Origin of the sequence: Caulobacter segnis (assembly GCF_019931575.1) — a bacterium.
Taxonomy (GTDB): domain Bacteria; phylum Pseudomonadota; class Alphaproteobacteria; order Caulobacterales; family Caulobacteraceae; genus Caulobacter; species Caulobacter segnis_C.
The window spans coordinates 5,027,766-5,080,259 of the sequence record NZ_CP082923.1; the positions used below are offsets into that span (position 1 = coordinate 5,027,766).

Below are 52,494 nucleotides of genomic sequence, written 5' to 3' on the forward strand. Positions count from 1 at the left end.
GCTCGGGATCCGGTCCGCCGTCAGGGCGAAGACATCGCCGGCGTGGAAGTGTGTCTCCGAATCCGGAAAGTTCGCCCGATAGACGTCCGTCTTCACGGCGTCGAAGTCGTTGGCGAAGGCGCAAGCCCAGTCGCCGCCCAGGCCGATGCGGGCCATGCCGCCGCCGGCGAAGAACTCTAGAAAGGTGTGGCGGGCGGTCCGATTCATCTCGCCCGAGTCTAGCCTCACCTCGTCCGGCGGGCATAGGGCAATGGCGCGCCGACGCGCGCCGCCCTGTTGATAACCGCCCCGCTAGTCGCCCTTCGGCCCCAGATAGTCAGCGCCGTAGACCGCCTGGCGGAAGTCGTGATGCAGGGTTCCGTCGAACGGATAGGTCTGGACGAAGAACACCGCCGTCAGGTGGTTTACCGGATCGACCCAGAAGAGGGTGGTCTCGCGGCCGTCCCAGAAGAATTCGCCGACCGCTCCGCGGTTCTCGGCCGCCGTCTGCGGCTGGCTCTTGCGGACCGTGAAGTCGAAGCCGAAGCCGACCGTGCCCTTGCTGGGCAGCCAGCGGCGCTGGGTCACGCGGGCGTCCAGGTGATCGGTGGCCATCAGGCGCACGGTCGAGGGCTTGAGGATCCGGACCCCGTCCAGCTCGCCGCCGTTCAGCAGCATGCGCGAGAAGCGGGCGTAGTCGTCGATCGGGGCCACGATGCCGGCCCCGCCCATGGTCAGGCGACGGTTAGGATCGAAGTTCAGCCGCCGGGTCTCGACGTCGTCCTGGCGAACCAGCTTGCCGTCGGGACCCTTGTTGTAGGTGGCGGCCAGACGGGTGAAGGCGGCCTCGGGCTGGGTCCAGGCCGCCTCCTTCATGCCCAGCGGCTCCAGGACATGGGCCTTCACATAGGCTTCGAAAGGCTGGCCGGTCAGCTTCTCGACCAGCAGGGCCTGGACGTCGACGGCGGCGCTGTAGCTCCACTCCTCGCCCGGATCAAACAGCAGCGGCGCCTTGGCGATGCGACGACCGAACTCGGCGAGGTCGTTGTTCAGGCTCATCGGGTCGAGGGCCGAGAAGGCCGCGTCGGCCGGGGTGGCGGTCCCGCCATACGAGAAGCCCGCCGTGTGGCGCAGGATGTCGCGGATCAGGATCGGCCGGGCGGCCGGGCGCGCCTGGCCCCGGGCGTCCATCACCTTCATCTCGGCGAACTCGGGCAGGTAGCGCGATAGCGGGTCGTCCAGGCCGAACTTGCCCTGCTCCCACAGCTGCATCAGCGCTACGCCGGTCACCGGCTTGGTCATCGAGAAGATCTGCACCAGGGTGTCGCGGCGCATCGGCTTGCCGCCCTCGCGGTCGGCCATGCCGGCGGTCCCGAAGTAGCGTTCCTGGCCATCCTTCCAGACCAGGGCCGAGACCCCCACGGCGCGGCCGCTGTCGACCATGGCCTTCAGGGCGGCGTCGATCCGGGCCTTGTCGATCTTGACCGAGGCGACGACCTCGGCGGCCGGCGCCGGACGCGCCAGGGCGGGAGCGGCCGGGACGGCCAACAGCGTCGCCGCGACGGCGGCGAGGATGATCTTCTTGCGCAACACGGCCTCCCCGACGCTTCTCATGACAACGTTGGCCATGACGAGGCGGGACTGTCGCCGAGCGAGCGCCGCTTTTCCAGCCCGTCGTGGTCGTAGACGCGGGCCTTCGGGAGGTCAGACCTGATGATCGGCCTGGGAGGCGATCATCTTCAGGTAGGCCCCATAGGGCGACTTGGCCAGGTCGTGGGCCAGGCCCAGCAGCTGCTCGGTCGAGATCCAGCCGTTCTGGTGGGCGACCTCCTCGACGCAGCCGATCTTCAGGCCCTGGCGGTGCTCCAGGGTGCGCACGAACTCCGAAGCCTCCAGCAGGCTGTCGTGGGTGCCGGTGTCCAGCCAGGCGAAGCCCCGGCCCATGCGCTCGACCGACAGGGCGCCCGCCTCGAGATAGAGGCGGTTGATGTCGGTGATCTCCAGCTCGCCGCGCGCCGACGGCTTGAGGTCGCGGGCGAAGTCGACGACCCGGTTGTCGTACATGTAGAGGCCGGTAACCGCCCAGTTCGAGCGCGGCTTCTGCGGCTTTTCCTCGATCGACACGGCCTTGCCCGAGGCGTCGAACTCGACGACGCCGTAGCGCTGCGGATCGTTGACGAAATAGGCGAAGACGCTGGCCCCGCTCTTCGAGCGCTCCTTGGCGCCCTGTAGGATGCGGCCCAGGCCCGCGCCGTAGAACAGGTTGTCGCCCAGGACGAGGACGGACGGCTCGTTGCCGACGAAGTCCGCGCCGATGCGATAGGCCTCGGCCAGGCCGTTGGGATTGGCCTGCTCGGCATAGGTGATGTTGATCCCCCAGCGCGCGCCGTCGCCCAGAAGCCCCTCGAACAGCGGCAGGTCGCGCGGCGTGGAGATGATCAGCACGTCCCGCACGCCGGCCATCATCAGGACCGACAGCGGATAGTAGATCATGGGTTTGTCGAAGACCGGCAGCAGCTGCTTGCTGATCGCCATGGTCACGGGATGGAGGCGCGTGCCCGATCCGCCCGCGAGGATGATGCCCTTCATTACGTCTTCTTCTTCAGTCCTGTAGCCGGACCCTAGAGCGGAATTGACGACGGCGTCAGTGCTTTCGCTCAAGGGTCGGCGTTTCAACACGATGATCTTGGAGGATTTTGGGCGACGCCGGCCTCAGGCGTGACCCTTGGCGGCCAGGTAGCGGTCCAGGGCGTCCGTCCAGGAGGCCATCGGCCGGCCGATCGCGGCCTCCAGCTTGGCGTTCGACAGGGCGCTGTACGGCGGCCGGCGCGCCGGGGTCGGGAACTGGCTGGTCGAGATCGGCGCGACCTCGGCGGCCACGCCATCCTTTGTAACCCTGGCCTTGTCGATGATCGCCTGGGCGAACGCGCACCAGCTGGCGACGCCGGAATTGACCACGTGATAGACGCCCGCCGGGGCCTGGGCGGCGATCAGGTCCAGGATCGCCTCGGCGGCGTCCCACGACGCGGTCGGCGACATCACCTGGTCGTCGACCACGGTCAGGCGACCGCGTTCCCTGCCCAGACGGATCATGGTCTCGACGAAGTTGCCGCCCTTGCCGCTGGCCCCGGCCACGCCGAACAGCGAGGCGACTCGGGCGACGATGACATCGTCATGCTCCAGCCGGGCCAGGTCCTCGCCCAGGGCCTTGGTCGCGCCATAGACATTGACCGGCGCACGGCCGACCTCTTCCGAGAGCGGCTCACGCTGGCTCTGGCCGCCATAGACGTAGTCGGTCGAGACCTGCACCAGCCGCGCGCCCCTCGCGGCGCAGGCCTTGGCCAGGCGCTCGGCGAAATGGGCGTTGATCGCCACGGCCGGCGCAGGATCCTTCTCGCAGCCGTCGACATGAGTCACGGCCACGCAGTTGATGGCGACGTCGAAGGAAAGATCGTCGAAACCCGCCGCTGGGTCGGCCGCGTCGACCTGGGCGCGGGTCACGGCCACGAGGTCCAAACCGCGCCGATCGGCCAGCGCGACAAGGTCCGACCCCAACTGGCCATTGGCGCCGAAGAGGGCGATGCGCGGCATCAGGCGGTCTTCAGCCCCAGGCGCTGGCCAGCGTAGCGTTCGCGCAGCGGGGCCCACCAGGCCTCGTTGTCCAGGTACCACTGGACCGTCTTGCGCAGGCCGGTGTCGAAGGTCTCCTGCGCCTTCCAGCCCAGCTCGGTCTCCAGCTTGGTGGCGTCGATGGCGTAGCGGGCGTCGTGGCCCGGACGGTCGGCGACGAAGGTGATCAGCTCGCGACGGCGAAGGCCCGCGACCGGGCGCAGCTCGTCCAGCACGTCGCAGATCGCTTCGACGACCTGCAGGTTGGTCCGCTCGTTGCGGCCGCCGACATTGTAGCTTTCGCCCGGGACGCCCTTGGTGGCGATCAGGTGCAGCGCGCGGGCGTGGTCCTCGACGTGCAGCCAGTCACGGATGTTGTCGCCCTTGCCGTAGACCGGCAGCGGCTTGCCCTCCAGGGCATTGAGCGTGACCAGCGGGATCAGCTTCTCGGGAAAGTGATAGGGCCCGTAGTTGTTCGAGCAGTTGGAGACCACCACCGGCAGGCCGTAGGTGTGATGCCAGGCGCGGGCCAGGTGGTCGGACGAAGCCTTGGAGGCCGAATAGGGCGAGCGGGGATCGTAGGGCGTGGTCTCGCTGAACAGGCCCTCGGCGCCCAGGCTGCCGAACACCTCGTCGGTCGAGATGTGGTGGAGGCGGAAGGCGTCCTTCTCGGCGCCCTCCAGGCCCTGCCAGTGCTCCAGCGCCGCCTGCAGCATGACGTACGTGCCGACGATGTTCGTCTGGATGAAATCGCCCGGACCGGTGATCGAGCGGTCGACATGGCTCTCGGCGGCCAGGTGCATGACCACGTTGGGGCGAAAGGCCTTGATCGCGGCCGAGACCGCCGCGGCGTCGGCGACGTCGCCCTGCACGAACCGGTAGTCGGCCTTGCCCTCCAGCATGGCCAGGCTGGCCGGCGAGGCGGCGTAGGTCAGCTTGTCGTAGTTGAGGATCGCGACGTCGTTCTGGCCGGCCAGATGACGGCACACGGCCGAGCCGATGAAGCCCGACCCGCCGGTCACCATCACGCGGAGATTCTGCTGCGACATGCGCTGGATAGCCCTCGGCGGTCGAAGACGGCAGCCCGTATCCAGTTTTTAGTGTATGCGCAACAGGCTAGGGCTAGTCGGTGAACACCACCGTCTTGCGGCCGTTCAGCAGCACCCGGTCCTCCAGGCGGTAGCGCAGGGCCCGCGCCAGCACGCGGCGCTCGATGTCGCGGCCCTTGCGAACCAGATCCTCGGGCGTGTCGCGGTGGCTGATGCGCTCGACGTCCTGCTCGATGATCGGACCCTCGTCCAGGTCGCCGGTCACGTAGTGGGCGCTGGCCCCGATCAGCTTCACGCCCCGCGCGTGGGCCTGGTGATAGGGCTTGGCGCCCTTGAAGCCCGGCAGGAACGAGTGGTGGATGTTGATGCAGCGGCCCTGCAGCTTGGCCGACAGGCCGTCGGACAGCACCTGCATGTAGCGGGCGAGCACGACGATGTCGGTCTTGGTCTCCTGGATCAGTTTCCACAGCTCGGCTTCCTGCTCGAACTTGGTCTCCTTGGTCACCGGCATGTGGTGGAAGGCCAGGCCCGACAGGTCGATGTGCTCGTAGGTCTCGGCCGGATGGTTGGAGACCACGCCGACGATGTCCATCGGCAGCTCCCCGATGCGCCAGCGATAGACCAGGTCGGCCAGGCAGTGGTCGAACTTGCTGGCCAGCAGCAGCACGCGGTAGCGCTCGGCGCGGTCGCGCAGGGTCCATTTCATCTTCAGCGTCGTGGCGAGGTCGCCGAAATCGCCGCGCAAGGCGGCCCGATCGGCGCCATCGGCGTCGAAGACCACGCGCATGAAGAACTGGCCGGTCTCCTGGTCGTCGAACTGCTGGGCGTCCAGGATGTTGCAGCCGCGCTCGTAGAGGAAGGCGGAGACCTTGGCGACGATGCCGCGCTGGTCGGGACAGGAGAGGGTCAGGATCATGGTCCGCTCCCTCTAGAGAACAGCGTCGCCGAAGAAAAGCGCCTGAACGCGACAGGCGAGGCCGATTTTCCCGTCGCGACTGGAGTTTTCCTAAACCTTCGGCACGGCCATGCCCCTCTGGACGGCCAGGCGGGCCTCCATGGCCATCAGCCAGTTCTCGACCGCCGGAACGCCCGGATCGCGATCCGGCTCGGCCTTGGCCAGGGCTCCGAGAATGACCTTGGTCCAGCTGTAGCTGGCGATGTCGGCGATCGAATAGTGCTCGCCCGCGATCCAGGGATGGTCGTTCAGCCGCCGGTCCAGCACGCCCAGCAGCCGCGCGACCTCCTCGCCGAAACGGTCGATGGCGGCCGGCACCTTCTGCTCGGCGCGAAGCGCGAAATAGCCGTACTGGCCGGCCATGGGCCCCAGGCCGCCGACCTGCCAGAAGGTCCACTCCAGAGCGGCCCAGCGTTCGGGCCCCTCGGACGCCAGCAGCTTTCCCGTCTTTTCCGCGAGATAGACCAGGATCGCCCCACTCTCGAACACCGCCTGGGGCCCGCCGGGCGCGTCGTGGTCGACGATGGCCGGGATCTTGTTGTTGGGCGAGATGGCCAGGAAGTTCGGGTCGAACTGTTCGTTCTTGCCGATGTCCACCGGGTGGACCCGGTAGGGCAGGCCGACCTCCTCCAGCATGATCGACGCCTTGCGGCCGTTGGGCGTGGTCCAGGTGTAGAGGTCGATCACGGAGCGTCTCCCAGGAAACTTCAGCTGCGCCTTTCGCGACCAACAACGCGCGGGCGGACGATCTTGCTGCGCGTGGGTAGGCGGCGCAACGAGAACGGGTCTAGGCTCGGATCATGGTTTCCTCTTCCGAAGTCTTGTCCGATCGCGCGATCGATCTGCTGGCCAAGCTGGTGGCGTTCGACACCACCTCGCGTCGCTCGAACCTGGAGCTGATCCAGTGGGTCGAGGGCTACCTGGCCCATCTCGACATCCCCTCGCGCCGCGTGCCCAACGCCGACGGCACCAAGTCGAACCTGATGGCGACCATCGGCCCGGCGGTCGAGGGTGGGGTGGTGCTTTCGGGCCATACCGACGTCGTGCCGGTCGACGGCCAGCCCTGGTCCAGCGACCCCTGGGTGCTGACCGAGCGGGACGGGCGGCTCTATGGCCGGGGAACCTGCGACATGAAGGGCTTCCTGGCCCTGGCCCTGGCCGCCGCCCCGGACCTGGCCCAGGCCACGCTCAGCAAGCCCGTGCACCTGGCCTTCTCCTATGACGAGGAGGTCGGCTGCCTGGGGGCGCCGGACATGATCGAGGTGATCGCCACCGACCTGCCGCGTCCGGCCCTGGTGGTGGTCGGCGAGCCCACCGACATGGTCGCCGTGCGCGGCCACAAGGGCATCGCCACCTTCACGGTCACCGTCACCGGCCGCGAAGCCCATTCCAGCCTCACGCACCTGGGCGTTTCGGCCAACACGATGGCGATCAAGCTGATGGCGATGTTGGTCGCGCTGTCGGAAAAGCTCGAGCGCGACGCCGATCCAGCCTCGCCGTTCACGCCCAAGGGCGCAACCCTGACCGTCGGCATGGTCCATGGCGGCACGGCCGGCAACATCCTGGCCCGCGAGTGCAAGTTCCTGTTCGACCTGCGCACCCCAGCCGGCCAGGACCCGATGGCGCTGCTGGCCGACTTCTTCGCCGCCGCAGACGCCATGGACGCCGAGATCAAGGCCAAGGCGCCCGAGGGCGGGGTCAAGGTCGAGCGCCGCTCGCTGACCCCGGCCTTCGCGCCCGAGGAGGACGGTGTCGCCGAGACATTCGCGCGACGCCTGGCCGGCGACAACGGCCCGGCCCGGGTCGTGCCCTACGCCGCCGAGGCCGGGCAGTTCCAGGGCGCGGGCTTCTCGACCGTGATCTGCGGCCCCGGTTCGATCGACCAGGCCCACCAGCCGGACGAATATGTCGAGATCAGCCAGATGCAGCGCGGCGCGGCCTTCATGCGCCGGCTGATCGAGGATCTGTCGGTCTCCTAGAGTCCCCGCGCCTTGCGGATCACGAAGCGGCGGCCGATGAACGCGGCCGGATCGATCGACATCACCCGCAGGATCGCCCCGGGCGAGGCCTTCCGCTTGGCCTGGATGGCGCGACGGTCGGCCAGGACCTGGTCGAAGTCCTCGCGCTTCAGCGCCGCCTTGATCCCCCGGATGGCCGGCGCGACGTCGCCGCGCCGCCAGTGCAGCAGCAAGAGGCCCGCCGTCACCGCCACATGCAGCGGCAGGGTGACCGGAAACAGCCAGCCCGGCGTGTTCTTGACGAAGGTCCAGACCCGGTTGCGCGAGCCGTGGAAGATCGAGAAGTCCGAGCGCACGCCGGTGCTGGCCGAGCCGACGTGGGCGACCTTGGCCCTGGGCAGCAGCAGGGTCGGCTGGCCGTAGAGGCGCAGGCGATAACCCAAGTCGACGTCCTCGCAGTAGCAGAAATAGCGCTCGTCGAAGCCGCCGACGTCCAGGAACAGCTGGCGGTCGATCAGCATGGCCGCGCCGCAGGCCGAGAACACCTCGCCCTCGGGCAGGACTGACGGGATCTTGCGGCCATACCCGCCCCGAAACGGTATGCCCGCGCTGGTGACGTTGTCGCCGGCCCCGTCCAGCAGACCCGGCCGGTCGGCCGACAGCTGCAGCGAGGCGAAGCTCTTCACGGTCGGATGGCGCTCGACCCCGGCCATGAGCTCGGCCAGCCACTCCGGCTCGGCATAGGCGTCGGGATTGAGCAGGACCAGCCAGCGGCCCTTGGCGCGGCGGGCGGCCAGGTTGTTGCCGGCCGCGAAGCCCAGGTTCTCCCCCGCCTCGACGAAATCGACCCACGGATGGGCCTTGGCCGCCGCCTGCGGCGCGCCGTCGGTCGAGGCGTTGTCGATCAGGATAGTCTCGAAGCCACGAAAGGTCTGGGCGGCGAGACGCGCCAGGCACGGCTCCAGGGTAGGACCGCTCTGGTAGGAGACGATGATGACGGTCACCGCCGGGGCCCCATTCTCCTGGCTCTTGTTTTCGGTCGCTTCAGGCGGCATCGGTGGCCAGTTCGTTTCTCAAATCAAAGTACGCGTCATGAAGATCACGCCGCTGGCGATCCCCGAAGTGCTGCTTATCACGCCCGCGCGCCATGGCGATGAGCGGGGCTGGTTTTCCGAGACCTTCCGCCAGTCGGCGCTGGAGGAAGCGGGTTTCAAGGCCGGGTTCGTGCAGGATAACCACGTCCGCTCGACGACGCGCGGCATCCAGCGCGGCCTGCACTACCAGAAGCCGCCGCACGCCCAAGACAAGCTCTTGCGCTGCGTGGTCGGGGCGATCTTCGACGTGGCGGTCGATATCCGGAAGGGCTCGCCGACCTACGGCCAGTGGGTCGGGGCCGAGCTGTCGGCCGACAACCGCCAGCAGCTGCTGGTCCCCAAGGGCTTCGCCCACGGCTACGTCACCCTGACCGATGCCTGCGAGGTGCTCTACAAGGTCACCGACTACTACGCCCCGGCGGCCGAAGGCGCGGTGCGCTGGAGCGACCCGGCCATCGGCATCGACTGGCCGATCCCAGTGACCGAGATCACCGCCAACGACCGCGACAACGCCGCGCCGCTGCTGGCCGAGATCGACTCGCCGTTCACCTACGAAGGCTGATCATGAGCTTCACCGACTTCTTCTGGACCTCGCCCGAAGGCCTGCCGCTGCACGCGCGGGACTACGCTCCAATCGGGGACGCCCAGAAGCTGCCGGTGATCTGCATCCATGGCCTGACCCGCAACGCCCGCGACTTCGAGGACCTGGCGCCGCGCATCGCCGCCATGGGCCGCCGGGTGTTGGCGGTCGACGTACGCGGCCGGGGCCTGTCGGCCCCCGATCCTAACCCGATGAACTACCATCCCGGGACCTACGCCGCCGACATCACGGCTCTGCTGGCGGCGGCCCGGATCGAGAAGGCGGTGTTCGTCGGCACTAGCATGGGCGGGCTGATCACCATGGTGCTGACCTCGATCCAGCCCGAGGCGATCGCGGCGGCGGTGCTGAACGACGTTGGCCCCGAACTGTCGCCCGTGGGTCTGGCCCGCATCGCCGGCTATACGGGCGTGGCCAGCCGGTTCGAGACATGGGACGACGCCGTCGCCTATGCCAGGGCGATCAACGCGGCCGCCTTCCCGAGCTACGGCCCCGAGGACTGGGACGTCTTCGCCCGCCGGCTGTTCGACGAGCAGGACGGCGGCTACGTCCTAGCCTACGACCCGGACATCTCGGCCCCGATCAAGGCCGCCGCCGAAGCCGCGGCGAAAACCCAAGCCCAAGGCGGCGCGGCCCTGGCTCCGCCGGACATGTATCCGCTGTTCCGGGCCCTGGCGAAGGACCGTCCTCTGCTGCTGGTGCGCGGCGGGATCTCGGACCTGATCGACCCCGCCATCGCCGAGCGCATGCGCGCGGCCGCGCCCCACATGGCCTACGCCGAGGTCCCCGGCGTCGGGCACGCGCCGATGCTGGTGGAGCCGGAAGCCTGGGCCGCCATAGAAAACCTGCTGGAGACCGCGCCCTAAAGGGGTGTGCCCGGATGGCTCGGCCGTGCTAGACGCCCGCCACGGCTCGTTTCTCGCCGCGACAGAGTGCTGACCGATGACCCTCGACCTCGCCGCCATCCAAGCCGCCGCCGGCCGCCTGAAGGGTCAGATCGAGCGCACGCCCTGCCGCCACTCCAAGACCCTCTCGAAGATCACCGGCGCCGAGGTGTGGGTGAAGTTCGAGAACCTGCAGTTCACCGCCGCCTACAAGGAGCGCGGCGCGCTGAACAAGCTGATGCTGCTGTCGGAAGCCGAGAAGGCCAAGGGCGTCATCGCCGCCAGCGCCGGCAATCACGCGCAAGGGCTGGCCTATCACGGCGCCCGCCTGGGCGTGCCCGTCACCATCGTCATGCCCCGCACCACGCCGTTCGTGAAGGTGCAGCACACCCGCGACTTCGGCGCGACCGTGATCATCGAGGGCGAGACCTATGACGACGCCAACACCCACGCCCGCAAGCTGCGCGACGAGCAGGGCCTGACCTTCGTCCATCCGTTCGACGACTACGACATCATGGCCGGCCAGGGCACGATCGCCCTGGAGATGCTGGAGGACGCGCCGGACCTGGAGGTCCTGCCCGTGCCGATCGGCGGCGGCGGCCTGATCAGCGGCGTGGCCACGGCGGCCAAGGCCCTGAAGCCCGACATCCGCATCATCGGCTGCGAGCCGGCCATGTACCCGTCCTTCACCGCCCGCATGCGCGGCGTCGCGGCCCACTGCGGCGGCCAGACCATTGCTGAGGGCGTGGCGGTCAAGCAGGTCGGCGACCTGACCTACGGCGTGGTGCGCCCGCTGATCGACGACGTGCTGCTGCTGGAAGAGCCGCACCTGGAGCAGGCCGTCTCGCTGTACTGCAATGTCGAGAAGACCATCGCCGAGGGCGCCGGCGCGGCCTCTCTGGCGGCGCTGCTGGCCTATCCGGAACGCTTCCGGGGCAAGAAGTGCGGCCTGATCCTGTGCGGCGGCAATATCGACACCCGCCTGCTGGCCTCGGTCCTGACCCGCGAACTGGTCCGCGCCCAGCGCCTGGCCTCCCTGCGGATCATCGGCGACGACCGCCCGGGCCTGCTGTCGACCGTGGCCAGCGTGATCGGCGCGATGGGCGCCAACATCATCGAGGTCAACCACAACCGCCTGGCCCTGGACGTCCCGGCCAAGGGCGCGGAATTCGACATCACCATCGAGACCCGCGACGCTCAGCACACCCAGGAGGTCATGGACGCCCTGCGCGAGAGCGGCTACCCGCCGCGGGTCGTCTAAACCTTACTGTTTCGGCTTGCCCGGTCCGATCCGGTTCACGTCCAAGAGCTCGATGCGGAAGATCATCACGCTGTTGGCCGGGATCGGGCCCTTGTCCTGGGCGCCATAGCCCAGGGCCGGCGGCACATAGAGGATCCACTCGTCCCCGGCCTTCATGCGCTGCAAGGCGATGATCCAGGCCGGCACCAGGCCATCCAGCGGGAACACCGCCGGCACGCCGCGCTCATAGCTGCTGTCAAACACCGTGCCGTCCAGCAGCTTGCCCTCGTAGTGGACCTTGACCTCGTCGGCCTTGGTCGGGTGCATGCCGCCGTTCGGCCCTTCGCGCACCACCCGGTACTGCACGCCTTCCGGCAGGGTGACGACGCCGGGCTCCTTGGCGTTCTTGGCCATGAAGGCGTCGGCGACGGTCAGGTTCTCCTGCGCCTTCTTGCTGGGACCGCAGGCGGCCAGGGTCAGGCCGGCGGCGGCGAGGGTGAAGAGCAGGGCGCGGCGATGCATGAAAAAACCTCGAACAACCAGACCGCTCAGCTAGCACGGACCGCCCGGGATTCCATCTCCGGACGAACACGTTGTCGCGGGCGAACAATTTTCACGGAACAGTGGTGGCTTTCGGTGGAAACGTTTTCTAGAAACGACCACCCAATACTCAGACGAGACGCCCATGAAACCCGTTCGTAAAGCCGTCCTTCCCGTCGCCGGTCTCGGCACCCGTGTGCTGCCGGGCACCAAGACCACGCCGAAGGAACTGCTGAACGTGGTCGACCGGCCGATCCTGTCGTACATCGTCGAGGAAGGCCGCAAGGCGGGCATCGAGCACTTCGTCTTCGTCACCGGCCGCTCCAAGGGCGCGATCGAGGACTATTTCGACCACCAGATCGAGCTGGAAAGCCAGCTGGAGGCCAAGGGCAAGCTTGATATCCTCAAGCAGCTGCGGGACGAACTGCCCAAGCCCGGCGAGATGAGCTTCGTGCGCCAGATGGCCCCGCTGGGCCTGGGCCACGCGGTATGGTGCGCCCGCGACATCATCGGTGACGAGCCATTCGCGGTCATGCTGCCCGACGTCATCGTCGACGCCGATCCTTCGGCGCTGGGCCAGCTGATCGAGGTCTATGACAAGGTCGGCGGCGGCAACGTCATCGGCGTCGAGGAAGTCCCCGAGAGCGAGACCCACAAGTACGGCATCGTCGCCCCGGGCGAAGTGAACGGCCGCCTGGCCACCATGACCGGCATGGTCGAGAAGCCGGCCAAGGGCACGGCCCCCTCGAACTGGTCGATCGCCGGCCGCTACATCCTGCAGCCCGAGATCTTCGGCCTGCTGGCCAGCCAGGAGAAGGGCGCGGGCAACGAGATCCAGCTGACGGACTCGATGGCCAAGCTGATGACCCAGCAGAAGTTCCACGCCTATGTCTACGAAGGCGCCACCCACGACTGCGGCGACAAGATCGGCCTGCTGAAGGCCAATGTCGCCCTGGCCCTGAAGCGTCCCGACCTGGGCGCGGCGGCCCGCGCGGCCGTGGAAGCGGCCCTGAAGGCCTAGGCCCATTCGGCGAGGACGACGTCGTCGTCCTCGTTCGCCTTGAGGGCCTGCGCCGCTTCGCCCATGAGACGGCGCGCGGCCCAGACGGCCGCGCCGCGCACCACCGGCGCGGGGTCGGCCAGAAGCGGCTGGACCACCGTCATGAGACCGGCGTCGCCGCTGTTGCCGATCGCGTAGAGCACGTTGCGCACGAAGCGGTCGCGGCCGATCCGCTTGATCGGGTTCTTCGAGAACAGAGTCCGAAATTCGGCGTCATCCAACACCGCCAGCTCGGCCAGCGACGGCTGCCGCAGGCCCTCGCGCGCCTGCAGCTTGGCCTCGTTCGACAGCGAGGCGAACTTGTTCCACGGGCACACCGCCAGGCAATCGTCGCAGCCGTAGATCCGGTTGCCCAGGGCCGGCCGGAACTCGGCCGGGATCGGCCCGGCGAGCTCGATGGTCAGGTACGAGATGCACCGCCGCGCATCCAGCTGCCGCGGGGCCGGGAAGGCCTTGGTCGGGCAGATGTCGAGGCAGGCGCTGCACCGGCCGCAATGGTCGACCTCGGCCTCGTCCGGCGGCAGGTCCAGGGTGGTCAGCACGCTGCCCAGGAACAGCCACGAGCCGAACTGGCGCGAGACCAGATTGGTGTGCTTGCCCTGCCAGCCCAGGCCGGCCCGCTGGGCCAGGGGCTTTTCCATCAGCGGCGCGGTGTCGACGAAGACCTTCACGTCCTGACCGAACCGGCGGTGCATCCAGCCGGCCAGCACCTTCAGACGCTTCTTGATCACGTCGTGATAGTCGTCGCCCTGGGCGTAGACCGAGATGGCCGCGCCGCTCTTTGCCGCCAGCTGCTCCAGCGGATCGATGTCGGGGCCATAGTTGACGCCCAGCACCACCGCCGACCTGGCCTCGGTCCACATGGCCGTGGGGTGAGAACGCCGGTCCAGCGTCTCCTCCATCCAGCCCATGTCGCCGTGCCGCTCGGCCTCGACGAATTCGCGCAGCCATTCGCCGTTCGGCCAGGCGGCCGCCGCGTCGGCGAAGCCGCAGGTCGAGAACCCCAGGGTCAGGGCCTCGGCGCGGATCTCGTCCTTGATCGCGTCTGGCGAAAGGTCAGAAATCGAGGTCGTCATAATGCGCGGCCGGCGCGAGGCCGGGCCAGCGGTCGGCCAGGATCGGGCGGAAGGCCGGCCTCGACTTCAGCTTCATGTACCAGGTCTTGGCCGTCGGGAAGTCCTTCCACGGCACGTCGCCGAAATAGTCGATGACGGAAAGGTGCGCGGCGGCGGCGAAGTCGGCCAGGCTCATGCGGCGACCGGCCAGCCAGTCGCGGGTCTGCAGCAGGCCGTCGACATAGCCCAGGTGCATGCGCAACGCCTCACGGCCCTGGCGCAGGGCGGCCAGGTCCGGCGCGCCCATCCGCAGCAGGCGCTTCTCCATCTTCTCGTGCAGCAGGAAGCCGTTGACCTCGTTGTCGAACTTGCGGTCGAACCACTGCAGCAGGCGACGCGCCTCGGCGCGCTCGCCGGCGTCGCGGCCCAAGAGCGGCGGCTCAGTCTCCGTCTCCTCGATGTGCTCGAGAATGGCCCGCGTCTCGCAGACCACCAGGTTGCGCTGGTTGCGGGTCTCGACCAGCACTGGCGGCAGGCCCGAAGGGTTCAGCGCGGTGAACTCGGGCGGCATCTCCCAGTAGCGGACCTGGATCTCGACGAACGGCAGCCGCTTTTCGCCCAGCGCCAGACGCACCTGTCGCGAGGCGGGGTCGAGGGGGAAATGGTGGAGGGTGCGTTCGACGCTCATGCCCAGGTGCGCTCAGGCTGCATCGAAAGAGCGATGCGCCGCTTTGCTTAACAAGAGATTGCCGAACGGCGTTTAGCCTGGAAATCCAGGCTTTTGCGCGGCGCTTTTACTCAGAGTCAGCTGTTCATGCGAGCAATGAGGTTGGTCGTGCTCTGGCCTTGCTTCAGCTCGGCCAGCACCACCTTGCCGCCGTAGCCGAGCACGATGTCGGAACCGACCACGGTCTCGACCGTGTAGTCCGCGCCCTTGACCAGCACGTCGGGGTGGAAGGCCTTGATCAGGTCCAGCGGCGTGTCCTCGTCGAACAGCACCACCAGATCCACCGACGACAGCGAGGCCAGCACCGTGGCGCGGCCCTGCTCTTTCTGCACCGGGCGGGTCGGGCCCTTCAGCTTCGAGACCGAGGCGTCGGTGTTGAGGCCGACGATCAGCCGGTCGCAGGCGGCCTTGGCCTGGCTGAGCAGCGAGACGTGACCCGGATGCAAGAGGTCGAAGCAGCCGTTGGTGAACCCGACCTTCAGGCCCCGGGCGCGCCAGCCCTCGACGATCTCGGCGGCGTGGTCGCGATCGGCGATCTTGATCTCGCCGGGCTCGCCCTGGGCTGAACCGGCCTGGGCGGTCAGTTCGGCGGCGGTGACCACGTCGGTGCCCAGCTTGGCGACCACCAGGCCGCCGGCCAGGTTGGCCAGGTGGGCGGCGTCGGCCAGGCTGGCGCCGGCCGCCACGGCCAGGGCCAGGGTCGCGGCCACGGTGTCGCCCGCGCCCGAGACGTCGAACACCTCGACCGCCGTCGCCGGCAGGTGGACGTGCGGCTGGCCGCGCACGGACAGGGTCATGCCCGCGCCGCCGCGGGTGATCAGGGCGGCTTGCAGCCCCGGCGCCATGGCCAGGATCGCCGCGCCGGCCTCTTCCGAAGCCTCGTCGGAATTATCGACGACGCCGGTGGCCTCGGCGGCCTCCTTGCGATTGGGCTTGATCAGGGTCGCGCCGTCGTAGCGGGCGAAGTCGCGGCTCTTGGGGTCGACGATCACCGGCTTGCCGGCCGCGCGGGCGGCGTCGATCGCCCCGCGCACCACCTCGGCGGTCAGCACCCCCTTGGCGTAGTCGGACAGCACCACGACATCCGCCGAGGCGAGGCGCGCCTTGAACGCCGCCAGCAGGGCCGCGCCATCGCCGGGTCCGCGATCCTCGCGGTCGACGCGCAGCATCTGGTGCGCGCCGGAGATGTAGCGGACCTTTTCGGTCGTGCGACGCGCGGGATCGGCGACCAGTTCGGCGTCCAGCCCGTGCTCGACGTCGATCATGCCGCGCAGGGCCGCGCCGGCCTCGTCCTGGCCGATCAGGCCGATCAGCACCGCCTTGGCGCCCAGGGCGGCGACGTTGCGGGCGACATTGCCCGCCCCGCCCAGCATGGCCGTCTCCTTCTCGACCGCGATCACCGGCACCGGCGCTTCGGGCGAGATGCGGTCGACCGCGCCGTAGATGAAGCGGTCCAGCATCACGTCGCCGAGAACCAGCACGGTCTTGCCGGCGAAGGCGCGGGGCAAGTGGGCGAGGGTGTCGTTCATGCGGAGTTTCGTACCTGCCCGCCCCGAAAACTCAACCCTCGACGCCCTCGGCGAAGACGCCGCCGTGCTTCTCGGCCAGGCCCCTCGGATCGGGGTGGATGATGATGTCGGCCGAGGGGAAGGCCTCCAGCAGGCGGTTCTCGGCGGCGACGATGACGCTGTGGGCCTCGGCCAGCGAGATGTCGGCGGGCAGGTCGGCGTGCATCTGCATGTGGATATAGGGTCCCGAGGCTCGCGTGCGCAGCTGGTGCACGCCCAGCAGGCGTGGATCGGCCGTGGCCAGGGTCACGATCCGCTCGCGCTCCGCCTCGGGTAGCTCGCGATCCAGCAACTGGTCCGAGGCCTCCCGGAAGACGCCGACCGCGCCCCAGATCAGCCACAGCGCCACGATCAGACCCGCCGCCGCGTCGACCCAGGACAAGCCCAGCCAACCGGCCGCCGCCACCCCGACCAGAGCCACCGCGTTGGAGCCCAGGTCGGCGGCGTAGTGGGCGCGGTCGCCGGCGATGGCGATTGAGCCGCTCGCCTTCAGCACCCGGCTCTGGGCGGTGATCAGGGCCAGGGTCAGGACGATCGAGACGATCATCACGATCACGCCGGCCAGGCCGTGCTCGACCGGGCGCGGGTGCAGGAAGGCGGCGATGGCCTCGCGGCCGATCAGGGCGCCCGAGGCGAACACCAGGCCGCCCTGCAGCAGGCTGGAGAAGGCCCCGGCCTTGCCATGGCCGAAGCGGTGCTCGGCGTCCGGCGGCACGGCCGCGTAGCGCACGGCGTAGACGGTGATGAGCGAGGCGACCAGGTCCAGGGCCGAGTCCGACAGCGAGGCCAGGATCGCCACCGAGCCGCTGGCCCGCCAGGCGATGGCCTTGACCACGATCAGGACCGCCGCCGTCGCCACCGACAGCAGGGCGACCCGCTGGGTGGCGGCGCGGGTTTCGGGCGAGGCGGCGGACAGGGACATGGTCCCTATCTACCGCACCCCGCGCCGAAGGCTAAGCCGCCGCGCGCACTTCAGGACCGACATAGACCGACTGCGGCCGGATCAGCCGGCCCCCGGCCAGCTGTTCGCGGGCGTGGGCCAGCCAGCCGGCGACGCGGCCCATGGCGAAGACGCAGGTGAAGCTGGCGGGCGGCAGGCCCAAAGCCTCGAGCAGCAGCGCCGTGTAGAATTCGACATTGGTGTCGAGCGGCCGGTCGGGCTTGTGCTCCCGCAGGATCTCCAGCGCCGCCTGCTCCACCGCCTCGGCGAAGGCGACGCGGCCGGGCAGGCTGGGCGAGGCCGCCGCCAACTTGCGCACGGCCGCCTTCAGGGCGTCGGCGCGCGGATCGCGGACCCGGTAGATGCGGTGACCGAAGCCCATCAGCCGGTCGCCGCGCGCCAGGGCCTTTTCCAGCCAGGGGCGGGCGTTCTGCGGCGCGCCGATCGCGTCCAGCATCTCGATCACCGGCCCCGGCGCACCGCCGTGCAGCGGGCCCTTCAGGGCCGAGAGGCCGGCCAGCACCGCCGAGGTCAGGCCCGCGCGAGTGGAAGCCACCACCCGCGCGGCGAAGGTCGAGGCGTTGAGGCCATGGTCGCAGACCGTGACCAGATAGGCGTCGAGCGCGGCGGCCTCGGCGTCGGTGGCCGGCGTCCCGCGCGCCATCCGCAGGATGTCGGCGGCATGCGACAGGGCCGGGTCGGGGACGACCGGGCTCTGGCCCTTGGCGACGCGCAGCACGGCGGGGGTGAAGACGGCCGGGGCGGCGATCAGCAGCAGGGCGGTCGGCAGGTCATCGCCGTCGGGCAGGCGGGCCAGCAGGGCGCGCATCGCCTCGACCGGATCGCGGCGGGCCAGGGCTTCGTCCAAGGCGGCCACCTCGGCGAAGGCGCGGACCCGGGCCTCGCCCAGGGCCGGCGCCAGATCCGACGGCGCGTCCTCGAAGAAGCCGTCGAACAGCAGGTGGGCGGCCTCCTCGTAGCGGGTGCGGCCGGAGAGATCCTCGACGGCGTAGCCCCGGATCACCAGGCGGCCCTTGGCCCCGTCGACATCGGACAGAACGGTGCGGGCGGCGATGACGCCCTCAAGACCATCGGACATGTGCGGTCTCCTTTCGAGCGGCAAAACACGCGCTCAAGGCTTGATCGTCAATCTTGATCAATATAATCAATCTATATGGCCGATTGGTTGGACGCGGATCAGGTGCTGGAGCGGCTGGGGATCCGGCCGCAGACCTTGTACGCCTATGTCAGCCGAGGGCGGATCGAGGCCGCCGCCCATCCGCACGACCCGCGCCGCAGCCTCTATCGCGCCTCGGACGTGGCGGCCCTGGCCCAGAAGAAGGCGCGCGGCCGCCGCGCCGCCGATGTCGCGGCCGAGGCCATCGCCTGGGGCGAGCCGGTCCTGCCCTCGGCCATCACCACCATCGCCGGCGGCCGTCTCTGGTATCGCGGCCGCGACGCCGTCGAACTGGCCGAGCAGGGCCTGACGCTGGAGAATGTCGGCCGGCTGCTGCGCGGCGGCCACGGCGCGGCGCTAAAGTCGTCCCGACGGCCTGAGCCGCCGAGCGCCGACAGCGCGCGAGCGCGGCTGTTTCTCACTCTCGCCGCCCGCGCTGGTCGCGAGCCCCCGGCCCGAGGTCGCGCGCCGCTCGCGCTCGCCATGGAGGCCGCCGACCTGCTGGAAGCCGTGGTCGACGCCGCCACGGGGCAAGCCGGGGAGGGCCCGGCCCACGCCCGCTTCGCCGCCGCTTGGGGCCTGGACGCCGCCGGCGCCGACCTCGTCCGCCGGACGCTCGTCCTGCTGGCCGACCACGAGCTGAACGCCTCGACCTTCGCCGCGCGGGTGGCGGCCTCGACCGGGGCGTCGTTGTCGGCGGCCTGCCTGGCGGGCCTTTCGGCCCTGTCAGGCCCCCTGCACGGCGGGATGGCCGCGCGGGTCGAGGCCTTCGTCGAGGAGGCCGAGCGGCGCGATGCGGCCCATGCAGTCTCGGCCCGGCTGGCGCGCGGCGCGTCGATGCCCGGCTTCGACCATCCGCTCTATCCCGATGGCGACCCGCGCGCCGCGGCCCTGCTGGCGGCGTTCGAGGCCCCGCCCCTGCTGGCCGAACTGCGCGCGGCCACCGAAACCGCCACCGGCCTCGCGCCCAATATCGACTTCGCCCTGGTCAGTCTGGCCCGAACCCTGAAACTGCCGCCCGACGCGCCCTTCATCCTGTTCGCCACGGCAAGAAGCGCGGGCTGGGCGGCGCACGCGATCGAGCAGCTGCAGACGGGACGGCTGATCCGGCCGAGAGCGCGGTATGTGGGGGAAAACCCAATCCCCTCCCCTTGATGGGGGAAGGACATTTTACTCCCCCTCCTCCTCGTCGTAACCGACCAGCCGCAAGGCCCGCGCCGGCAGGCCTTCCAGTTCGCACCACCGCTCCAGGGCCTCCTCGCGGCCGTGAGTGATCCAGACCTCGCCGGGGCGCAGCTCGCTCAGGGTCGCCGTCAGCTCGTCCCAGTCGGCGTGATCGGACAGGATCAGCGGCAGCTCGACGCCCCGCTGCCGCGCGCGAGCTCGCACCCGCATCCAGCCCGAGGCGAAGCAGTCGACGGGATCGGGGAACCGCCGCGACCAGCGGTCGGCCACGGCGCTGGGCGGGGCGATGATGATCTGGCCGGCGAAGGCGTCCTTCGGACCCGAGGCGGTCGCCGGCGCCAGCGCCCCGAGCTCGACCCCGTGCGCCTCGTAGAGGGCGTTCAGCCGCTCCAGCGCCCCGTGCACGAAGATCGGCCTGTCCCAGCCGCCCTCGCGCAGCAGCTTGATCACCCGCTGGGCCTTGCCAAGGGCGTAGGCCCCGACGATGTGGCAGCGCTCGGGAAACTGCTCGACCGAGGCCAGAAGACTACGGATCTCGCCCGCGTCGTCGGGATGGCGGAAGACCGGCAGGCCGAAGGTGGCCTCGGTGATGAAGACGTCGCAGGGGACGGGCTCGAACAGGGCGCAGGTCGGGTCGCGGCGGCGCTTGTAGTCGCCGGACACCACCATGGTCAGCCCCTTCCAGCGCACCACCGCCTGGGCCGAGCCCAGCACGTGGCCGGCCGGGACCAGGGTCACCTCGACCCCATCGCGCACAAAGCTCTGGCCATAGGCCACGGCCTCGCGGCGGCCGGCGAAATCCTCGCCATAGCGGACCGCCATGATCGCCAGGGTCTCGGGCGTGGCGGCCGCCACCCCGTGGCCGGCGCGGGCGTGGTCGGCGTGGCCATGGGTGATCACGGCCCGGTCCACGGGGCGGACGGGGTCGATATAGAAGTCTCCCGGCGGACAGTAGAGGCCGTCCGGCCGGGGACAGAGAAGGTCTTCGGGCCTGATCACGTCTGGATATGACAACGCAAGAGACGCTAAGCCTATCCTCATGAGCGACAACGAACAGAGCCGCATGATCGCCACGGCGATGAACGAGGGCAGCCCCCAGGCCAAGGCGCTGGGCTTTTCGACCCTGGAGATCGGCGACGCGGTCGCCGTGCTGAAGGTCCCCTACCGCCCCGAGATCGTCGGCGATCCAGAGACCGGCGTCATCGCCGGCGGGGTGGTCACCACCCTGCTGGATCACGCCAGCGGTCAGGCCGTGCACGCGGCCATGGAGACCTGGACCTCGATCGCCACCCTGGACCTGCGCATCGACTACATGCGGCCGGCCGAGCCGGGCCTGGACGTCATGGCCCGCGCCCACTGCTACAAGATGACCCGTTCGATCGCCTTCGTGCGCGCCGTCGCCTACGACCGCGACCCGGAGGATCCGGTCGCCACCGCCCAAGCGACCTTCATGCTGGACTCCAGCGCCGGCAAGAAGCCCGGCGCCAATCTCAAGCCCTCGCGCCAGCCGCGCGCCAAGACGGGAAGCGTGGACTGATGAGCGACGCCGACACCCGCCTGGTCTCGATGCTGGACGCCATTCCCTACGCCCGCTTCCTGGGCGTGAAGGCCGAGCTGGCCGGGGACGAGATGACCGCCATCCTGCCGTTCGCCCACCACATCGTCGGCAATCCGATGCTGCCCGCCATCCACGGCGGGGTGCTGGGCGCCTTCATGGAGATGACCGCCCTGGCCCAGCTGTCGGTGGCCGCGCCGATGAAGCGCCAGCCGCGCACGATCGACGTCTCGATCGAGTACCTGCGCTCGGGCCGCCCCCTGACCACCTACGCCCGCGCCAGCATCAAGAAGCTGGGCCGGCGCATCGCCAACGTCCATGTCGAGGCCTGGCAGGAGACCCGTTCGGCCCCGATCGCCACCCTGCGTGGACTCTTTTTGGTGGCGCCCAGCGAGGATTAACGGAGACGTGCCCGCTGGATCGTCTCAGCGGATAAAGTTTCCGATGAAACAGTTACAGACGACCACATTAATCCCCTGTAATGCCGGTTAGGTGCGACAAAGTTTCTTAAATCGGCGTCATGAAGCAAGGGTAACGTGCATTAACGAGAGTCAGCGCCTATATCCTTGCTCATCGGACGCCGACGTGGCGCCGACCTAAAGAAAACAGGGATCAAGACCATGACTCTCAAGACCAACGCCGTCGCCGGCCTCGCCTCGCTCGTTCTCGCGGTCCTGCCGCTCGTCGTTATCGCCGGTTCGCTCGCTTCGAGCCTGTAAGTGATCGCCGCTTAGCCTCCGTCGGGCCGCTCCCAGAGAGCCGCCCCGACGGAGATGGCGATCTCCAGGTCGCCCCGAACGACTAAGACTTGCTTGAAGAATAAAGACTTTTCGCCGTCCGATGCAGGATGGCGTGGCGAGCCGCCAGACGATCGATATCCGCGTCGTAGCCGCCGCCGATGACCCCGACCACGGGGATCTCAAGAGAAAGACAAGCGCCCAGGACATAGGCCTCTCGTCGCCCCAGACCGTCATCGGTCAGCGACAGACGGCCCAGCTTGTCGTCCGCGTGCGGATCCACCCCCGCATTGAAGAAGACGATATCCGGCCGGACGCTGCCCAGCAGCGCCGGCAGGATCCCTTCCAGCCTTTCCAGATACGCATCGTCGCCCGTCCCGTCGGCCAGCTCGACGTCGAGATCGCTGGTCGCCTTGCGGTGCGGGAAGTTCTTTTCGGCGTGCATCGAGAAGGTGAAGACGCTGGGATCGCCCTCGAAGATCCGCGCCGTGCCGTCGCCCTGGTGGACGTCGAGATCGACGACCAGGGCCTTGCCGATCGCGCCTTCCGCCAACAGCCGCCGCGCGGCCACCGCCACGTCGTTGAATACGCAGAACCCCGCGCCGCTCTCGGCCGAGGCGTGATGGCTGCCGCCGGCCGTGTTGCAGGCGATCCCGTGCTCCAGCGCCAGACGGGCCGCCAGCAGGGTGCCGCCGGTCGCCGCGCGGGCCCGGGTGGCGACGCTGTCGGTATTGGGCATGCCGATGCGCCGGACCACCTCGGCCGGCAAGGAAAGCTCGATCACGCCCCGGATATAGTCTTCGGCATGGGCCAGCCGCAGGGTCTCGACATCGATGAACTCGGGTTGGACGAAACCGTCCGGCCCCGGAATGCTCTCGGCCTCCAGCACGGTCGCCAGGCGCGAGAACTTATCCATCGGAAACCTGTGCCCGGCCGGCATCTCGGCGCGGAAGGCAGGGTGATGGATGACGGGCGGAGAGGACGACATCGCCCCACGATGGGGAGCCGGCTCGCCTGACGCAAGGTGACGGCTTTCGGCGGCGCCGAACCGGGCCTATCGCACTGCGTCATGCAGACGACCGAGACCCTCGCCGACATCCTCGACCTCGAAGCGATCGAGGTGAACCTGTTCCGAGGCGTCAGTCCCAACGACGGCTTCCCGCGCATCTTCGGCGGACTGGTGATCGCCCAGGCTCTGCTGGCGGCCTACAAGACCGTGCCGGACCGGATCTGCCACTCCCTGCACGCCTATTTCATCCGTCCCGGCGACGTGAACGCCCCCGTGCTCTACGAGGTCGAGCGAGCCCGCGACGGCGGCACCTTCACCACCCGCCGGGTGGCCGCCATCCAGCATGGCGAGCAGATCTTCAACCTGGCCGCCTCGTTCCAGACGCCGGAAGAGGGCTTCGAGCACCAGTCGGACATGCCGAACGCGCCCGACCCGGAAAGCCTGCCGACCGAGGTCGAGTTCCTGAAGAGCCTGGGCGACCAGATCCATCCCAAGATGCTGGCCATCGCCGGCAAGCCGCGCCCCGTCGACGTGCGCTGGGAGGATCCGCAGAATCCGGTCGCCCCGGTCAGGAAGTCGGGCACCAAGAACGTCTGGATGCGGGCCAAGGCCCCGCTGGGCGACGACATCAAGATGCAGCAGGCTGCCCTGGCCTATGCTTCCGACATGGCGTTCATGGAAAGCGCCCTGCGTCCGCACGGCCTGATCTGGATGACCCCCGGCCTGCAGGCCGCCAGCCTGGACCACGCCATGTGGTTCCACCAGCCGTTCGATTTCAACGACTGGACCCTGTTCGCCCAGGACAGCCCGGCGGCCTCGCACGGTCGCGGCCTGGTGCGTGGCCAGATGTTCAGCAAGGACGGCAAGCTGCTGGCTTCGGTGGCGCAGGAATGCCTGATGCGGGTCCGGACGTAATCTAGATCGAGTCGATCTTCGCCACGCCCGCCGCGACCAGACCGCGCAGCAAGGCCGCGACCTGCATGCCGTTGGTGAGCTCCCCGGCCAGGGCCATGCGAATGGCCTCGGCGGCCGAGACCCAGAGGCTCTCGATGCGCTCGCCGGGATCGTCCAGAGGATCGGCAACGCGGACAACGTCGCGGGCCAGGATGATGTGGGTCCGGTTGGCATGACTGGCGGCATTGGGCCGGCTTTCGCCGATCAGGGTCAGGGTCCCGGCGCAGCCCGCCTCCTCCAGCAGTTCGCGCCGGGCCGCCTCGACGGGATCGGTCTCGCCCGGATCCATGTTTCCGGCCGGCAGTTCAAGGGAGACGTCGCCCAGGCCGTGGCGGTACTGCCGGACCAGCAGGACATTGTCGGCGGCGTCCAGCGCCACGACCTCGACCCAGTCGCGATATTCCAGGACATAGTAGGGGGCGACCACCGCGCCCTCGTCGGTCACGCAGTCGTCCGCGCGCAGGCTGATCCAGCGATCCTTGTGAACATGGCGCGAGGCGGTGACCCGCCACTTTCCGTCCGACGTCACTGCGCATGCTCCTTCGCGGAAAATCAGTCCCGCTCGCCCAGCTCTTCCTCGGCGGGGCCTTCCTGCTCGCCCACCAGGGCGGGCGGGTCGGCCAGGATCAGACCTTCGCCGATCTTGACCTCGGGCACAGCCGCCCGCGTGAACGGCAGGTACCAGGTGGGACCGCCAAGATCCGGGGTGATCTCCAGAATGTCGCCGGCGCCGAAATTCTGGACGCTCTTCACGCGGCCCAGCAGGACGTCGGTCTGGATGTGGCGGACGGTCAAACCCACGAGATCCGTGAGATAGAACTCGTCCTCGTCGGGCTCGGGCAGGGCCGAGCGGGGGACATAAAGGCGAAGCCCGCGCAGCGCGTCGGCGGCTTCCTTGGTCTCGACGCCCGGACAACGGCAGACGACGCCGTCCTTTGTCTTGCGCGCCGAAGTGATGCTCAGGGCGACCGAGCCGTCCTGGCGCTTCAGCGTCTTGAAGGCCGCGATGCTCATCGGGTCTTCGGTATAGGTCGAGATCCGCACCTCGCCGCGCACGCCGAAGCCGCCGGCCACGCGGCCGACCAGGATCAGCGGATCATCGGAAGATGCGGCCATGGTCTGGACAGAGTCGCGCCGCCGCCTCGAAAGAGACGGCGGCGCTGGAACCCTGATTAGCCTTCCGAGGCTTCTTCGGCCGGCGCTTCAGCGGCCACTTCAGCAGCGGGAGCCTCTTCAGCGGCGACTTCGGCGGCGGGGGCTTCTTCAGCCGGAGCCTCTTCGACGGCCGGAGCGGCGGCAGCAGCAGCGGCGGCTTCGGCAGCGGCGACCTTGGCGGCTTCAGCGGCTTCGGCGGCGGCGACCTTGGCGTCGGCTTCGGCTTGCTTGCGGTCTTCCTCGCGCTGAGCGCGCTCGGCCGAACGCTCTTGAGCCTTCTTGCCCGGAGCGCCCTTCTGCGGGTTGTTGCCGTGGGTCCAGGTGGTCAGGCCTTGAGCGGCCAGGAAGCGGGCGACGCGGTCGGTCGGCTGGGCGCCCTTCTTGAGCCATTCCTGGATCGACTCGACCTTCAGGGTGACGCGGTTGGCGTCGTCCTTCTTGAGGAGCGGGTTGTAGGTGCCGACCTTCTCGATGAAGCGGCCATCGCGCGGCGAGTGGCTGTCGGCGATGACGATCGAGTAGTACGGGCGCTTCTTGGCGCCGCCACGGGCGAGACGGATCTTCAGCATTTCGGTAGTCCTTGGTCTAAAGTTCTATTTCTTGAACGGGTTGAAGCCGGGCAGGCCCAGGCCGGAGAGAGGGTTGGGCTTGGCGTCGCCGCCGCCCGAAAGGCCCGGCAGACCGGGCAGCCCCGAGAGGCCTTGGCCCCCCGCTGCATTGGGATCGGGCTGAGGCATGCGGCCCCCGCCCATGTTTTTCAGACGCGCCATGTCGCCGCCGCCCATCATGGACGCCATGCGGGCCAAGCCCTTGCCGCCGTCCTTGGACATGGCCTTGAACATGTCGGCCATCTGGCGGTGCTGCTTCAGCAGGCGGTTGACCTCGGCAACGTCGACGCCCGAACCGGCGGCGATGCGGCGCTTGCGCGAGGCGGCCAGGATGTCGGGCTTCTTGCGCTCTTCCTTGGTCATCGAGCTGATGATCGCCTGCTGGCGACGGAAGATGCTGTCGTCGATGCCGCTCTCGGCGATCTGCTTCTTGACCTTCTGGACACCGGGCAGCAGGCCCATGATGCCTTCCATGCCGCCCAGCTTCTGCATCTGGGAGAGCTGGGCCGACAGGTCGTCCAGGTCGAACTTGCCCTTGGCCAGCTTCTTGGCCATGCGCTCGGCCTCGGCATGGTCGAGGTCGGCGGCGGCCTTTTCGACCAGCGCGACGACGTCGCCTTGACCCAGGATGCGGCCGGCGACGCGGCGGGCGTCGAACACGTCCAGCGCGTCGATCTTCTCGCCGGCGCCGAGGAACTTGATCGGCAGGCCGGTGACGTGGCGCATCGACAGCGCCGCGCCGCCGCGGCCGTCGCCGTCGGCGCGGGTCAGGATCAGGCCGGTCAGCGGCAGGCGCTCGTGGAACGCCTTGGCCGTGCGCACCGCGTCCTGACCGGTCAGGCTGTCGGCGACCAGGATGGTCTCGGACGGGCTGGCGATGCGGGCGATCTCGGCCGCCTCGCTCATCATCGCCTCGTCCAGCGTGGTGCGGCCGGCGGTGTCGAGGATCAGGACGTCGTAGCCGCCCAGCTTGGCGGCCGTCAGGGCGCGCTTGGCGATGTCCGTGGCGCTCTGGCCGGGAACGATCGGCAGGCTCTCGACCTCGACCTGCTTGGCCAGGGTCGCCAGCTGCTCCATGGCGGCCGGACGACGGGTGTCGAGCGAGGCGACCAGCACCTTCTTGCGCTCGGTCTTGGACAGGCGCAGGGCCAGCTTGCCGGTGGTGGTGGTCTTGCCCGAGCCCTGCAGGCCGGCCATCAGGATCACCGACGGCGGATTGAGGGCGAGGTTCAGACCGGTCGGCTGCTCGCCGCCCAGCATGTCGACCAGGCCGTCATAGACGATCTTGACCACCTGGTCGGCCGGCTTGACCGAGCGGATGACGGCTTCGCCAGCGGCCAGTTCCTTGGCCTTGCTGATGAAGTCCTTGACGACCGGCAGGGCGACGTCGGCCTCGAGCAGGGCGACGCGGACCTCGCGCAGCGCCTCGTCGATGTCCTTTTCGGACAGCACGCCGCGACCGCCGAGGCGATCGAAGACGCCTGAAAGTCGCTCTGTAAGGCCGTCGAACATGGGTAGCCCTGAGTAAAAACCGGCTCCAAACGCGATCAGCCCCCGTGGACGATCACGTCGACGGGGGTCCTCGCCGTCCTCGTCCGGATGGATCCTGCGCTAACAGGCCGGGGTCGTGACGGTGGAGGCGCTGCTGATAAAGCGCCGGAAGCCGGGGCTTATGCACAAATTTCGGGAAGGAGTCAAAAGAGACCCGCTACCTCCGTCTTCCCGGCGAAAGCCGGGACCCAGATCCCACGGCGTTTGGGCTGATTGGAGGAGCACGGAGTTCGAGGAACCCGCCCCAGCGCTCTTCCATCTAGGCCCCGGCTTTCGCCGGGGAAACGGGGTTTGGGCTGGGCTTACGCCGTGCCCAGGAAGTCCCGCTTCCCGACCTCCACGCCGTTGTGGCGCAGGATCGCGTAGGCGGTGGTGATGTGGAAGAAGAAGTTCGGCAGCGCCTGGCCCTGCAGGTAGTCCAGGCCGTTGAAGCTGTAGGTCTCGCCGCGACGGACCAGCTGGACGTCCCGGGCCTCGCCGCCCTCGAAGGCCGCCGGGTCCAGGCCTTCCACGAAGGCGATGGCGCGGTCGATGCGGGCGATCAGGCCCTCGAACGAGGTCTCGACGTCGTCCCAGGTCGGAACCTCGGCCTGGGCCAGGCGCGCGGCGCCGCCCTTGGCGAAGTCGGTGGCGATCTGCACCTGACGGATCAGGGGGAACATGTCGGGATAAAGCCGTGCCTTCAGCAGGGCGTCGGGATCCCACTTCTTGGCCTCGACCAGGGCCGCGGCCTTGGCCAGCACGCCCTTCAGACCCTTCAGGCCCTGGATGAACACGGGCGCGCTGGCCTGGTGGATCGAGATCGACATGGATGCTCCACGAAAAGAGGGAGCGCCTAGATAGGGGCGCCCGGCGTCGATCGGAAGCGGAACGGTTGGACCCGCCCGCGGGTTTTACAGCCTCGGAATTCAAACCCCACGAGGTTCCCCCATGAAAGTCAGCGACGCCATGACCACGCAGGTCTCGATCGCGCGTCCCACCGACACCATCCGCCAGGTCGCCGAGACCATGGCCAAGGTCGACAGCGGCGTGGTGCCGGTGGTCGAGGACGGCAAGGTGGTCGGCCTGGTCACCGACCGCGACATCGTCCTGCGCGTGGTCGCCGAAGGCCGCAGCTTCGACAGCCCGATCTCGGACGCCATGTCCGACGGCGAGGTGCTGAGCGTGAAGGAGGACGACGTCCTGGCCGACGCCACGGCCAAGATGGCCAACAACCAGGTCCGCCGCCTGGTGGTCCTGAACGACGCCGGCAATCTGACCGGTATCCTATCCCTCGGCGACGTCGCCAAGGACTACGGCGCCAAGCAGGTCGGCAAGACCCTGGAGGAGATCTCGCAGGAACCCGGCGACGCGGCGCACTAGGGTCGTTTCAGCTTCCTGGCCAGGGGCGTGATCTTCGACCAGTCGAAGGGGATCGCGACCTGGCCGCCGGCGATGGCGTCGCCGTCCTGCGCGCGCCGCGGGGCGACGAAGAGCGACGCCAGAGCCAGCATGGCCTTCCGGGCCGCGGGCGTTGCCTCGGGCGTCGTCAGACATCCCGTCAGCGTCCCGTCGGCCGCGGGCTCGCACAACAAGACCGAAGTTCCGGCGTCCATGTCGACACCGTCCAACGCCGGCAATGTATCCTGCAGGCTCGGTTGCTTGGCCCACACGATCGCATGATCCGTGCATAGCTGCTCCGGCTTGCCCTCTTCCGGGCATGGCCGAGCGCCACGCGCGCCCTTCTTCACACCGGCCTTCATCATCCACGCGCCCTGGCCGACCAGATAGCCCTGCGCCGGCAAGGGGCTGCCGGCGAAGCCGAAGATGATGGGCACGATGTTGCGACGGCGCGCCGGATCCGAAGGATCGACCGATTTCGCGTTCATGCGGAAGAGGCCCGTCAGCTTCAGGGCAGCTTCGCCGAAGCCGTAGCCAAGGGGCGTCTCCTCCACCACGCGGCACCGCTCCAGCGAACCGGCGGCGGTGACGTCGCAGTCGAGGATGGCGCGCCCCGCGACGCCCTGGTCCGCGGCCACCTTGGGATAGTAGCGCACGAAGTCGGCGCCGGTCGGCGTTTGCGCCCAGTCCGATTTCGCCTGGGCCCAGGCGGGCCCGGACACCGCCAGCGCCAACATCAACCCCACCAGAACCTTCTTCGCCACCATGCCCGCCTCGATCATCTTAGGTTGTATGGCAGACCACGGCTCAAGCACGACCACAAGCAAAAAGGGCGGCCCCGCGAGGAGCCGCCCTTTTCGTATTCAACTAAGCCTGGAGGCCTAGACCAGCGAGCTGTCGATGGCCTTGCAGGCTTCCATCAGGCCCTGAACCGAGGCGACCGAGGCGGCGAACATCGCCTTCTCGGCGTCGTTGGTTTCGAACTCGACGATCTTCTCGGCGCCGCCGGCGCCGATGACGACCGGCACGCCGACGTACAGGCCGTTCAGGCCGTATTGGCCGGTCAGGTAGGTGGCGCACGGCAGGACGCGCTTCTTGTCCTTCAGGTACGACGTCGCCATGGCGATCGCCGATTCCGCCGGGGCGTAGAAGGCCGAGCCGGTCTTCAGCAGGGCGACGATCTCGCCGCCGCCCTTGCGGGTGCGCTCGACGATGGCGTCCAGCTTCTCTTGCGTCAGCCAGCCTTGCTTGACCAGTTCCGGCAGCGGCAGGCCGCCGACCGTCGAGTGACGGACCATCGGCACCATATCGTCGCCGTGACCGCCCAGGGTCCAGGCGTGGATGTCCTCGACCGACACGCCGGTGGCCTCGGCCAGGAAGTAGGCGAAGCGGGCCGAGTCCAGGACGCCGGCCATGCCGATGACCTTTTCCTTCGGCAGGCCCGAGAACTGCTGCAGGGCCCACACCATCGCGTCCAGCGGGTTGGTGATGCAGATGACGAAGGCGTTCGGCGCGTGGGCCTTGATGCCTTCGCCGACGGCCTTCATGACCTTCAGGTTGATGCCCAGCAGGTCGTCGCGGCTCATGCCCGGCTTGCGCGGCACGCCGGCGGTCACGATGCAGACGTCGGCGCCGGCGATGTCGGCGTAGTCGTTGGCGCCCTTCAGGGCCACGTCCTTGCCGAACACGGCCGAGGCTTCGGCGATATCCAGCGCCTTACCCTGCGGGGTGCCTTCGGCGATGTCGAACAGGATCACGTCGCCCAGCTCTTCACGAGCGGCGATGTGGGCCAGGGTGCCGCCGATCATGCCGGCGCCGATAAGGGCGATCTTCGCGCGAGCCATGGGGTCTCCATCAAGGCTGTGGACAGTGAAATGTCGCGGCGCGGTCTAGACCCGTCGCGGCTCGGCCTCAAGCCCTCTTTCCCGTTTCGCTGCACTGCGGCAAAGATGCGTGAACAACGATAAGAGGAGCAGGGGATGAACAAGACCGATCCGGGCCATTTCTTCGAGGACTTCAAGCTGGGCCAGAGGCTGGTCCACGCCACGCCTCGGACGGTCACGGCGGGCGACGTGGCGCTGTACACGGCGCTGTACGGGCCGCGCTTTTCCCTGTTCTCGTCGGATGAATTCGCACGCGCCTGCGGCCTAGCGGCCGCGCCCGTGGATCCGCTGGTCGCCTTCCACGTCGTGTTCGGCAAGACCGTGCCCGACATCAGCCTGAACGCCGTCGCCAATCTGGGCTATGCCGAGGGCCGCTTCCTGGCCCCGGTGTTTCCGGGCGACACCCTGACCGCGGTCTCGGACGTGATCGGGCTGAAGGAGAATTCCAACCGCAAGACCGGCGTCGTCTATGTGCGCACGACCGGCGCCAACCAGCGCGGCGAGGCGGTGCTGAGCTATGTCCGCTGGGTCATGGTGCGCAAGCGCGATCAGGACGCGGATATCGCCGAGCAGACGGTCCCGGTCCTGTCCGACGCGGTGGCCCCGGCCGACCTGGCGCCGCCGCCGGGTCTGGACTTTTCCACCTATGACTGGACCCTCGCCGGCGCGCCGCACGCCTTCGAGGACTACGCGATCGGCGAGAAGATCGACCATGTCGACGGCATGGCGGTCGAGGAGGCCGAGCACCAGATGGCCACCCGCCTCTGGCAGAACACCGCCAAGGTCCACTTCAACCAGTTCGAGCGCGGCAAGGACCCGTCGGGGCGGCGGCTGGTCTATGGCGGGGTGGTGATCTCGACGGCCAAGGCGCTGTCGTTCAACGGCCTGCAGAACGCCGGCCTGATCCTGGCGATCAACGGCGGCCGGCACGTGGCTCCGTTCTTCGCCGGCGGCACGGTGTTCGGCTGGAGCGAGGTGCTGGACAAGGCGGATCTCGGCGGCGTCGGCGCCCTGCGCCTGCGGCTGGTGGCGACCAAGGACCGTCCCTGCGACGACTTCCCGGACAAGGACGGCGAAGGCGTCTACAACCCCGCCGTCATTCTCGACTTCGACTACTGGGCGGCGGTTCCCAAGCGTGGCTGACTTCATTCTCGATCCGGCCTTCGTCGCCACCTCGCACAAAATCGCCGACCTGCCGCTGTGCGAGGTCCGCCTGCAGGACGACGCGCGCTATCCGTGGCTGGTGCTGATCCCGCGCCAGCCCGACCTGCGCGAGATCGAGGAACTCGACACCGGCCACCGAATCCAGCTGATGGAGGAGATCGTCCTGGCCGGGACCGCTGTCCGGGCGATTGGGGGGGCTCTGGGCCTGGCGGTCGACAAGCTGAATGTCGGGGCGCTGGGCAATGTCACCGCCCAGCTGCACGTCCATGTCGTGGGCCGCCGCGGGGACGATCCGGCCTGGCCCGGCCCGGTCTGGGGTCACAGCCCGGCCAGCGCCTATGCCGCCGAGGCCCTGGCCGCCCCGATCGCCGCGGCGCGCGACGCGCTGAAGGCCTAGCGCTTCTTCCTTTTCTTGGACGCCGTCGCCTTGCCCCTGCGGGCGGCGGTCGCCTTGGCCTTGGCGCCCTTGTCCTTCCTCGCGGTCGAACCCTTGGACTTGCGGGCGGCGGCGGCGCACTTGGCCTTGGCGGCCTTCAGCGCCTTGCCCTTCTTGCCCTTGGTCGAGCAGGCCGGGGCGGCGGCGGCCGAGCGGCTGGCGGCGACGCGCTGGGCGCCTGGCCAGACATAAGGACCCCGACGCTCGGTCTCGTAGCCGGGCGGAGCCTGGGGCAGGAGGTGCTCAGCGGCCACCGCGACGCTGGCGCCGTTCTCGGCCAGCTCGCCCGTCCAGCGCTCGTCGCCGGCAGACCGCAAGGTCAGGACCGAGGACTCGCCGACCTTCGGACTGAAACGGATGACGATGTCGTCGCCGTCGCGGCGCAGTTCCTCGACCAGGCCGGTCGAGCCGACGGAGCCTGTCCGCCGCAGGTCGCGCCAAGCGCCTTCCAGCTCGCCCTGGCCACCGGCCTTGTCGACGATCTGCAGGGCGTACAACTGAACTCCGTCGGCGCCGGTGATCCTCCAGCCGCCGTCCAGAGGGCCCTGCAGGTTCTGGGCGGCCGCGACCGAGCCCTTGACCCGCAGTTCGTAGACCTGGGCCTTGGTCAGCTCGCCACCCGGCGAGGCCGGCGCCTCTGGCTCGGGCGGCGGGATCGGCAGGATAGTCGCCTTGTGCTTCGGCGCCGGCTTGCCGGCGGCCTCGACCTCTTCCTCGTCGGTGGTCTGGTTGCTTTGCGAGATCAGGTCGGCCAGCGGGTCGAGGGCCGGCGGGACCTGGGCGGCCTCCGGCGTCGGGACCGACGCGGGCGCGGTGCTGACGGGAGCGTCCTGCGAAGCCGGCGCGGGCGCCGTCGGGATCTGCGCCAGCGCGGGGCTGGCGACCAGGACGACGGAAAGAACGATAGCCCGCATACTCGACCTTCACCGACCCCCTTAGGCTTCGCGGGCCTCGATGGCCTTCGCCACCGCGACCAGACGCTCGGCCTGCGCCAGATGCAGACGTTCGGCCATCTTGCCGTCCACCCGCAAGGCGCCTTTGCCAGAATTTTCGGGCGCGTTGAAGGCGGCGATCACCGCCTGGCTCCAGGCGATGTCCTGGGGCGAGGGCGAAAAGACCCGGTTGCAGATCGGGAGGTGCTTGGGATGGATCAGCGTCTTGCCGTCGAAGCCGAAGTCGACGCCCTGGACGCAGACGGCCTCCAGCGCCTCCAGGTCTTCGATGTCGTTGTGGACCCCGTCCAGGATGGTCAGGCCATGAGCGCGGGCGGCGGCGACCGATAGGGTCAGCAGCGGCAGGAACGGCGCGCGGTCCGGCGTCTGGCGGGCCCGCATCTCCTTGGCGAAGTCGTTGACGCCCATGACCCAGGTCGACAGGCGGGTGCCGTGGACGGCGCCGGCGATCTCCCACAGGTGGAAGGCCGCCTTGGCCGTCTCGATCATGGTCCAGAGGCGCGTCGCGGGCGGGGCGGCGTTCAGGTGCTGATCGTAGAGGCGGACATCGGCCGCGTCGTCGACCTTGGGCACGAGCACCGCGTCCGGGCCCGCCTCGGCGGCGGCGCGCAGATCCTCGGCGCCCCAGGGGGTGTCGAGGCCGTTGACCCGGATGACCACCTCGCGCGCCCCGAAGCCGCCGGCCTTGACCGCCGCCACCGCCGCCTCGCGCGCCGCCGGCTTGCTCTCGGGCGCGACGGCGTCCTCCAGGTCCAGGATGATGACGTCCGCGTCCAAGGTGCGGGCCTTCTCGACAGCCTTGGCGTTGGAGGCGGGCATGTAGAGGGCGCTGCGGCGCGGCCGGCCTTCGAAGGTCATGGAAACTCCCCTGCTTTGTTTTCTGCGTTGCCGCGACCTTAGCATTGCTGCGTCGCAGCAAAAGCCTTCCGACCAAAAAGCGCCGTGACGCGCGAAGCCGCTTGGCGCCGCCCGCCCGGGGTCTAGGATCACCTCATGAACACCCGGTACGACAAGAGCGCCAAGAACGTCCTGGGCGGCGAACTCGCCTCCTGCTCCCTGGACCCCGTGACCGGCTTCTATCGCAACGGCTGTTGCGAGACCGGGCCGCATGACCTGGGCCTGCACACCGTCTGCGCGGTGATGACCGACGACTTCCTGGCCTTCTCCAAGGCGCAGGGCAACGACCTCTCCACGCCCCGACCCGAGCTGGCCTTTCCGGGCCTGAAGGCCGGCGACCGCTGGTGCCTGTGCGCCGGCCGGTGGAAGGAGGCCCTGGACGCCGGCATGGCGCCCCAGGTCGTTCTGGCGGCGACCCACGAGGAAATGCTGGCGATCGTCCCTCTGGGCGTGCTGAAGGACCACGCGGTGGCGTGAGCCCGCCAACTCGCGCTTGACGAAAGGGCCTGTCCCGCTAGAGCCAACGCCAAGCTTGGCCGGAGCCGCGACGACATGTTCGACTTTCCCGACGACATCTTCACCGAACCCGAGGACGTGGATCCGGACACCCTGGCCAATCTGGGCCCGCTGCGCCGCCTGGCCGGCGTCTGGGAAGGCCGCAAGGGCGTCGACGTCAATCCCAAGGCCGAGGGCCCCGAGCGGCGCGAATTCCTCGAGCGCATCGAGATCCAGCCGATCGACCCGCAGGCCAATGGGCCTCAGTTGCTCTACGGCTTGCGCTACCACGTCCATATCGTCGCCTCGGACGAGGACACCACCTTCCACGATCAGGTCGGCTACTGGCTGTTCGAGCCGAAGACCGGCCTGATCATGCAGACCCTGGCCATTCCGCGCGGCCAGACGGCGCTGGCCAGCGGCCGCGCGCTCGAGGACGGTTCGGGCCTGACGGTGCGCGCCGAGCGGGGCGAGCCGGGCTACGGCATCTGCTCGACCGACTTCCTGGAGTGGGCATTCCGGACGGATTCCTACCAGCTGGACGTCAAGTTCGAGGCCGACGGCGGCTGGTCCTACGTTTCGACCACCATGCTGCAGGTCCGGGGCCGCGAGGAGCCGTTCAAGCACATCGATCGCAACACCCTGGCCAAGGTGGCCGAGCCCCGACCCAATCCGTCGGCGCGGATCGCGGCGGGCGAGACCCTGGTCCAGGCCCACGGCTTCACCACGATCGGCCACGACTAGGTTTAGCCCGCCAGCGGATACTCGCGTTCCAGGCGGTAGGCCGAGCCCTCGTGCGTCCGCCAGCTGGAGTAGAGGCCGAAGCGATCGACATGGAAGGCCGGCGAATGGAGCAGGTTGTTCGCCTGGATCCAGGCGCCGACCTCGGGAACGGCGGGGCGCTTCAGATAGGCCAGGGTGACGTGGGGCGTGTAGAGCCGCGTCTCGGGCTTCAGTTCGGCGGCGCGGGCGGCGCTCTCGTTGGCCTTCTGCAGGCGGCGCAGCGGGGCGCTGTCCTCGACCCCGGCCCAGACGGCGTGGATCTCGGCGCCCTCGCCGAAATGGCCGACCCCGGCCAGCGCCAGGTCGAAGGCCGGCGCGTCGATCTCCGCCAGCGCCTCGTCGAGGTCGGCCGCCGCCGGCTCCTGCACGTCGCCGACGAAGCGCAGGGTGATATGGAACGCCTCCTGCGGCCGCCATCGCGCCCCCTCGATCCCATGCTGGCGCGAGAGCAGGCCCTGGCCGATCTTCGGCGGGATGGCGATGGCGGTGAAGAGGCGGATCATGCGGGACTGACGCCTAGGGGCAGGGATTGGGCTGGCGGGCGTGGATGGCGTCGACCGCCTTTTCCAGCTCGTCGGTCCAGGTCAGGTCGAAGGCGTCGATATTGGTCTTCAGCTGGTCCATCGACGTCGCGCCGATGATCGTGGCGGTCACGAACGGGCGCGCATCGCAGAACTTCAGGGCCAGCTGGGCCGGATCCAGGCCGTTGGCCCTGGCCAGGTCGACATAGGCGCGGAAGCTCTCCTGGGCCCCGGGGCCCTCGTAGCGCTGCATGCGGTTGTAGAGCGCCTTGCGCGAACCCTCGGGCGCGGCCCCGTCCAGATACTTGCCGGTCAGCTGGCCCTGGGCCAGCGGGGAATAGGCCAGCAGGCCCACCTGCTCACGCATGGCGATCTCGGCCAGGCCGTATTCGAAGGTGCGGTTGGCCAGGTGATAGGCGTTCTGGATCGAGGCGACGCGCGGCAAGCCCTTGGCTTCGCTCTCGGCCAGGAACTTCATCACGCCCCACGGGAACTCGTTCGACACGCCGACGTGGCGGATCGAGCCCTTCCTCACATGGGCGTCCAGCGCTTCGAGGATGTCGCCGAACGCCTCGAAGTCCTGGTCATAGTCCTTGTAGGTCTGGCCGCCGAACACCCGCACGCGGCGGTCGGGCCAGTGCAGCTGGTAGAGGTCCAGATAGTCGGTCTTCAGGCGGCGCAGCGAGCCCTCGACGGCCTCGTCGATCTGGGCGCGGGTCTGGCGGGTGGTCGCGCCGTCCTTGCGCATCCAGGACAGGCCGCCGAACGCCGCGCCCTGGCCGGCGACCTTGGAGGCCAGCACGACGTCCTGGCGCTTGCCCGTCTTGGCCATCCACGAGCCGATATATTCCTCGGTTCGCCCTTGAGTTTCGGGATTGGGCGGGCTGGCGTACATCTCGGCGGTGTCCCAGAAGGTCACGCCGCGCCCCAGCGCGTAGTCCATCTGCTCGTGCGCCTCGGCCTCGGAATTCTGCGAACCCCAGGTCATGGTGCCCAGGCAGCAGCGCGAGACGGTGACGTCCGTCCGGCCCAGCTTGACGTACCGCATGCGCTAGCCCCTCTTTTGCCTTGTTGGGCAAGCTTTCTAAGGGGCGTTACCCGGCGCCGGCAAGGCGGCTCTATGGCGGGTCGACTTTCACGAACGCATACCATGAACACTTTCGTGAGGGGATTGCGCGGCCGGCCGGGACACCCGATATTCATCTGGCGTCCACCGTGGACGCTCTAGCTCAAGGGCTTATTTCGATGAACGACTTCAACCGCGGCTACGCGCGCTCGATCCCCGCGGATCGCGCCGACATGTCGGTTGACGCCGGCCTGCGTAGTTTCATGCTCGGCGTCTACAACAAGGTGGCGCTGGGCCTCGTCCTGTCCGGCGCCCTGGCGTGGGTCACCTCGTCGGTCCCGGCCGTGCGCGACCTGATGTTCGTCGTCCAGGGCGGCGTCCTGGTCGGCGTGACCCCGATCTATCTGGTCGTCGCCTTCGCCCCGATCGTCCTGCTGCTGGTGGCCGGCTTCGCGCTGCGCAACCCCACGCCGCAGACGGCCGGCGCGCTGTACTGGACGATCGTCAGCCTGATCGGCGCGTCGCTGGGCACCGTGTTCCTGCGCTATACGGGCCAGTCGGTCGCCTCGACCTTCTTCATCACGGCCGCCGCCTTCGGCGGGCTGAGCCTGGTGGGCTACACGACCAAGAAGGACCTGACCGGCTTCGGCAGCTTCCTGATCATGGGCGTGTGGGGTCTGCTGATCGCCTCGATCGTGAACATGTTCCTGCACAGCAGCGCGCTCATGTTCATCGTCAACATCCTGGGCGTGCTGATCTTCGCAGGCCTGGTCGCCTACGACACCCAGCGCCTGAAGATGACCTACTACCAGCTGGGCGGCGACACGGCGGCCCAGGGCGTGGCCACCAACTTCGGCGCGCTGTCGCTGTACATCAACTTCATCAACCTCTTCCAATTCCTGCTCAGCATCCTGGGCAGCCGCCGCTAAGGCGGGACTGGAAGTCGGAAACGACGAGCCCCGGCGGGAAACCGCCGGGGCTTTTTCTTTGGCCACGCTTTTCCTTTGGCGGCGCGCGACCCATCTTGGCGGTGATGGAGACCACGATGATCCGGACCTTCGGCCTCGCCCTCGGCGCTACCCTGATCCTCGCCGCCGCCGCCCAGGCGCAGACGGCCCTGCCCGCCTATCCGCCCGTCATCAAGGGTCCGATGCTGTCGCTGGCGCGGCCCGAGCTTTCCAAGTCCGTTTCGCCGGTCGAGCTGCGCTATGCGCGGGCCCCGGCGGTCCTGCCGCGCGGCGTGGCCAAGACGTCGGTCGAACGTCGCGAAGGCGGCGTCACCGGCGCGGCCGGGGTGCTATGCGGCATCCAGCCCAGCGCCGACGACAGCGGCGTGGGCACGGCGCGCGGCTACGACAACGAAGGCCGTTTCGTCGGGGCCAAGCTGGCCTTCTCGTTCTAACGACGCCTCAGTCGACGACCGAGAACTTTCCCTTCTCGAACACCCGCAGCACCTGGGCCAGCTCGTGGCCGCGCTTAAGGATCTGTCCGCCCTGGCCGAACACGGCCCAGGCGCCCTGCTTGCGGCTCAGGGCCGGATGCTTCTCGACGCGATAGAGCGGGGCCTCGGCGGCGTGGCGGAAGATCGAGAACACCGCCCGGTCCGACAGGCCGGCGATGCCGTAGTCGCGCCACTCGCCGGCCGCCACCATGCGGCCATACAGGCGCATCAGCTGGTCGAGCTCGCGCCGTTCGAAGAAGACGACGCCGCCGGGCGAGGAGGGATGGGTGTCCAGGGCCATCGGCGGAATCTAATCCCAAATCGGCCGATTGGAACAGACATGGCGGGAAATGGGTCTGGCGGCGTTCGTCCGTGTCCGGCCGGTCACGCCCGCCAAAAATGACACGGCACGGTCAAGGTGCGCCCCGATATGACCTTAATTTGGTCCTTCGCCCGCCTGTTTGCGGGTCGATAACATCAATGTCGGCTGATCGGACATCCTTCGGTCTCGGATCCTGAACAGCCCCCCCAGCCCCCCAGATCGCGGGCCGGTTAGCCGACAAACTCTATATCCCCTCCCCCAATGAGCCCGCGCGGATCCTCCCCCACCGCGCGGGCTTTTTGCGTTTTCAGCCTGGAAGGCGCGCCGCATAGCGGCCATGACCCGCCCTGAAAGCACCTTTGTTCGGCCCAGCCCTCGCCCGATGGGCCCGCGATAAAGAGATCGTCGACGAAGAGCGGACCGGGGTCCTGTCCAGCCCCCCCAGCCCACCCGGTCACGAGACGTTCGTCGTCGACATGCAAAAGGACCCGCGCGGCTAATCCCCTCCAGCCGCGCGGGTTTTCTTTTGTCCGGACGTCGGCGTGACGCCGCTAGCGTTCGAGCTTGGGGGTTTCCAGCACGCCCAGGATGCGGCCGCCCTTGGCGCCCTGCAGCAGGATTACCGTCTCCAGGTCTGGATCGGCGCCGATGGCGGTCGGCAGGCGGTAGAGCTTGGGCTTGCCGGCCCAGGGGCCCAGGCGGACCAGCTCGCGCACCACGTTGCGATGGATCAGGGTCTGGCCCTTGTTGTCGCCGCGCTTGATGGCGATGTCCTGCTCGCGCGGGTCGTAGCGCACCAGCCAGACCTCGCCGCCGCCGCCGCGCGGCGAGGGGCCGGAACCGACGGCGACCCGGGTCTTGCCGATGAATTCCATGTCCGGCGCGTTCACGGACGTGCGCTCCGCGGACTTGACCAGGTCCTCGACCGCCTCGGCCTTGGTTCCGGACGCCTGGACGCGGCCCCCGACCACGATCTGGGGCGTGGGTACGTCGCGCAGGGCGAACTTCTTGGCGTAGGCGCGCTGGCGTTCGGCGAAGTCCGGCTTGGCGAAGGTGTCCTTCCAGCCGAGATAGTCCCAGTAGTCGACCGAATAGGTCAGGGCCAGGACGCCCTCGCGCTTGGACAGGTCGGCCGCCAGCTGGTTGGCCTTGCCGCAGGACGAGCAGCCCTGGGCGGTGAACAGCTCGACGACGACAGGCGTCTTCGCCCTGGTCGCCACGGCCCTCGCGGGTTGGCTCCAGGCGGCGGGTCCCCATGACAGGGAAGAGGCAGCGCCGGACAGGGCCAGGCAGAGCAGGGAAAGGGCGGCCTTACGCATTGCGGGTCACTTAAGCCAAGAACGTCCGGTTTATCCGTTCACGAGGCCGTGAATAGCGACGTCATGTGGGGAGAAAGCAGGCGAGACATCGTTGTCGGGGTCCGCGCCAATGAAAAACGGCCGACTCCGCGAGGAGCCGGCCGTCTCTTTCACGCGTCGAACGCTACGCTTAGCTGGCCGACTTGGCCAGGTTGCGCAGCACGTAGTTCAGGACGCCGCCGTTCTTGAAGTATTCGAGCTCGGTCGGCGTATCGATGCGGCAACGCACCGGGAAGCGGGCGATGCGGCCGTCAGTCGGGCGGTAGAGCTCGACGATCAGCTGCTTGCGCGGCGCCAGGTCGGTGAGGCCGCGGATCGAGACGATCTCCTCGCCGGTCAGCTCCAGCTTCTGCCAGCCGTCCTGGACGAACTGCAGCGGCAGAACGCCCATGCCGACCAGGTTCGAGCGGTGGATGCGCTCGAAGCTCTCGCAGATCACCGCGCGGACGCCCAGGAGCTTGGTGCCCTTGGCGGCCCAGTCACGCGACGAGCCGGTGCCATATTCCTTGCCGCCGAACACGACGGCCGGACGGCCTTCGGCCTGGTACTTCATGGCCGCGTCGTAGATCGACATCACTTCGCCGGTCGGGAAGTGCTTGGTCACGCCGCCTTCGATGTCCGGCGTGATCTTGTTGCGGATGCGGATGTTGGCGAACGTGCCACGCATCATCACCTGGTGGTTGCCGCGACGCGCGCCGTAGCCGTTGAAGTCCACCGGCTCGACGCCGTGGTCGATCAGATACTGACCGGCCGGGCTGGTCGTCTTGATCGAACCGGCCGGGCTGATGTGGTCGGTGGTGATCGAGTCGCCGAACACGGCCAGGACGCGGGCTTCCACGATGTCGGTGACCGGAGTCGGGGTCATCGAGATGTTCGGGAAGTACGGCGGGTTCTGGACGTAGGTCGAGTCACCTTCCCAGGCGTAGGTCTGGCCGCCGGTCACCTTGATGCCCTGCCAGTTCTTGTCGCCCTTGAAGACGTCGCCGTAGCGGGTGGCGAACATCTTCTCGTTGATCGCCTTGCGCTGCAGGGCGGCGATGTCCTCGTTCGAGGGCCAGATGTCCTTCAGGAAGACGTCGTTGCCCTTCTTGTCCTGGCCGATCGGCTGGGTGGCCAGGTCGATCTTCAGCGAGCCGGCCAGGGCGTAGGCCACCACCAGCGGCGGCGAGGCCAGGTAGTTGGCGCGCACGTCCGGGTTCACGCGGCCTTCGAAGTTGCGGTTGCCAGACAGCACCGAGCACGCGACCAGGTCGGCCTCGTTGATCGTCTTGCTGATGGCTTCCGGCAGCGGGCCCGAATTGCCGATGCAGGTGGTGCAGCCGTAGCCGACCAGGTTGAAGCCCAGGGCGTCGAGGTGCTTGGTCAGGCCGGCCTTGGCCAGGTAGTCGGTGACCACCTGCGAGCCGGGGGCCAGCGAGGTCTTCACCCACGGCTTGGTCTTCAGGCCCTTGGCGACCGCGTTCTTGGCCAGCAGGCCGGCGGCGATCAGCACCGAGGGGTTGGACGTGTTGGTGCACGAGGTGATGGCGGCGATGACCACGTCGCCGTGGCCGACGTCGAAGTTCTCGCCTTCCACCGGGGCGCGCAGATCGGGCTGCTCGGCCTTGCCGAACTCACCGGCCAGCGACTCGGCGAACTTGACCGAGGCGTCGGCCAGCAGGACGCGGTCTTGCGGGCGCTTGGGGCCGGCCAGCGACGGCTGGACGCTCGACAGGTCCAGTTCCAGCGTGTCGGTGAAGGTCGGCTCGGGCGTGCCCGGCTCCCACCACAGACCTTGTTCCTTGGCGTAGGCTTCGACCAGGGCGACGCGCTCGGCCGTGCGGCCGGTGCCCTTCAGATAGGCGATGGTCGAGGCCGAGATCGGGAAGAAGCCGCAGGTGGCGCCGTATTCCGGGGCCATGTTGGCGATGGTCGCCTGGTCTTCCAGGGTCAGGTTGGCCAGGGCGTCGCCGTAGAATTCGACGAACTTGCCGACCACGCCCTTCTTGCGCAGCATCTGGGTGACGGTCAGCACCAGGTCGGTGGCCGTCGCGCCTTCCGGCAGGGCGCCGTTCAGCTTGAAGCCGATGACTTCCGGGATCAGCATCGGGATCGGCTGGCCCAGCATCGCGGCCTCGGCCTCGATGCCGCCCACGCCCCAGCCCAGCACGGCCAGGCCGTTGACCATGGTCGTGTGGCTGTCGGTGCCGACGACGGTGTCGGGATAGGCGACTTCGGCGCCGTCGACTTCGTTCGTCCAGACCGTCTGGGCCAGGTATTCCAGGTTCACCTGGTGGCAGATGCCGGTGCCGGGCGGCACGACGCGGAAGTTGTTGAACGCTGACGAACCCCAGCGCAGGAAGCGGTAGCGCTCGATGTTGCGCTCGTACTCGCGCTTGACGTTGTCGTCGTAAGCCTTCGGGTTACCGAAGTTGTCGACCATCACCGAGTGGTCGATCACCAGGTCGACCGGGTTCAGCGGGTTGATCTTGGCCGGGTTGGCGCCCAGGGCGACCATGGCGTCGCGCATCGCGGCCAGGTCGACGACGGCGGGCACGCCCGTGAAGTCCTGCATCAGCACGCGCGCCGGGCGGAAGCTGATCTCGTGCTCGACCGAGCCCTTGTTTTCCAGCCACGCGGCCACGGCCTTCAGGTCGGCTTCGTTGACCGAGACGCTGTCTTCGTTGCGCAGCAGGTTTTCCAGAAGCACCTTCATCGAGACCGGCAGCGACGAAGTTCCGGCAAGACCGGCTTCCTCGGCGGCGCGAAGGCTGTAATAGACGTAGGTCTTGCCGCCGACTTTAAGCTCGCGACGGGCTTTCAGGCTGTCCACAGACGCCATGCTAAGGATCCTTCTCTGTCCACGGCCGCCCGAAAACCACTCCCGGGATCACGCGCTAATCGGAAGGGACGCACAGGTTCCGCCTCCGCGCCGCGTACCACCCTGAACGACTGGAGGGGGGCGACCGGCCGCTTCTTAGCGCCACCGCCGCGCAACGTCCATGTCGCGCGCGGGGTCTTGCCATGTTGAGAGTTGTTCTCATTAAGGATCTGGCGATCTCGCGGGGCGAGCGCCGGCTGTTTTCGCATCTCGATCTGACGCTTAGCGCGGGCGAGGCGGCGGTGCTGGTGGGCCGAAACGGGGCGGGCAAGACCAGCCTGCTGCGCGCCGTCGCAGGCCTGCTGCGTCCGGTCGAGGGGACTGTCGCCTTCGAGGGCCAAGGGGGGCCGATCGAGGCCGACACGGCGCGGGCCGAACACCTGCACCTGCTGGGCCACCAGGACGGGCTGAAGTCCAGCCGCACCGCCTGGGAGGAGCTGCTCTTTCAGACCTTGTGGACCGGCGGGACCGAGGCCGGCGCCCGCGCGGCGGCCAGGCGGTTCGACCTCAATCGCCTGATGGACCTGGAGGTCCGTCGCCTGTCGGCCGGCCAGCGCCGGCGCCTGGCCCTGGCCCGCCTGGCCGCCAGCCCCCGGTCGCTGTGGTTGCTGGACGAGCCGATGGCCCCGCTGGACGCGGGCCAGCGCGCGGCGTTCGGCGCGGTGATGGCCGAACATCTGGCGGGCGGCGGCATGATCCTGGCCTCGGTCCACGATCCGCTGCCCATTCCCACCCGCAGCATCTCCATCGGGGAGATCGGCCAATGAAGGCGTTCGGCGTCCTCCTGCGGCGGGAGCTGGCCCTGGCCTGGGGCAAGGGCGGCGGGCCGCTTCTGGCCCTGACCTTCTATGCCTGCGTCGTCGTATTGCTGCCGATGGCCGCCGGCCGCGCGCCCGAACGCCTGGCCGCCATCGCGCCGGGCATCGCCTGGCTGGCCTTGGCCCTGGCCGCCCTGCTGTCGCTGGAGCGCCTGTTCGAGCGCGACTACGAGGACGGCGCCCTGGACCTGCTGGCCCTGGGCCCCGCGCCGCTGGAGGCCGTGGCTGTCGCCAAGTGCCTGGCCCAGTGGCTGGCCACCGGCGCGCCCCTGGCCCTGGCCGCCCCGGTCGCCGCGCTGATGCTGGGCGCCGAGCTCAAGGTCATGCCCCTATTGGTGCTGTGCGCCCTGGCCGGGGGCCTGGCCTTCGCCTTTCTGGGCGGCCTGGGCGCGGCCCTGGCCCTGGGCAGCAAGCGCGGCGGCCTGCTGGTGGCGGTGATCGTCCTGCCGTTGTTCGCGCCGCCGGTGATTTTCGGGGCCGGAGCGCTGGACGGCTATTCGGCCGGCCTGCCGTGGACGGGCGGTCTGATGCTGATGCTGGCCTACTGCGTCGGCGCGGTGGCGCTGTCGCCCCTGGCCATGGGCGCGGCGTGCCGAAACGCGCTGGACTGACGGTCCTACGGCGTCGGCGCGACCGTCGCCTGCAGCTCGCCCGGCTGGGCCTTCCGTTCGCCCAGAACCACCGCGAAGCTGCCGCCGATGATCAAGAGGCCGCCGGCGAACAGGGCCGCGGTCAGATGGTCGCCAAACAGCAGCACCCCACAGGCCGCGCCGATCAGCGGCTCGATATTGATGAACACCCCGGCGCTGGCGGCCCCGACGCGCGCGGCGCCGTACTGCCAGGCGGCGGTCGCCAGCAGGGTCGCCAGCACGCCCTGGGCCAGGATCGCGGCCCAGACCGGCGCGCTCAGCGCCAGCTTCGGCGGGCCGTGCATGACCAGGGCGATCGGCAGCACGGTGAAGGCCGCCACGATGATCGACACGGCCGGAATGGCCATGGCGTTGGGGGCCGGCGGCGCCCGGCGCAGGGTCAAGAGCCAGGCCAGGAACAAGAACAGCGCGCCGATCGACAGGGCCACGCCCCACGGCGAGCTGGCCCCGTCGGGCTTGCCGGCGATCAGGGCCGCGCCCAGGGTCGCCGCCGCGACGCCGGCCCACGACATCCTCGAGACCTTCTCGCCCAGCACCTTGGCGCTGACCGCGATCAGGGCCGGCATCGCGCCCACCAGCAGGGCCGCGACCGTGACGCTGACATGGGCAAGCCCCTCGAACTGGACCATGAACGCCACGCCGTAGAGCACGCCCGCCAGCAACACCACAGGCGAGCGGAACAGCGCCCGGACCTCGGGCTTGCGCAGGGCGAACGGCGCGGCGGCCAGGGCGGCCACCGCGAAGCGCAGCAGCACCATGTGGGCCGCGTCCGTCTCCGTCAGGATCAGCTTGCCGGTGGGAAAGCCCAGACCCCAGCAGATTCCCGCCAGGGCCAGGGCGACGAAAGCGATCGACTTCATGCGGACTCCCAAGGCCAGACGGGGACGCGCGTCGCACGGAAGCCCGTGCGCGCTTGCTAGAGGATGACGTTTCCCGGATGTGGCAGCTGACATAACGCGCGCCAGCTTGAGCGCAAGCCGGCGTTCGTCTCGGCCGCGCGCCAAACCTGTAACATTGTTCATGAAGTCAGACATTTTCGCGCCATAACGCGTGGCCAAGCTCTCGCTCATCAACGACAGGGAGCTCACAACCATGCGTAAATCACTCGTTCGCCTGGCGCTCGCGGGCGCCGCCGTCACCGCGCTGGCCGCCGGCGCCGCCGGAAGCCCCGCAACCGCCGCCCCCGCCTGAACCGCCGCCCGGCCTGATGGGCATGGGTCCGGAGGCGATGTTCATGCATCACGCCCGCGCCTTCGATCCCGAAAAGCGCGCCCAGCGCCTGCGCGACGTCCTGCAGCTGCGCCCCGACCAGGACCGCGCCTTGAAGGCCTATGTCGAGGCCACGGGCCCGAAGATCGTCAAGATCAAGAAGGAGGAGGCCAAGGACGGCGACAAGACCGCCGAGCGCGGTCCGCCGACCACGCTGGAGCGCCTGGACCGCATGTCCAAGGCCGCCGACGCCCTGAAGGCTCGCGCCGAGGCCACCCGCGCCTTCTACCTGGCCCTGACCCCCAGCCAGCAGAAGACCTTCGACGTGCTGGACCTGGACGATTCCGGCCCCGGCGGCGAGCGCGTCCACATCCATCGCCTCGACACCCGCGGCCCCGACGTCTTCAAGAGCGGCGAGCGCAAGGTGATCATCCAGCAACGCAAGGTCGGCTGACCCCGATCGAGCGTGAAGGCGCGGCGCGCCTGCACACGCCGCGCCTTCTCTCGCTTTCTAGGGGCTCGCCTGCCCCAGAAAGTCCTCAAGCACGACCTGTCTTTCGATCAGCGTCTGGCCTCGCCGCAGCGTCAGGGCGATGGTCGTGCCGCTCGGCTGCATCCAGACGGACGGCGCATCGACCCGCGCGGCGTAAGCCTCCGGCGCGAGACCATCCAGCCGCACCAGAACGTCGCCATCGAGGATTCCCGCGCGACTGGCCGGACTGGCCGTAGCCACGCGCGCGACAAAGCCCGGCGGCGTGAACGCGGCTCCCAGTCGATTGTAGACGACAGGCGTCGGCCGCTCCGGCGGCAGGAGGACCACTGTCTTCCCCGGCCCATCCAGATAGAGGTCCTGGTTGGCGAACACGTCGAGGCCGATGATCGCTTCGGGTGGGACGGCGCCGTAGTGCCGAGAGGCCGGCAGCTCCGAAACCAGAACGTTGCGCAGCGTCAGTCGCCCCAGGCGCAAGACGGACGCGAAGGCTTGCGGCGTAACGATCGCTTCCGTGGCTGGCGAATAGGAACTGTGCAGCGTCATCGGTTGCTCGGGATGCGCCTTGAGCCAGGCGATCCACAGCGCGCTCGACAGTTGCACGCCGGCGTTGGACCCGGTGTCGATCATCACGGGCAACGGGGAGGCGGGCGCTCCAGCGTCCAACACCGCGACGTTGCTGTCGATCAGCCGGAAAGCCTGACCCGCCGAAAGGTCCATCGGAATGGCGCGGTCGAATCGCGCCACGCCACGGCCAGGCGCGTAGTACAGGACGTTGGCCTCGATCGTCGCCCAGCCGATCATGGCGTCGAAGTCCCGGCCTGGGACAAGACCCTCCGGAGCCGACTTGAACAGGACAAAGACGCCTTGCGCTTCGGGCGAGCTTTTCGAGATGAGGATGCGCCTTGCCGACGAGAGGCCCCTCATCAGCACGCTCGCGGAGTCCCCCGACGGCGGCGGCTCGGCGACCGTCAGGCCAAGCCGGGCGGCGCCGTCCGGAAAGGCCGCCAGACTGTAGCTGAGACCCGTATCCAGCATGAAGCGGGTCGGCTTTCCGTCGACCCATCCATCGAGGCTCAGCCGAACTTCCGCCCGCGCGGCGCTTCCGGTCGCGATGACAGCCATCATCGCGATCACGCATGCCCTGAACCTCATCGATGCCTCCCCGCGACCCGCCTCCGTAATGATACGGCCATTGCGGGCGTTCGTCGGCCGCTCTAAGCAGCCTGCATGGACGCGCGCCACACGTTCGATTTCCTGATCAATCCCGAGCGGTTCATGGCCTTCTCGCGGTGGGCCGCGCCGTTGCTCGGCGTTCTGTCCGCCGCCGCCGGCGTCGCCGGCCTGATCATGACCTTCCTGGTCCCCGAGGACTATCAGCAGGGCGACACGGTGCGGATGATGTTCATCCACATCCCGGCCGCCTCGATCTCGATCTTTATCTATGTCTGCCTGGGCGTGGCCAGCTTCCTCGCCCTGGTCTTCCGCCAGGCCCTGGCCGACCTGGCCGCCCAGGCCTGCGCCCCGATCGGCGCGGTCTATACGGCCCTCGCTTTGATCACCGGCTCGCTGTGGGGCAAGCCGATGTGGGGGACCTGGTGGGTGTGGGACGCGCGCCTGACCTCGGTGCTGGTGCTGCTGCTGTTCTACCTGGGCTACATGGCCCTGCGCGGGGCCCTGGACGACGAGCAGAAGGCCGCGCGGGCGGCCGCCATCCTGGCCCTGGTCGGGCTGATCAACCTGCCGATCGTCAAGTTCTCGGTCGAGTGGTGGAACACCCTGCACCAGGGCTCCTCGACCTTCATGGCCAAGCGCGGCGACGGCCTGCCGGCGATCTACGCCTGGCCCGCCGTACTGATGGGCCTGTCGTATCTGGGGGCGTTCGGGGCCCTGTGGCTGGTGCGCATCCGAGCCCTGGTCTGGCGGCGCAAGGCGCGCGGCCTGGCCATGAAGCTGGCGGAGACCGCTCGATGAGCTTCGATTTCGACGCCGGCAAGTACGCCGCCTATCTGTGGCCCGCCTTCGCGATCTCGGCCGTGGCCTTCGCCTGGCTGATCGCCGACAGCGTGCTGGCCGCCCGCCGCTGGCGGCGCGAGGCCGAGCGCCTGCAGGCCGAGCTGGACGAGATGGCGCGATGAAACGCTGGCTGGCCTTCACGCCGCTGCTGATCCTGGTCGCCCTGGCGGCCCTGTTCGCCGGATATGCCCTCAAGCGCGATCCTCGCGTCCAGCCGCACGCCCTGGTCGGCAAGCCGATGCCGGCCCTGTCGCTGCCCGAGCTGACCAGCGGCCGCCCGGCCCCGATCCGCGTCCCGGGCGAGGGGCCGATCCTGGTGAACTTCTTCGCCTCGTGGTGCGCCCCATGCGAGATCGAGCACCCGCAGCTGATGGCGCTGAAGGCCCAGGGCGTGAAGGTGGTCGGCGTCGCCTATAAGGACGCCCCGGCCAACACCCAGGCCTTCCTGACCCGCCTGGGCGATCCCTTCGCCCAACGCCTGCTCGATCGCGATGGTCGCGCGGGCCTGGAGTTCGGCGTGACCGGCGTGCCCGAGACCTATCTGGTCGGCTCGGACGGCATGATCCTGGCCAAGCACACCGGCCCGCTGACGCCGGACGCGGCGGAAGACCTGCTCAAGAAGGCTCGCTAGCCGTCGACTTCACGCACGTCTTGGGCGACGCCGTCTGGCGCATCATGCCCGAGCGCAAGGCCAGAGCCTCCGTCTTCGAGACCGGGCGCAGCGCGCCACGCCCCTCCGCGACCTGATAGTCGCAGTCGGCGAGCGCGAAGGGCGGCTTGTCCTCGGTCGTGCGGCGCTCGACCAGCATCCGGTCGGCGGAGGACCATACCGAGGTCACCTCCGTCACCAGCGTCTGGCGATCCGGCGACCGAATCCAGGTCTCGCCCTTGCCGCCCACCGAGATTTCGTAGCCGTTCGGCAGGGTCTGCTTGGTCGCGAACATCGACCCCACCATGGCGGCGATCAGCAGGCCGACCCCGGCGAGAACGACCAGGAAGACGATCTTGTAGGTGCTCACGGGGGCCTCCGGACGACGGGCTGCGCTGGCGGGGTGCGCTCACAGGTCGCGGAGCTATCGCGTTAACCTGGCGTTGACCATACTCGCCGAGTCTTTGTTAACCATGTTATATCGCGCGTCATGAGCACCGTCCGTCCCGCCGGTTGGCCGTCCGTCCCATCGAAACCCGCTTCCGCGCCCGCAACCACGGGTCCGGCGGCCCAGACGCGCGCGGCTTTCTTCCAGTCGGCCCTGGGCGACGCAGCCCCGGCCCGGCCGGCCGCCGCGCCCTCGACGGTGCAGATGCAGACCATGGCCCAGCCCCAGCAGCGCCAGGCGCCGGCCCGGCCCTTCGTGCAGCCGGACAGCCAGCCGCAGAAGATCCTGCGCCCGGGTTCGCTGCTGAACATCGTGGTCTAGGCGAAAGCCCTAAGCCGCCTTCTTCGCGGCCTTGTCCTTCTTGGGCTTCTTGTCCTTCTTCGGCTTTTCGACCTTCGACGCCTTGGCCTTCTTGGCCTTGGGCTCCGGTTCGGCCGGGTGCAGCTCGGCGCCGGCCATGTCGGAGATCAGGTCGAGGAAGCCTTCGCGCTTGCCCGGCTTGAGCAGGGCCAGGATGCGGGCGTCGGCCATGGCCACCATCGGGCGGATGGCTTCCAGCGCCTCGCGGCCGGCGTCGGTCAGGCGGACGCTGTTGGCGCGGGCGTCCTCGCTGGAGCGCTGGCGTTCCAGGTGACCCTTGGTGATCATCCGGGCGACCATGTCGGCCAGGGTCGAGCGGTCGATGCCGGTGGCGCGGACCAGGGCCGTCTGGGTGACGCCCTCGTTCTCGGCCACGGCCGCCAGCACGGCGAACTGGCGCTGGGTGACCCCGGCCTCGCCGCACTCCTCGGCGTAGATATCGAGCGCCAGCTGCAGGACCCGGTGCAGAAGGTGGCTGGGCGAACGCTCCAGCAGACCGCCGACCGCCTTGTCGCCCTTGCTCTTGGCCATGCCTCGCCCCTGTCCCCATCCGGCCGTCGCTCGGCCGACGGATGAAGGCTAGCACCCGAACACGTCGGTTTGACGACAACGGTCCGTGGACGGTGGAAGTAGGAAGGCTCTAGAAGCCGGCGTCCGGCGGCTCGGCGGCGGCGGGTTCGTCGCCCTTGGCCATGTGCTTCATCATGAAGGGCACCTGGGTGGCGACAAAGACCAGGGCCAGCGGCAGCAGGCCCAGGCGGAACTTCACCCAGGTGTCGGTGCCCTGGGTGTTGCGGACGATCTCGTTCAGCAGGGCGACTACGGCGAAATAGCCGCCGTAGCGCAGGGTCAGGGTGCGCCAGGCCGCGTCTGACAGGTGCAGGGCCTCGCCCATGATCAGCTTCAGCGGCTGGCGCCCCGCGATCACCCCGCCGAACAGGAAGGCGGCCAGGGCCAGGTTGATCACCGTGACCTTGATCTTCACGAAGACGTCGGAGTGGAAGATCAGGCCCAGCGTGCCGAAGATCAGCGCCATGCCGCCGAAGAACAGCGGCAGCAGGGCCAGGCGCCGCTCGACCGCGAAGCCGATAGCCAGGGCGGCGGCCGAGGCGGCCACCAGCACCCAGGTCGCCTTCTGGAAGTCCTTGGTGATGAAATAGGCCGCGCCGAACGCGATGGCCGCGCCGTAGTCGACGACCGTCCGCACCCAGCCGTTGCTCTTTTTCCCAGCGGGTCCTTGGGGCGTCTCGACCAGTTCGCTCACGGATCAGTCCTTCAGGCCGACGAGGGAGCGCGAGAAGGCCCGGGCGTCGAACGGTTGCAGGTCGTCCACGCCCTCGCCGACGCCGATCAGCTTGATCGGGCTGTCGGAGGCGCGCGCCACCGGCACCAGCACCCCGCCCCGCGCGGTGCCGTCCAGCTTGGTCATGACAATCCCGGAAACGCCGACCTGGTTGCCGAAGATCTTCTCCTGGGCCAGGGCGTTGCGGCCGACCGTGGCGTCCAGCACCAGCAGGGTCTCGTGCGGATAGTCGGGATCGACCTTCTTCACGACACGGATGACCTTGAGCAGCTCATCCATCAGGCCCTGCTTGTTCTGCAGGCGGCCGGCGGTGTCGATCAGCACCACGTCGTAGTGCTCGGCCTTGGCGCGCTCGACGGCCTCGTAGGCCAGGGCGGCGGCGTCGGAGCCGGTCGGCTTGGACATGAAGTCGGCCCCGGCCCGGTCGGCCCAGACCTTCAGCTGCTCGACGGCGGCGGCGCGGAAGGTGTCGCCGGCGGCGATCAGCACGCGCGCGCCCTTCTCGGTCAGGTCGGCGGCGATCTTGCCCAGGGTCGTGGTCTTGCCCGAGCCGTTGACGCCGATGAACAGCACCACATAGGGGCGCGGACCGGCCAGCGGGTCGAACTCGCCCTGGCGGTCGGCCAGCTCGGCGGTGATCAGCTCGGCCAGGGCTTCCTTGATCTCGTCATCGGTCGACGACTTGCCGAAACGCGACTTGCCGAAGGCTTCGGTGATGCGGGCGGCGATCTGCGGACCGAGGTCGGCCTCGATCAGCATCTCTTCCAGGGCGTCCAGCTGCTCCTGGTCCAGGGGCTTCTTGGTGAAGACCCCCGTGACCTGGTCGGTCATCGCCTGGGAAGACCGGGTCAGGCCGGACGTCAGGCGCTGGAACCAGCCTTTTTTCTGCTCGGGCTTGTCGCTCATCCGCGCCCCTTTAGTCGAAAGGGCGAAAGTGTAAATCAGGATTTAAGGGACCACGGTTAGCGCGAGGCGGAACCGCGTGTCATGAATGGGCATGGACTTGCAGCTTGACCCTCTGGGAACGGCCCTTTTCTGGCTCGACTACGCCGCCGTGGCCGTTTTCGGGGCAACCGGCGCCCTCGCGGCCGCCCGACGCAAGCACGACATCATCACCTTCGGATTCTTCGCCGCCATCACCGGCGTGGGCGGCGGGACCCTGCGCGACCTGCTGATCGGGGCGCCGGTCTTCTGGGTGCAGCGGCCCGGCTACATCCTCGCCTGCCTGGCCGCCGCCACGGTGGTCTGGCTACTGGGCAAGCGCGGCTGGCGGTTCCGCGCCCTGCTGTGGCTCGACGCCTTGGGCATGGCCGCCTACGCCGTGGTCGGCACGGCCAAGGCGCTGGGCCTGGGCGTCCATCCGTTCAGCGCCGTGGTCATGGGCGTCCTGACCACTGCCTTCGGCGGCGTGATCCGCGACGTGCTGGCCGAGGAGCCCAATCTCCTGCTGCGCCGGGAGATCTACATCACCGCCGCCCTGCTGGGCGCGGCGGTGTTCGCGGTGCTGCAGCTGCTGGGCGCGCCGTTCTGGCCGGCGGGGATCGCCGGATTCGGCGCGGCCTTCGGCCTGCGGGCCTGCGCGATCAAGTTCGGCTGGAGCCTGCCGGGCTTCCACGGCGGGGAAGAGGTCGAGGAGTAGCGCCTTCGATCCTCAGGTGTCGTGGTCCGGATGCTGGCGGCTGACCGCCGTCCCGCTAGGCCCCATCGGCGGGCGGACCGGCATGTCGGCCAGGTGCTCGATCCAGGCCGGACGGTTCTCGACCGCCAGCTGGACCACCGGCGCCACCGCCGAGGGATCGTCGAAG

The 52,494-nt window shown here is 68.9% G+C and carries 62 protein-coding genes (2 of these 62 running past the window's edge); 25 read left to right on the forward strand and 37 right to left on the reverse strand.

What is annotated here, in order from left to right; genetic code table 11:
* The 7 genes from K8940_RS23040 to K8940_RS23070 form a co-directional block, all read right to left on the reverse strand.
* Positions 1–207 carry the beginning of a DNA cytosine methyltransferase gene (locus K8940_RS23040; RefSeq protein WP_223392356.1) on the reverse strand. It extends 918 nt beyond the left edge of the window, so the window shows 207 of its 1,125 coding nt (coding positions 1–207); it begins with the start codon at positions 205–207; the stop codon falls past the left edge of the window.
* Between the two features lie 84 nt (positions 208–291).
* Positions 292–1,569: a serine hydrolase domain-containing protein gene (locus tag K8940_RS23045; protein ID WP_223392357.1), complete on the reverse strand. Its 1,278-nt coding sequence runs from the start codon at positions 1,567–1,569 to the stop codon at positions 292–294.
* A gap of 114 nt (positions 1,570–1,683) precedes the next feature.
* A complete protein-coding gene (gene rfbA / locus K8940_RS23050) occupies positions 1,684–2,568 on the reverse strand; it encodes a glucose-1-phosphate thymidylyltransferase RfbA (protein ID WP_223392358.1) in 885 nt (294 codons plus the stop codon).
* 123 nt (positions 2,569–2,691) lie between these two features.
* The gene (rfbD, locus tag K8940_RS23055) at positions 2,692–3,570 is read right to left on the reverse strand and encodes a dTDP-4-dehydrorhamnose reductase (protein WP_223392359.1); all 879 of its coding nucleotides are present in this window, start codon (positions 3,568–3,570) and stop codon (positions 2,692–2,694) included.
* Positions 3,570–4,637: a dTDP-glucose 4,6-dehydratase gene (gene rfbB / locus K8940_RS23060; protein WP_223392360.1), complete on the reverse strand. Its 1,068-nt coding sequence runs from the start codon at positions 4,635–4,637 to the stop codon at positions 3,570–3,572. The genes rfbD and rfbB overlap by 1 nt, the downstream gene beginning before the upstream one ends.
* Before the next feature lie 73 nt (positions 4,638–4,710).
* Positions 4,711–5,553: a formyltetrahydrofolate deformylase gene (gene purU, locus K8940_RS23065; RefSeq protein WP_223392361.1), complete on the reverse strand. Its 843-nt coding sequence runs from the start codon at positions 5,551–5,553 to the stop codon at positions 4,711–4,713.
* Between the two features lie 90 nt (positions 5,554–5,643).
* Entirely contained in the window at positions 5,644–6,279 is a 636-nt protein-coding gene (locus K8940_RS23070) for a glutathione S-transferase N-terminal domain-containing protein (protein WP_223392362.1), read from the reverse strand.
* 113 nt (positions 6,280–6,392) lie between these two features.
* Between K8940_RS23070 and argE the strand changes: the two genes are divergently transcribed.
* Positions 6,393–7,571 carry an acetylornithine deacetylase gene (gene argE / locus K8940_RS23075; protein WP_223392363.1) on the forward strand — a complete coding sequence of 393 codons (1,179 nt, stop codon included), beginning with the start codon at positions 6,393–6,395 and terminating at the stop codon, positions 7,569–7,571.
* On the opposite strand, the gene K8940_RS23080 is transcribed toward argE, so the two are convergent.
* Complete coding sequence (locus K8940_RS23080) at positions 7,568–8,605, reverse strand: glycosyltransferase family 2 protein (protein ID WP_223392364.1); 1,038 nt, start codon at positions 8,603–8,605, stop codon at positions 7,568–7,570. The genes argE and K8940_RS23080 overlap by 4 nt on opposite strands.
* A gap of 37 nt (positions 8,606–8,642) precedes the next feature.
* On the opposite strand from K8940_RS23080, the gene rfbC reads away from it, so the two are divergent.
* The 3 genes from rfbC to K8940_RS23095 all read left to right on the forward strand — a co-directional run bounded on the left by rfbC (position 8,643) and on the right by K8940_RS23095 (position 11,387).
* Entirely contained in the window at positions 8,643–9,206 is a 564-nt protein-coding gene (rfbC, locus tag K8940_RS23085; protein ID WP_223392365.1) for a dTDP-4-dehydrorhamnose 3,5-epimerase, read from the forward strand.
* A complete protein-coding gene (locus K8940_RS23090; RefSeq protein WP_223395964.1) occupies positions 9,206–10,108 on the forward strand; it encodes an alpha/beta fold hydrolase in 903 nt (300 codons plus the stop codon). The genes rfbC and K8940_RS23090 overlap by 1 nt, the downstream gene beginning before the upstream one ends.
* A gap of 76 nt (positions 10,109–10,184) precedes the next feature.
* A complete protein-coding gene (locus K8940_RS23095; protein ID WP_223392366.1) occupies positions 10,185–11,387 on the forward strand; it encodes a threonine ammonia-lyase in 1,203 nt (400 codons plus the stop codon).
* A 3-nt stretch (positions 11,388–11,390) separates the two neighbouring features.
* On the opposite strand, the gene K8940_RS23100 is transcribed toward K8940_RS23095, so the two are convergent.
* The gene (locus K8940_RS23100) at positions 11,391–11,888 is read right to left on the reverse strand and encodes an FKBP-type peptidyl-prolyl cis-trans isomerase (protein WP_223392367.1); all 498 of its coding nucleotides are present in this window, start codon (positions 11,886–11,888) and stop codon (positions 11,391–11,393) included.
* 163 nt (positions 11,889–12,051) lie between these two features.
* On the opposite strand from K8940_RS23100, the gene K8940_RS23105 reads away from it, so the two are divergent.
* Positions 12,052–12,927: a UTP--glucose-1-phosphate uridylyltransferase gene (locus tag K8940_RS23105; RefSeq protein WP_223392368.1), complete on the forward strand. Its 876-nt coding sequence runs from the start codon at positions 12,052–12,054 to the stop codon at positions 12,925–12,927.
* On the opposite strand, the gene queG is transcribed toward K8940_RS23105, so the two are convergent.
* From queG to K8940_RS23130, 5 genes are all read right to left on the reverse strand, one after another.
* Positions 12,924–14,042 carry a tRNA epoxyqueuosine(34) reductase QueG gene (queG, locus tag K8940_RS23110; protein WP_223392369.1) on the reverse strand — a complete coding sequence of 373 codons (1,119 nt, stop codon included), beginning with the start codon at positions 14,040–14,042 and terminating at the stop codon, positions 12,924–12,926. The genes K8940_RS23105 and queG overlap by 4 nt on opposite strands.
* Positions 14,023–14,709 (reverse strand): glutathione S-transferase family protein, encoded by a 687-nt coding sequence (locus tag K8940_RS23115; protein WP_223392370.1) that lies wholly within the window; start codon positions 14,707–14,709, stop codon positions 14,023–14,025. The genes queG and K8940_RS23115 overlap by 20 nt, the downstream gene beginning before the upstream one ends.
* 116 nt (positions 14,710–14,825) lie before the next feature.
* Positions 14,826–16,277 (reverse strand): D-glycero-beta-D-manno-heptose-7-phosphate kinase, encoded by a 1,452-nt coding sequence (gene rfaE1 / locus K8940_RS23120; RefSeq protein ID WP_223392371.1) that lies wholly within the window; start codon positions 16,275–16,277, stop codon positions 14,826–14,828.
* Between the two features lie 31 nt (positions 16,278–16,308).
* The gene (locus K8940_RS23125) at positions 16,309–17,238 is read right to left on the reverse strand and encodes a cation diffusion facilitator family transporter (RefSeq protein ID WP_223392372.1); all 930 of its coding nucleotides are present in this window, start codon (positions 17,236–17,238) and stop codon (positions 16,309–16,311) included.
* A gap of 31 nt (positions 17,239–17,269) precedes the next feature.
* On the reverse strand, positions 17,270–18,355 hold the full coding sequence (locus tag K8940_RS23130; protein ID WP_223392373.1) for a citrate synthase/methylcitrate synthase: 1,086 nt from the start codon (positions 18,353–18,355) through the stop codon (positions 17,270–17,272).
* Between the two features lie 75 nt (positions 18,356–18,430).
* Between K8940_RS23130 and K8940_RS23135 the strand changes: the two genes are divergently transcribed.
* Complete coding sequence (locus K8940_RS23135) at positions 18,431–19,588, forward strand: citrate synthase family protein (RefSeq protein WP_223392374.1); 1,158 nt, start codon at positions 18,431–18,433, stop codon at positions 19,586–19,588.
* Between the two features lie 15 nt (positions 19,589–19,603).
* Here K8940_RS23135 and K8940_RS23140 read toward each other — a convergent pair whose 3' ends face one another.
* Complete coding sequence (locus tag K8940_RS23140) at positions 19,604–20,632, reverse strand: ligase-associated DNA damage response exonuclease (RefSeq protein WP_223392375.1); 1,029 nt, start codon at positions 20,630–20,632, stop codon at positions 19,604–19,606.
* Positions 20,633–20,657: 25 nt separating this feature from the next.
* Between K8940_RS23140 and K8940_RS23145 the strand changes: the two genes are divergently transcribed.
* The 3 genes from K8940_RS23145 (at position 20,658) to K8940_RS23155 (ending at position 21,892) form a co-directional block, all read left to right on the forward strand.
* Complete coding sequence (locus tag K8940_RS23145; RefSeq protein WP_223392376.1) at positions 20,658–21,155, forward strand: PaaI family thioesterase; 498 nt, start codon at positions 20,658–20,660, stop codon at positions 21,153–21,155.
* A complete protein-coding gene (locus K8940_RS23150) occupies positions 21,155–21,574 on the forward strand; it encodes a PaaI family thioesterase (protein ID WP_223392377.1) in 420 nt (139 codons plus the stop codon). The genes K8940_RS23145 and K8940_RS23150 overlap by 1 nt, the downstream gene beginning before the upstream one ends.
* Positions 21,575–21,793: 219 nt before the next feature.
* The gene (locus K8940_RS23155) at positions 21,794–21,892 is read left to right on the forward strand and encodes a hypothetical protein (RefSeq protein WP_223392378.1); all 99 of its coding nucleotides are present in this window, start codon (positions 21,794–21,796) and stop codon (positions 21,890–21,892) included.
* Between the two features lie 82 nt (positions 21,893–21,974).
* Here the strand turns inward: K8940_RS23155 and K8940_RS23160 are convergent, their stop codons facing one another.
* Positions 21,975–22,898, reverse strand: a complete 924-nt coding sequence (locus K8940_RS23160) for a histone deacetylase (protein ID WP_223392379.1) — start codon at positions 22,896–22,898, stop codon at positions 21,975–21,977.
* Between the two features lie 81 nt (positions 22,899–22,979).
* On the opposite strand from K8940_RS23160, the gene K8940_RS23165 reads away from it, so the two are divergent.
* On the forward strand, positions 22,980–23,834 hold the full coding sequence (locus tag K8940_RS23165; RefSeq protein ID WP_223392380.1) for an acyl-CoA thioesterase: 855 nt from the start codon (positions 22,980–22,982) through the stop codon (positions 23,832–23,834).
* Between the two features lies 1 nt (position 23,835).
* On the opposite strand, the gene K8940_RS23170 is transcribed toward K8940_RS23165, so the two are convergent.
* The 5 genes from K8940_RS23170 to K8940_RS23190 form a co-directional block, all read right to left on the reverse strand.
* Positions 23,836–24,402, reverse strand: coding sequence for an NUDIX hydrolase (locus tag K8940_RS23170; protein ID WP_223392381.1), 567 nt, complete (start codon positions 24,400–24,402; stop codon positions 23,836–23,838).
* Positions 24,403–24,425: 23 nt separating this feature from the next.
* A complete protein-coding gene (gene rimM / locus K8940_RS23175) occupies positions 24,426–24,989 on the reverse strand; it encodes a ribosome maturation factor RimM (RefSeq protein ID WP_223392382.1) in 564 nt (187 codons plus the stop codon).
* Positions 24,990–25,045: 56 nt separating this feature from the next.
* Positions 25,046–25,597, reverse strand: coding sequence for a 30S ribosomal protein S16 (gene rpsP / locus K8940_RS23180; protein ID WP_223392383.1), 552 nt, complete (start codon positions 25,595–25,597; stop codon positions 25,046–25,048).
* 24 nt (positions 25,598–25,621) lie between these two features.
* Positions 25,622–27,148, reverse strand: coding sequence for a signal recognition particle protein (ffh, locus tag K8940_RS23185; RefSeq protein WP_223392384.1), 1,527 nt, complete (start codon positions 27,146–27,148; stop codon positions 25,622–25,624).
* A 341-nt stretch (positions 27,149–27,489) separates the two neighbouring features.
* Positions 27,490–27,996: a DUF1993 family protein gene (locus K8940_RS23190; protein ID WP_223392385.1), complete on the reverse strand. Its 507-nt coding sequence runs from the start codon at positions 27,994–27,996 to the stop codon at positions 27,490–27,492.
* Between the two features lie 121 nt (positions 27,997–28,117).
* On the opposite strand from K8940_RS23190, the gene K8940_RS23195 reads away from it, so the two are divergent.
* Positions 28,118–28,549: a CBS domain-containing protein gene (locus K8940_RS23195; protein WP_223392386.1), complete on the forward strand. Its 432-nt coding sequence runs from the start codon at positions 28,118–28,120 to the stop codon at positions 28,547–28,549.
* On the opposite strand, the gene K8940_RS23200 is transcribed toward K8940_RS23195, so the two are convergent.
* Both K8940_RS23200 and mdh read right to left on the reverse strand, forming a co-directional pair.
* Positions 28,546–29,334 (reverse strand): energy transducer TonB, encoded by a 789-nt coding sequence (locus K8940_RS23200; protein WP_223392387.1) that lies wholly within the window; start codon positions 29,332–29,334, stop codon positions 28,546–28,548. The two genes, K8940_RS23195 and K8940_RS23200, sit on opposite strands and share 4 nt — an antisense overlap.
* A gap of 114 nt (positions 29,335–29,448) precedes the next feature.
* Positions 29,449–30,411, reverse strand: a complete 963-nt coding sequence (mdh, locus tag K8940_RS23205) for a malate dehydrogenase (RefSeq protein WP_184715158.1) — start codon at positions 30,409–30,411, stop codon at positions 29,449–29,451.
* Positions 30,412–30,546: 135 nt separating this feature from the next.
* Here mdh and K8940_RS23210 point away from each other — a divergent pair, with 135 nt between their 5' ends.
* Positions 30,547–31,593 carry a MaoC family dehydratase gene (locus K8940_RS23210; RefSeq protein WP_223392388.1) on the forward strand — a complete coding sequence of 349 codons (1,047 nt, stop codon included), beginning with the start codon at positions 30,547–30,549 and terminating at the stop codon, positions 31,591–31,593.
* The gene (locus tag K8940_RS23215; protein ID WP_223392389.1) at positions 31,586–32,011 is read left to right on the forward strand and encodes an HIT domain-containing protein; all 426 of its coding nucleotides are present in this window, start codon (positions 31,586–31,588) and stop codon (positions 32,009–32,011) included. The genes K8940_RS23210 and K8940_RS23215 overlap by 8 nt, the downstream gene beginning before the upstream one ends.
* Here K8940_RS23215 and K8940_RS23220 read toward each other — a convergent pair.
* Both K8940_RS23220 and K8940_RS23225 read right to left on the reverse strand, forming a co-directional pair.
* Positions 32,008–32,964, reverse strand: a complete 957-nt coding sequence (locus K8940_RS23220; protein ID WP_223392390.1) for a hypothetical protein — start codon at positions 32,962–32,964, stop codon at positions 32,008–32,010. The genes K8940_RS23215 and K8940_RS23220 overlap by 4 nt on opposite strands.
* Before the next feature lie 21 nt (positions 32,965–32,985).
* Complete coding sequence (locus K8940_RS23225; protein ID WP_223392391.1) at positions 32,986–33,861, reverse strand: HpcH/HpaI aldolase/citrate lyase family protein; 876 nt, start codon at positions 33,859–33,861, stop codon at positions 32,986–32,988.
* Positions 33,862–33,996: 135 nt separating this feature from the next.
* Between K8940_RS23225 and K8940_RS23230 the strand changes: the two genes are divergently transcribed.
* Both K8940_RS23230 and K8940_RS23235 read left to right on the forward strand, forming a co-directional pair.
* Positions 33,997–34,377, forward strand: a complete 381-nt coding sequence (locus K8940_RS23230) for a DUF2237 family protein (RefSeq protein ID WP_223392392.1) — start codon at positions 33,997–33,999, stop codon at positions 34,375–34,377.
* A gap of 75 nt (positions 34,378–34,452) precedes the next feature.
* Positions 34,453–35,139: an FABP family protein gene (locus K8940_RS23235; protein ID WP_223392393.1), complete on the forward strand. Its 687-nt coding sequence runs from the start codon at positions 34,453–34,455 to the stop codon at positions 35,137–35,139.
* Between the two features lie 2 nt (positions 35,140–35,141).
* Here the strand turns inward: K8940_RS23235 and thpR are convergent, their stop codons facing one another.
* Both thpR and K8940_RS23245 read right to left on the reverse strand, forming a co-directional pair.
* Positions 35,142–35,681 (reverse strand): RNA 2',3'-cyclic phosphodiesterase, encoded by a 540-nt coding sequence (gene thpR / locus K8940_RS23240; RefSeq protein ID WP_223392394.1) that lies wholly within the window; start codon positions 35,679–35,681, stop codon positions 35,142–35,144.
* A 13-nt stretch (positions 35,682–35,694) separates the two neighbouring features.
* The gene (locus K8940_RS23245) at positions 35,695–36,747 is read right to left on the reverse strand and encodes an aldo/keto reductase (protein ID WP_223392395.1); all 1,053 of its coding nucleotides are present in this window, start codon (positions 36,745–36,747) and stop codon (positions 35,695–35,697) included.
* Between the two features lie 197 nt (positions 36,748–36,944).
* Between K8940_RS23245 and K8940_RS23250 the strand changes: the two genes are divergently transcribed.
* Both K8940_RS23250 and K8940_RS23255 read left to right on the forward strand, forming a co-directional pair.
* Positions 36,945–37,694: a Bax inhibitor-1/YccA family protein gene (locus K8940_RS23250; RefSeq protein ID WP_223392396.1), complete on the forward strand. Its 750-nt coding sequence runs from the start codon at positions 36,945–36,947 to the stop codon at positions 37,692–37,694.
* Positions 37,695–37,810: 116 nt separating this feature from the next.
* Positions 37,811–38,167, forward strand: coding sequence for a hypothetical protein (locus K8940_RS23255; protein ID WP_223392397.1), 357 nt, complete (start codon positions 37,811–37,813; stop codon positions 38,165–38,167).
* Positions 38,168–38,174: 7 nt separating this feature from the next.
* Here K8940_RS23255 and K8940_RS23260 read toward each other — a convergent pair whose 3' ends face one another.
* The 3 genes from K8940_RS23260 to acnA all read right to left on the reverse strand — a co-directional run bounded on the left by K8940_RS23260 (position 38,175) and on the right by acnA (position 42,707).
* Positions 38,175–38,507, reverse strand: coding sequence for a DUF2794 domain-containing protein (locus tag K8940_RS23260; protein ID WP_223392398.1), 333 nt, complete (start codon positions 38,505–38,507; stop codon positions 38,175–38,177).
* Positions 38,508–39,079: 572 nt separating this feature from the next.
* Positions 39,080–39,847 (reverse strand): DUF1223 domain-containing protein, encoded by a 768-nt coding sequence (locus K8940_RS23265; protein ID WP_223392399.1) that lies wholly within the window; start codon positions 39,845–39,847, stop codon positions 39,080–39,082.
* Between the two features lie 169 nt (positions 39,848–40,016).
* Entirely contained in the window at positions 40,017–42,707 is a 2,691-nt protein-coding gene (acnA, locus tag K8940_RS23270) for an aconitate hydratase AcnA (protein ID WP_223392400.1), read from the reverse strand.
* Positions 42,708–42,889: 182 nt separating this feature from the next.
* Here acnA and ccmA point away from each other — a divergent pair, with 182 nt between their 5' ends.
* Together ccmA and ccmB are read left to right on the forward strand one after the other, a co-directional pair.
* The gene (gene ccmA / locus K8940_RS23275) at positions 42,890–43,513 is read left to right on the forward strand and encodes a heme ABC exporter ATP-binding protein CcmA (protein WP_223392401.1); all 624 of its coding nucleotides are present in this window, start codon (positions 42,890–42,892) and stop codon (positions 43,511–43,513) included.
* On the forward strand, positions 43,510–44,175 hold the full coding sequence (ccmB, locus tag K8940_RS23280) for a heme exporter protein CcmB (RefSeq protein WP_223392402.1): 666 nt from the start codon (positions 43,510–43,512) through the stop codon (positions 44,173–44,175). The genes ccmA and ccmB overlap by 4 nt, the downstream gene beginning before the upstream one ends.
* Before the next feature lie 5 nt (positions 44,176–44,180).
* Here the strand turns inward: ccmB and K8940_RS23285 are convergent, their stop codons facing one another.
* A complete protein-coding gene (locus K8940_RS23285; RefSeq protein WP_223392403.1) occupies positions 44,181–45,074 on the reverse strand; it encodes a DMT family transporter in 894 nt (297 codons plus the stop codon).
* 374 nt (positions 45,075–45,448) lie between these two features.
* Between K8940_RS23285 and K8940_RS23290 the strand changes: the two genes are divergently transcribed.
* The gene (locus K8940_RS23290) at positions 45,449–45,877 is read left to right on the forward strand and encodes a Spy/CpxP family protein refolding chaperone (RefSeq protein ID WP_223392404.1); all 429 of its coding nucleotides are present in this window, start codon (positions 45,449–45,451) and stop codon (positions 45,875–45,877) included.
* Positions 45,878–45,934: 57 nt separating this feature from the next.
* Here K8940_RS23290 and K8940_RS23295 read toward each other — a convergent pair whose 3' ends face one another.
* Positions 45,935–47,068: a PDZ domain-containing protein gene (locus K8940_RS23295; protein WP_223392405.1), complete on the reverse strand. Its 1,134-nt coding sequence runs from the start codon at positions 47,066–47,068 to the stop codon at positions 45,935–45,937.
* Positions 47,069–47,143: 75 nt separating this feature from the next.
* Between K8940_RS23295 and ccmC the strand changes: the two genes are divergently transcribed.
* From ccmC to K8940_RS23310, 3 genes are read left to right on the forward strand one after another with little or no spacing between them, the layout of a single operon-like run.
* The gene (gene ccmC, locus K8940_RS23300; protein ID WP_223392406.1) at positions 47,144–47,887 is read left to right on the forward strand and encodes a heme ABC transporter permease CcmC; all 744 of its coding nucleotides are present in this window, start codon (positions 47,144–47,146) and stop codon (positions 47,885–47,887) included.
* Positions 47,884–48,051 carry a heme exporter protein CcmD gene (gene ccmD / locus K8940_RS23305; RefSeq protein ID WP_223392407.1) on the forward strand — a complete coding sequence of 56 codons (168 nt, stop codon included), beginning with the start codon at positions 47,884–47,886 and terminating at the stop codon, positions 48,049–48,051. Before ccmC ends, ccmD begins: the two co-directional genes overlap by 4 nt.
* Positions 48,048–48,560, forward strand: coding sequence for a DsbE family thiol:disulfide interchange protein (locus tag K8940_RS23310; RefSeq protein WP_223392408.1), 513 nt, complete (start codon positions 48,048–48,050; stop codon positions 48,558–48,560). Before ccmD ends, K8940_RS23310 begins: the two co-directional genes overlap by 4 nt.
* Here the strand turns inward: K8940_RS23310 and K8940_RS23315 are convergent.
* On the reverse strand, positions 48,544–48,948 hold the full coding sequence (locus K8940_RS23315; RefSeq protein ID WP_223392409.1) for a hypothetical protein: 405 nt from the start codon (positions 48,946–48,948) through the stop codon (positions 48,544–48,546). The two genes, K8940_RS23310 and K8940_RS23315, sit on opposite strands and share 17 nt — an antisense overlap.
* A gap of 120 nt (positions 48,949–49,068) precedes the next feature.
* Between K8940_RS23315 and K8940_RS23320 the strand changes: the two genes are divergently transcribed.
* Positions 49,069–49,347 (forward strand): hypothetical protein, encoded by a 279-nt coding sequence (locus tag K8940_RS23320; RefSeq protein ID WP_223392410.1) that lies wholly within the window; start codon positions 49,069–49,071, stop codon positions 49,345–49,347.
* Between the two features lie 9 nt (positions 49,348–49,356).
* On the opposite strand, the gene K8940_RS23325 is transcribed toward K8940_RS23320, so the two are convergent.
* The 3 genes from K8940_RS23325 to ftsY form a co-directional block, all read right to left on the reverse strand.
* Entirely contained in the window at positions 49,357–49,917 is a 561-nt protein-coding gene (locus tag K8940_RS23325) for a MarR family winged helix-turn-helix transcriptional regulator (protein ID WP_223392411.1), read from the reverse strand.
* Positions 49,918–50,026: 109 nt separating this feature from the next.
* Positions 50,027–50,641, reverse strand: coding sequence for an inner membrane-spanning protein YciB (locus K8940_RS23330; RefSeq protein WP_223395967.1), 615 nt, complete (start codon positions 50,639–50,641; stop codon positions 50,027–50,029).
* A gap of 12 nt (positions 50,642–50,653) precedes the next feature.
* The gene (gene ftsY / locus K8940_RS23335; RefSeq protein ID WP_223392412.1) at positions 50,654–51,595 is read right to left on the reverse strand and encodes a signal recognition particle-docking protein FtsY; all 942 of its coding nucleotides are present in this window, start codon (positions 51,593–51,595) and stop codon (positions 50,654–50,656) included.
* Positions 51,596–51,686: 91 nt separating this feature from the next.
* On the opposite strand from ftsY, the gene K8940_RS23340 reads away from it, so the two are divergent.
* Positions 51,687–52,328, forward strand: coding sequence for a trimeric intracellular cation channel family protein (locus K8940_RS23340; RefSeq protein WP_223392413.1), 642 nt, complete (start codon positions 51,687–51,689; stop codon positions 52,326–52,328).
* Between the two features lie 12 nt (positions 52,329–52,340).
* Here K8940_RS23340 and K8940_RS23345 read toward each other — a convergent pair whose 3' ends face one another.
* Positions 52,341–52,494 carry the final stretch of a GFA family protein gene (locus K8940_RS23345; RefSeq protein ID WP_223392414.1) on the reverse strand. 296 nt of this gene lie beyond the right edge of the window, so the window shows 154 of its 450 coding nt (coding positions 297–450); the start codon falls outside the window, past its right edge; it ends in the stop codon at positions 52,341–52,343.

What these genes read in the sequence shown, in the direction of transcription:
- rfbA (WP_223392358.1), bottom strand. Translation starts at nt 2,568, where the DNA reads ATGAAGGGCATCATCCTCGCGGGCGGATCGGGCACGCGCCTCCATCCC.
- rfbD (WP_223392359.1), bottom strand. Translation starts at nt 3,570, where the DNA reads ATGCCGCGCATCGCCCTCTTCGGCGCCAATGGCCAGTTGGGGTCGGAC.
- rfbB (WP_223392360.1), bottom strand. Translation starts at nt 4,637, where the DNA reads ATGTCGCAGCAGAATCTCCGCGTGATGGTGACCGGCGGGTCGGGCTTC.
- purU (WP_223392361.1), bottom strand. Translation starts at nt 5,553, where the DNA reads ATGATCCTGACCCTCTCCTGTCCCGACCAGCGCGGCATCGTCGCCAAG.
- argE (WP_223392363.1), top strand. Translation starts at nt 6,393, where the DNA reads ATGGTTTCCTCTTCCGAAGTCTTGTCCGATCGCGCGATCGATCTGCTG.
- K8940_RS23080 (WP_223392364.1), bottom strand. Translation starts at nt 8,605, where the DNA reads ATGCCGCCTGAAGCGACCGAAAACAAGAGCCAGGAGAATGGGGCCCCG.
- rfbC (WP_223392365.1), top strand. Translation starts at nt 8,643, where the DNA reads ATGAAGATCACGCCGCTGGCGATCCCCGAAGTGCTGCTTATCACGCCC.
- K8940_RS23095 (WP_223392366.1), top strand. Translation starts at nt 10,185, where the DNA reads ATGACCCTCGACCTCGCCGCCATCCAAGCCGCCGCCGGCCGCCTGAAG.
- K8940_RS23100 (WP_223392367.1), bottom strand. Translation starts at nt 11,888, where the DNA reads ATGCATCGCCGCGCCCTGCTCTTCACCCTCGCCGCCGCCGGCCTGACC.
- K8940_RS23105 (WP_223392368.1), top strand. Translation starts at nt 12,052, where the DNA reads ATGAAACCCGTTCGTAAAGCCGTCCTTCCCGTCGCCGGTCTCGGCACC.
- queG (WP_223392369.1), bottom strand. Translation starts at nt 14,042, where the DNA reads ATGACGACCTCGATTTCTGACCTTTCGCCAGACGCGATCAAGGACGAG.
- K8940_RS23115 (WP_223392370.1), bottom strand. Translation starts at nt 14,709, where the DNA reads ATGAGCGTCGAACGCACCCTCCACCATTTCCCCCTCGACCCCGCCTCG.
- rfaE1 (WP_223392371.1), bottom strand. Translation starts at nt 16,277, where the DNA reads ATGAACGACACCCTCGCCCACTTGCCCCGCGCCTTCGCCGGCAAGACC.
- K8940_RS23125 (WP_223392372.1), bottom strand. Translation starts at nt 17,238, where the DNA reads ATGTCCCTGTCCGCCGCCTCGCCCGAAACCCGCGCCGCCACCCAGCGG.
- K8940_RS23130 (WP_223392373.1), bottom strand. Translation starts at nt 18,355, where the DNA reads ATGTCCGATGGTCTTGAGGGCGTCATCGCCGCCCGCACCGTTCTGTCC.
- K8940_RS23135 (WP_223392374.1), top strand. Translation starts at nt 18,431, where the DNA reads ATGGCCGATTGGTTGGACGCGGATCAGGTGCTGGAGCGGCTGGGGATC.
- K8940_RS23145 (WP_223392376.1), top strand. Translation starts at nt 20,658, where the DNA reads ATGAGCGACAACGAACAGAGCCGCATGATCGCCACGGCGATGAACGAG.
- K8940_RS23150 (WP_223392377.1), top strand. Translation starts at nt 21,155, where the DNA reads ATGAGCGACGCCGACACCCGCCTGGTCTCGATGCTGGACGCCATTCCC.
- K8940_RS23155 (WP_223392378.1), top strand. Translation starts at nt 21,794, where the DNA reads ATGACTCTCAAGACCAACGCCGTCGCCGGCCTCGCCTCGCTCGTTCTC.
- K8940_RS23160 (WP_223392379.1), bottom strand. Translation starts at nt 22,898, where the DNA reads ATGTCGTCCTCTCCGCCCGTCATCCATCACCCTGCCTTCCGCGCCGAG.
- K8940_RS23165 (WP_223392380.1), top strand. Translation starts at nt 22,980, where the DNA reads ATGCAGACGACCGAGACCCTCGCCGACATCCTCGACCTCGAAGCGATC.
- rimM (WP_223392382.1), bottom strand. Translation starts at nt 24,989, where the DNA reads ATGGCCGCATCTTCCGATGATCCGCTGATCCTGGTCGGCCGCGTGGCC.
- rpsP (WP_223392383.1), bottom strand. Translation starts at nt 25,597, where the DNA reads ATGCTGAAGATCCGTCTCGCCCGTGGCGGCGCCAAGAAGCGCCCGTAC.
- ffh (WP_223392384.1), bottom strand. Translation starts at nt 27,148, where the DNA reads ATGTTCGACGGCCTTACAGAGCGACTTTCAGGCGTCTTCGATCGCCTC.
- K8940_RS23190 (WP_223392385.1), bottom strand. Translation starts at nt 27,996, where the DNA reads ATGTCGATCTCGATCCACCAGGCCAGCGCGCCCGTGTTCATCCAGGGC.
- K8940_RS23195 (WP_223392386.1), top strand. Translation starts at nt 28,118, where the DNA reads ATGAAAGTCAGCGACGCCATGACCACGCAGGTCTCGATCGCGCGTCCC.
- K8940_RS23200 (WP_223392387.1), bottom strand. Translation starts at nt 29,334, where the DNA reads ATGGTGGCGAAGAAGGTTCTGGTGGGGTTGATGTTGGCGCTGGCGGTG.
- mdh (WP_184715158.1), bottom strand. Translation starts at nt 30,411, where the DNA reads ATGGCTCGCGCGAAGATCGCCCTTATCGGCGCCGGCATGATCGGCGGC.
- K8940_RS23210 (WP_223392388.1), top strand. Translation starts at nt 30,547, where the DNA reads ATGAACAAGACCGATCCGGGCCATTTCTTCGAGGACTTCAAGCTGGGC.
- K8940_RS23220 (WP_223392390.1), bottom strand. Translation starts at nt 32,964, where the DNA reads ATGCGGGCTATCGTTCTTTCCGTCGTCCTGGTCGCCAGCCCCGCGCTG.
- K8940_RS23225 (WP_223392391.1), bottom strand. Translation starts at nt 33,861, where the DNA reads ATGACCTTCGAAGGCCGGCCGCGCCGCAGCGCCCTCTACATGCCCGCC.
- K8940_RS23230 (WP_223392392.1), top strand. Translation starts at nt 33,997, where the DNA reads ATGAACACCCGGTACGACAAGAGCGCCAAGAACGTCCTGGGCGGCGAA.
- K8940_RS23235 (WP_223392393.1), top strand. Translation starts at nt 34,453, where the DNA reads ATGTTCGACTTTCCCGACGACATCTTCACCGAACCCGAGGACGTGGAT.
- thpR (WP_223392394.1), bottom strand. Translation starts at nt 35,681, where the DNA reads ATGATCCGCCTCTTCACCGCCATCGCCATCCCGCCGAAGATCGGCCAG.
- K8940_RS23245 (WP_223392395.1), bottom strand. Translation starts at nt 36,747, where the DNA reads ATGCGGTACGTCAAGCTGGGCCGGACGGACGTCACCGTCTCGCGCTGC.
- K8940_RS23250 (WP_223392396.1), top strand. Translation starts at nt 36,945, where the DNA reads ATGAACGACTTCAACCGCGGCTACGCGCGCTCGATCCCCGCGGATCGC.
- K8940_RS23255 (WP_223392397.1), top strand. Translation starts at nt 37,811, where the DNA reads ATGATCCGGACCTTCGGCCTCGCCCTCGGCGCTACCCTGATCCTCGCC.
- K8940_RS23260 (WP_223392398.1), bottom strand. Translation starts at nt 38,507, where the DNA reads ATGGCCCTGGACACCCATCCCTCCTCGCCCGGCGGCGTCGTCTTCTTC.
- K8940_RS23265 (WP_223392399.1), bottom strand. Translation starts at nt 39,847, where the DNA reads ATGCGTAAGGCCGCCCTTTCCCTGCTCTGCCTGGCCCTGTCCGGCGCT.
- acnA (WP_223392400.1), bottom strand. Translation starts at nt 42,707, where the DNA reads ATGGCGTCTGTGGACAGCCTGAAAGCCCGTCGCGAGCTTAAAGTCGGC.
- ccmA (WP_223392401.1), top strand. Translation starts at nt 42,890, where the DNA reads ATGTTGAGAGTTGTTCTCATTAAGGATCTGGCGATCTCGCGGGGCGAG.
- ccmB (WP_223392402.1), top strand. Translation starts at nt 43,510, where the DNA reads ATGAAGGCGTTCGGCGTCCTCCTGCGGCGGGAGCTGGCCCTGGCCTGG.
- K8940_RS23285 (WP_223392403.1), bottom strand. Translation starts at nt 45,074, where the DNA reads ATGAAGTCGATCGCTTTCGTCGCCCTGGCCCTGGCGGGAATCTGCTGG.
- K8940_RS23290 (WP_223392404.1), top strand. Translation starts at nt 45,449, where the DNA reads ATGCATCACGCCCGCGCCTTCGATCCCGAAAAGCGCGCCCAGCGCCTG.
- K8940_RS23295 (WP_223392405.1), bottom strand. Translation starts at nt 47,068, where the DNA reads ATGAGGTTCAGGGCATGCGTGATCGCGATGATGGCTGTCATCGCGACC.
- ccmC (WP_223392406.1), top strand. Translation starts at nt 47,144, where the DNA reads ATGGACGCGCGCCACACGTTCGATTTCCTGATCAATCCCGAGCGGTTC.
- ccmD (WP_223392407.1), top strand. Translation starts at nt 47,884, where the DNA reads ATGAGCTTCGATTTCGACGCCGGCAAGTACGCCGCCTATCTGTGGCCC.
- K8940_RS23310 (WP_223392408.1), top strand. Translation starts at nt 48,048, where the DNA reads ATGAAACGCTGGCTGGCCTTCACGCCGCTGCTGATCCTGGTCGCCCTG.
- K8940_RS23320 (WP_223392410.1), top strand. Translation starts at nt 49,069, where the DNA reads ATGAGCACCGTCCGTCCCGCCGGTTGGCCGTCCGTCCCATCGAAACCC.
- K8940_RS23325 (WP_223392411.1), bottom strand. Translation starts at nt 49,917, where the DNA reads ATGGCCAAGAGCAAGGGCGACAAGGCGGTCGGCGGTCTGCTGGAGCGT.
- ftsY (WP_223392412.1), bottom strand. Translation starts at nt 51,595, where the DNA reads ATGAGCGACAAGCCCGAGCAGAAAAAAGGCTGGTTCCAGCGCCTGACG.
- K8940_RS23340 (WP_223392413.1), top strand. Translation starts at nt 51,687, where the DNA reads ATGGACTTGCAGCTTGACCCTCTGGGAACGGCCCTTTTCTGGCTCGAC.